Origin of the sequence: Curtobacterium sp. PhB191 (assembly GCF_004346515.1) — a bacterium.
Lineage (GTDB): Bacteria > Actinomycetota > Actinomycetes > Actinomycetales > Microbacteriaceae > Curtobacterium.
Genome location: NZ_SMBV01000004.1, coordinates 113651 through 168610 on the forward strand (window position 1 = coordinate 113651; position 54960 = coordinate 168610).

The following is a 54960-nucleotide window of genomic DNA, read 5'->3' on the forward strand; positions in this document are numbered from 1 at the left end:
ACGGCGACGTCGCTGTTCTTCTCCGGGTAGGCGACGTTCTCGACGACCTCGAGCGAACGGATCGACCTGATGGTGCTGGTCAGGCCGGTCAGGAGTTCGCGGATCCGGGCGATGGTCGCGGCGCGGTCGAGGTCTTCGCGCAGGGTCCAGGCGACGACGTGGGAGATCATGCGGGGGAACCGGCCTTCTCGAGGGCACGTGCGAGCCGGTCGGCGTCGACGTGCCAGTTGCTGTGGACGCGCCCGTCGACCAGCACGACGGGGATGTCCTCCGCGTACTCCTGGCGGAGGGCGTCGTCGTCGAGGATCGAGCGTTCCTGCAGGGTGACGCCGGGGTGTTCGGCGACGACGCGTTCGACCACGGGCCGTGCATCGTCGCAGAGGTGGCATCCGGGCTTCGTCAGGAACGTCACTGCGGGCATGGCTCCAGCGTAGCCCGCGGTCCGCGTCCCCTGGGGAATGCGAAAGCCCCGGCGAACCGGGGCTTGACGCTGCAGGCTCGGGGCCTACTTCTTGTTGCGACGCTGGTGGCGCGTCTTGCGAAGCAGCTTGCGGTGCTTCTTCTTCGCCATGCGCTTGCGACGCTTCTTGATGACAGAACCCATGTGGACCTCGCTCGGACTGTGCTGATGTATCGGACACCGGGCCGTCGAGACCGCGGAAAATCAACCCGGCCGAGTCTACCGGAGGGCTGACGCGATGTCGAACGCGCCCGGAACGGACGGGTGTGCGCTCAGCCGACGTCTGCGATGCCGCCGCGCAGCACGTCGGCGACGGCTGACTCGGGGACACGGAAGGACCGGCCGAAACGGATGGCGGGGAGCTCACCGGCGTGGACCATGCGGTACACGGTCATCTTCGAGACACGCATCATCTCGGCGACCTCAGCGACGGTGAGGAAGCGCACGTCGTCGAAACTGCCGGTCATGATCCGCCTTCGGTGGCTCGCACGCGATCCGCGCACGGGTTTGGTGTGACCTGTGTGGTCACTGGCAACTGTAGAGGCGCGTGCGACCCAGTGTCCAGGCTCAGTCTTCGTCGCCGCGGCGGGTGAAGCGCTTGCGACTGCGGTCGACGACACGCTCCCAGCCCTGCTGCGCACCGGAGATCGCCGCGGTGGCCCGGTAGGACGCCTCGGCCATGACACGCCCGAGCTCGGTCCCGACCTCGACGGTGGTCTTGCCGGCAGCACCGTTGCGGCGGACGGACACGGGCTGACCGTCGGGGGTCCAGGCCGTGGTCGCGGGCATGCCGTCGGCGTCGACCGCGCCGGTGAACGGCAGGACCCAGTCCTCCAGCGACACGAGCGGTTCCGGGTCGAGCCGGTAGAAGCGGTGCTGCCCTTCTTCACGGCTGGTGACGAGTCCGATGTCGCGCAGGACCCGGAGGTGCTTCGACACCGTCGGCTGGCTGACGCCCAGTCGTTCGACCAGTTGCCCGACGCTGAGTTCCCCGCCGGTGACGTCCGATCCGTACGCGGCGAGGAGGGTCCCGAGCAGCTCGCGCCTCGTGGGGTCCGCCACGACGGAGAAGATGTCGGCCATGCGGGCAAGGCTAGCCGGGGCACCACGGATGTACCATGACGAACCGTCCCGGCCCATGTCCTCGGAGGCATACGATGCTCGACCGTACCGAGCCGCACCTGCGGCACGCGGCCGTCACCCGACGGCGGGGCGGACGGATCGCGACGGTCCTGCGCTCGTCGCCGTCGCGTCTGGCGATCCTGGTCTTCGTCGCCCTCATCTTCGTGTTCACGACGCTGTTCATGACCCCGTGGGCGGCGGCCGACGGGACCGGCACGCACTTCTCCGACGCGCTGTTCACGGCGGCCTCGGTGGTCTGCGTCACGGGCCTCGCGACCGTCGACATGGCCACGCACTGGTCGGTGTTCGGCAAGGTCCTCGTGGTGATCGGGACGCAGATCGGTGCGGTGGGCGTCCTGACCTTCGCGTCGATCCTCGGGCTCTTCGTGACCCGCAAGCTCGGGCTCCGCGCGAAGCTGATGGCCGCTGGCGACTCGAACCCGCTCCGCACCCACCACGGGGCGGTCCCCGAGGGGCAGGCCGTCCGCCTCGGCGAGGTCGGCACCCTGCTCGCGACGGTCGCCGTGAGCACCCTGTCGATCGAGATCGTCCTCGGCCTGTTGCTGCTGCCGTCCGTGCTGATCGCCGGCATCCCGTTCTGGACCGCGGTCGGCGACTCCTTCTACTACGCCGCCATGGCGTTCACGAACACGGGCTTCTCGCCGAACGCGGACGGCCTCGACCCGTTCGCCCACGACTACTGGTTCCTGACGCTCCTGATGATCGGTGTGGTCGCGGGGTCGATCGGGTTCCCGGTCATCCGCACCCTGACGAAGCAGCTCCGCACGCCGCGCCGCTGGCCCATCCACGTCAAGCTCACGCTGGCAACGAGCGCCGTCCTGCTCATCGGCGGTGCGATCGTCTACACCGCGCTCGAGGCGTCGAACCCGACGACCTTCGGCGAGGAGGGTGCCGGCCGGACCGCGTTCCAGGCCCTCTTCCTGTCGACGATGACCCGGTCCGGTGGCTTCTCGCTCGTCGACTTCGACCAGCTGAACGGCTCGAGCCTGCTCGTCACCGACATGCTCATGTTCATCGGCGGCGGGTCGGCCTCGACCGCCGGCGGCATCAAGGTCACGACGCTCGCCGTGCTGTTCCTCGCCGCGGTCGCCGAGGCCCGGGGCCGGCAGAGCATGGAGGCGTTCGGCCGCCGCATCCCGAGCGACGTGCTGCGGGTCGCGGTCGCCATCGTGCTCTGGGGGGCGACGATCGTGGCCGTCGCGACCGTGGTGCTCCTGCAGATCACGGACGATTCGCTCGACCGTGTCCTGTTCGAGGTGATCTCGGCGTTCTCGACCAGTGGGCTGTCCTCGGGTGTGTCCGCGAACCTGCCCGAGTCCGGCAAGTACGTCCTGGCCGCCACCATGTTCCTCGGCCGGGTCGGTACAGTGACCATCGCCGCAGCCCTGGCCGCGAGTCAGATCCGGCAACTGTTCCGCCGTCCCGAGGAGAGGCCGATCGTTGGCTGACCGAACCCGTCCCCCGCACCCGATGGGTGCGATCAGTCACGACGCACCCGTGCTCGTCATCGGCCTCGGCCGGTTCGGCGCCGCCACCGCCGGTCAGCTCGAACGGCAGGACCGCGAGGTGCTGGTCGTCGACACCGACCCGGGCCTCGTGCAGAAGTGGTCCGACCGGGTCACGCACGCCGTGCAGGCCGACGCGACGGACATCGACGCCCTGCGCCAGATCGGTGCGCAGGACTTCGCGATCGCGGTCGTCGGCACGGGCAGCGACCTGGAGTCGAGCGTGCTGATCACCGCGAACTTGGTCGACCTCGGCATCCCGCAGATCTGGGCGAAGGCCATCAGCCGGTCGCACGGCACGATCCTGTCCCGCATCGGCGCGAACCACGTCGTCTACCCGGAGCGCGAGGCCGGCGAGCGCACGGCGCACCTGGTGTCCGGACGCATGCTCGACTTCATCGAGTTCGACGACGACTTCGCGGTGGTGAAGATGTTCCCGCCGCGGGCGGTGCGCGGCAAGGACCTCGCGACCACGGTGATCCGCACGCGGTTCGGCCTGACGGTGCTCGGCATCAAGCCGCCGGGCAGCCCGTTCGTGCCGGCGACCCCGGAGAGCATCATCGGCGAGAACGACGTGATCATCGTCTCGGGTTCCGAGACGGACCTGGAGCGCTTCGCCGCCTACGAGTAGTCCCGGACGCGTCTACGACGCCGCGATCTCCTCCGCACGCGCGATCGCCGCGCGCGACGCGCGCAGGAACGTGTCGGCGAGGTCGGCGTCCTGCAGCACCGCGACGGCCCGCTCGGTGGTGCCCTTCGGGCTCGTGACGGCACGCCGCAGGTCTGCGGGTCCGCGATCCGACCGCTCGAGCAGCTCGACGGCACCCCGGAGCGTGCCCTGCACCATCGCGGCCGCCTGCTCCGGGGTGAAGCCGAGCGCCTCGGCGGCACGCTGCCACTCCTCGACGAGCAGGAAGACGTAGGCCGGGCCCGAGCCGGACACCGCCGACAGGGCGTCGAGCTGCGCCTCGGGCACCTCGAGCACCCGTCCTGACGCCGTGAACACCGACGACGCGAGCGCGACGGCCTCGGCGTCCGCCGACGCCCCGGCGCTGATCCCGGTGACGCCGTGGCCGACGCCGATCGGCGTGTTCGGCAGCGCCCGGACGACGCGGACCCCGGCCGGCACCCGCGCCTCCATGCTCGCGGTGGTGGTGCCGACCGCCACGCTGACCAGCACCGCACCGGGCTCCAGGTCGGCGGCGACCTCGTCGAGCAGGTCCGCGATCACGTACGGCTTCACACCGACGACGACGAGTGCCGCACCACGGACGGCCGAGCGGTTCGCGTCGGCGTCGGTGTCGCTCGCGGTGGCGTCGAGCCCGCGCTCCCGGTGGGCGGCCGCCGACGCCTCGGACTTCGTCGTGAGGGTCACGGTCGCCGGGTCGAGTCCGGCGGCGAGCAGGCCGTCGAGGACCGAGCCGGACATGGAGCCGACGCCGAGCAGGGCGGTACGGGGCAGGTCGATCGTCATGCTCCCGACCCTACCGACCGGCCTCGCCTAGGATCGTCTTCCAGATCGGGAGAAGGGGACAGCTGTGAGCGCTTCAGGAGGCACGAAGGCGATCCTCGCCGCACTCGGTGCGAACGTCGGCATCGCGATCGTGAAGTTCGTCGCGGCGGCGATCAGCGGGTCCGCGTCGATGCTGGCCGAGGGCGTGCACTCCCTGGCCGACTCCGCGAACCAGCTCCTCCTGCTGCTCGGTGGTCGCCGGGCGCGCCGCGCCGCCGACGAGGAACACCCGTTCGGCTACGGCCGCGAGCGCTACGTCTACGCGTTCGTCGTCTCGATCATCCTGTTCTCCGTCGGCGGCGTCTTCTCGCTCTACGAGGGCATCGAGAAGCTCGCCCACCCGCACCCGCTCGAGAACTGGTGGCTGCCGCTCGTCGTGCTCGTCATCGCGATCGGGCTCGAGGGCTTCTCGCTCCGCACCGCACTGAAGGAGGCCCGGCCGCAGAAGGGCACGCTCAGCTGGGTCCAGTTCGTCCGCCGCGCCAAGGCCCCGGAGCTGCCCGTCGTCATGCTCGAGGACACCGCGGCACTGCTCGGCCTGGTGTTCGCGCTCTTCGGCGTCGGGCTGACCGCGATCACCGGCAACGGCGTCTTCGACGCGATCGGCACGATCTTCATCGCCGCACTGCTCATCGCCGTCGCCGTCGTCCTGGGCATCGAGACGAAGAGCCTCCTCGTCGGGGAAGGCGCGACCGCCGCCGACGTCGAGCGGATCAAGCACGCGGTGCTCGACGGCCCGGAGGTCGACTCGATCATCCACATCAAGACCCTGTACCTGGGTCCGGACGAGCTGATGGTCGGCGTGAAGGTCGCCGTCGACGGCGACCGCCGCCTGGGGGACGTCGCCGCGGGCATCGACACGGTCGAGCAGCGGGTGCGCTCCGCGGTGCCGATCGCCCGGGTCATCTACGTCGAGCCCGACGTGCTCCGCACCGGTCCGCGCCCGCCGACCGAGGCGATCGTCATCCTCGCCGCAGACTGAAGAACGCGTCGAGCAGCGCGGCGCACTCGCGTTCGAGCACGCCGCCGACGACCTCGGAACGGTGCGGCAGCCGGCGGTCCCTGGCGATGTCGTAGACGCTGCCGGTCGCGCCCGCCTTCGGGTCCCAGGCACCGAACACGACCCGCGGCACACGTGCGGCCAGGATCGCCCCGGCGCACATCGGGCACGGCTCGAGGGTCACGACGAGCGTGTGCTCGTCGAGGTGCCAGTCCCCCGTGACCGCAGCGGCCGCGCGGAGCGCCAGTACCTCGGCGTGGGCGGTCGGGTCCTGCAGCGCCTCGCGCTCGTTCCGGCCGACGGCGACGACGACGCCGTCGCGGTCGAGCACCACCGCCCCCACGGGCACGTCGCCGGTCGCCACGCAGGCCCGGGCCTCGTCGAGCGCGCGCTCCATCGCCGGGACGAACGGACGGGCAGCGGGCGCTTCCACGGGACCTCCAGGTGGTCGGCAGCACGGTAGGCTCGACCCTATGCGAGTCCACGTCGCCGACCACCCGCTCATCACCCACAAGCTCTCGGTGCTCCGCGACCGGACCACACCCTCCCCCACGTTCCGCGCCCTGACCGAAGAGCTCGTCACGCTCCTCGCGTACGAGGCCACGCGGAACGTCCGAGTCACCGCGACGCCGATCGACACCCCCGTGGCGCACACCATGGGCGTCTCGATCGCCAAGCCGCGTCCGCTCGTCGTCCCGATCCTGCGTGCCGGCCTCGGCATGCTCGAGGGGATGGTCAAGCTCGTGCCGACGGCCGAGGTCGGGTTCCTCGGCATGGCCCGCAACGAGGAGACGCTCGAGCCGCAGACCTACGCCGAGCGCCTGCCCGACGACCTGTCCGGCCGCCAGTGCTTCGTGCTCGACCCGATGCTGGCCACCGGTGGGACCCTCGCTGCTGCCATCGACTTCCTGTTCGCACGCGGTGCCGAGGAGATCACCTGCGTGTGCATCCTCGGTGCACCGGAGGGGCTCGCCATGGTCGAAGAGGCCGTCGGTGACCGCAACGTCTCGATCGTCCTCGGTGCCCTCGACGAGAAGCTCGACGAGAACGGGTACATCGTCCCCGGTCTCGGCGACGCCGGCGACCGCCTCTACGGTCTGGCCGAGTAGGCAGTCGACGTCACCGACGATCGACGGGAGGCCCGTGGCGACACCGCCACGGGCCTCCCGTCGTCCGTCAGCCCGGTCCACCGCCACCGGTGCGCGGAACGCACCGTCTGCTCGGACGGTTGACACCACCTTGGTATACCGCCGATACTCGTCCCATGACTGCAACCGTGTCCACCCGCGTCCTCTCCGAGGTCCAGGGGACTGCCGGCATGATGATGCCGGTCGCCGTCATGCGTTGTCGAATGTGTGCCTGATCGGCACCCGTTCCAGCCGGATCCCCCGCGACACCACCCCGGTCGCGAGCGTGTGATCCCCGGGTGACGGACACCGTCGGCGACGCGCACCACGTCACGAGGTCTGTCTCCCGTTCCCCCGGGTCCGCCCCGGTCCGCAGCAGGACCGCAGGGCACATCGGCATCCAGCCGTACCCGGGTCGACGCATTCGACACCGCCGCCAGCGCCACACGCGCACCGGCCACATCGCCCGGAGAACCACCATGTCGCTCACCATCGCCCAGCCCCGCACCGCGCTCCGCACCGCCGCTCCGGCGCCGACCGACCTCGGGACGGTCACCCCGATCCGTCCGCGTCCCGCGACACCGGCCACGACCGGACAGACGAGCGTGCCGACCAGCCCGGTCGTCGCACCGCAGCGCAACCGCTCCCTGCCCGAGGGCACCGAGGCCCGTGGCTTCGCGCTCTACGTCGGGATCGACGAGGCGAAGGCGGCAGCGGCCGGCACGACGCTCGCAGCCGTCGTCGAGCAGCTGAAGGCACTGACCGCGCAGCTGGTGCCGAACTCGGAGACCTACGCGGCCGTCGCCGTCGCCGCGGAGCAGTCCGGTGGCCGTGACGTCGACGTCGTCCGACTGGCCCTGCAGGACCGGTCCGCGGTCGCCGCCCGCAAGCAGGCCGAGAAGCCCGAGCCGGAGGAGACCGGGGTCGTCATCGACATCTCCCGCAAGCGCGTCACGCTCGACGGCGACGCAGCACCCCTGACCTACAAGGAGTTCGAACTCCTGCAGTTCCTGGTGCTGCGCGAGGGCCAGACGGTGGACCGCTCGGCCATCATCGACGGCCTGTGGTCGGACGGCGAGGACGAGACCCCGAACGAGCGCACCATCGACGTGCACGTGCGTCGTCTCCGCTCCAAGCTCGGCGCGTTCGAGGAGATCGTCCGCACCGTCCGCGGCGTGGGCTACCGGTTCGACCGGCACGCCGACGTGGCCGTGCGCTACGCCTCGACGCCGTCGCCCGACCTCTTCTGATCCTGATCGGTCGCTCTTGGTGAACTCGCAGCGAACGACGCACGGGGAGGCTAGCGCGCCGTTACCGCTTCGTTATACAGTCGGTGGTGCAGACGGTGTTTGCTGTGGCACCGCCTGCGGAATGTGATTGCAGGAAACTCTTGGTGCAAGGGAGAGGGCCGGTCGCTCGGAAGAGCGGCCGGCCCTCGTGCATGTCGGAGCGCATGCATGTCGAACCCGCGCCTGTCGGGGGCCGTCGGTAGTGTGGACGGACCGTCCGACCAGAGGGGAGCGCCATCGTGAGCGAGTCACGCCGCAGCGAGAAGGCGACCGCCGTCGCTGCCTGGGAATCACTGTTCCGCGCCCAGGTCACCGTGATGCGGAGCCTCAACGCGGACTTCCCCGGCGGCGAGATCTCCTTCAACGAGTACGACGTCTGCTTCAACCTGTCGACGCAGCCCGGTCGACGCTGCCGCATGCGTGACCTCACCGGCCACCTGCTCCTCACCCAGCCGAGCGTGAGCCGTCTGGTCGATCGCCTGCTCGCCCGCGGGATCGTCGAGAAGCAGCCGGATCCGTCCGATGCCCGCGGCGTCATCGTGGCCCTCACCCCGCACGGGTTCGACGTCTACCGCCAGGTGGCCGTGCAGCACGCGGCGAGCATCGCGCAGCAGGTCGGCGCCGGACTGTCCGACGCCGAACTCCGCACGCTCACCGAGCTCTGCACGAAGCTGCGCCTCGCGGTCGGCACCGCCCCGGGCCGACGGGCCGTCGCGCGGTCGGTCTCCGAGTCGGACCCGGCAGCGGTGTGACCGGCGCACTGGTCTGGCTCCGCGACGACCTGCGGCTGGCCGACAACCCCGCACTTCGTGCCGCGATCGACCACGGCGGCGACGTCACGGTGGTCTACGTCCTCGACGACGAATCCCCCGGCATCCGTCCCGCGGGCGCGGCGAGCCGTTGGTGGCTCCACCACTCGCTCACCGCGCTGGACGGCGAACTGCGTGACCGTGACTCGCGGCTGGTGCTGCGACGGGGTGCGGCCGCCGCGGTGATCGACACCCTCGTCGCCGACACCGGTGCCGACGCCGTGTTCTGGAACCGTCGGTACGGTCCAGCCGAGCGCGAGGTCGACGCCGGCATCAAGAGCGCCCTGCACGACCGCGGCATCGAGGCGCACAGCTTCGCGGCGAGCCTGCTCTGGGAACCGTGGACCGTCCGCACCGGACAGGGCGAGCCGTACAAGGTGTTCACCCCGTTCTGGCGCGCTGCCCAGGCGATGCCGGAACCACGGCACCCGCTCCCGAAGCCCCGCGACCTGCCCGCCCCTGCCCGCGTCGCGAGCGACGACCTGAGCCAGTGGGACCTCCTGCCGACCCGCCCCGACTGGGCCGGCGGACTCCGCGATGCCTGGGAGCCCGGCGAGCACGGCGCACACCAGCGGCTCGAGCACTTCGTCACCCATGCGCTCGAGGACTACGACCAGCGCGACGAACCCGCCATGGCCGCCACGAGCGACCTGTCCCCGCACCTGCGCTGGGGCGAGGTCAGCCCGTACCAGGTGTGGCACCGGCTGCACGGAGCGCTCGAGCCCGAGCAGCGCCAGAACGCCTCCGCCTTCCTGCGACAGCTGGCCTGGCGCGAGTTCAACTGGAACGAGTACTTCCACTGCGAGGACATCACGACGGTGAACGTGCGTCGTGAGTTCGACGCGTTCCCGTGGCGGGACGCCCCCGATGCCGAGGTCGACCGGTGGCGCACCGGGACGACCGGGTTCGACCTCGTCGACGCCGGTATGCGCGAGCTGTGGCACTCCGGCGCCATGCACAACCGTGTCCGGTTGGCGACCGCGAGCTTCCTCGTCAAGAACCTGCTCGTCGACTGGCGGGTGGGCGAGCAGTGGTTCTGGGACACCCTCGTCGACGCCGACTCCGCCAACAACGCCGCGAACTGGCAGTGGGTCGCCGGGTCGGGCTTCGACGCGGCGCCGTACTTCCGGGTGTTCAACCCCGACCGGCAGCTCGAGCGCTTCGACCCGCACCGCGAGTACGTGCACCGGTGGGTGCCGTCGGAGGAGCTCCGGCCCGAGCCGATGGTCGACCTCAAGGCGACCCGGCAGCGCGCGCTCGACGCGTACGCCGAGATGCGTCGGTCATGAGCCCGTGGGACACCGCCGTCGCGCAGGTCGACGCGCTCTTCTGTGACCGTGTCGACCGTGGCGTCGCGCCGAGCAGTGCGTGGGGTGTGTTCGACCGGACGGGTCTCGTCACTTCCGGGGGCCACGGCGACCGCGGCGACGGGCAGCGGCCGGACGCCGACACCGTCTACCGGATCGCATCGTGCACGAAGAGCGTCACCGCGGCGACGCTGCTGACGCTGGTGTCCGACGGCCGACTGGACCTCGACGCGCCGATCACCGCGTTCGTCCCGGCGTTCGGCGCGGTGCCCCTGCCCACACCGGACTCCCCCGTGCCGACCGTGCGGATGCTGCTGACCATGTCGGCCGGCTTCCCCACCGACGACCCCTGGGCGGACCGGCAGGAGTCGATCAGCGACGCCGAGCTCGACGACGTCCTGCGCGGCGGTCTGCTGTTCGACTCCGTGCCCGGCACCCGGTTCGCGTACTCGAACCTCGGCTACGCGCTGCTCGGTCGGGTCGTCGCCGTCGTCACCGGCCGTCCGTTCACCCAGGCAGCACATGACACCGTGCTCCGACCGCTCGGTCTCGACCACACGGTGTTCAGCGCGGCCGAGGCGCAGGGACCGGTCGTCACCGGGTTCCGCCCGCACGACGGCGACTGGGAGCCCCTGCCGATGACCGGCCCGGGTGCGTTCTCGTCGATCGGCGGACTGTTCTCCACCGTCCGCGACCTCGCACGGTGGGCCACGCACCTCGGATCGGCGTCCTCCGACACCCCGGAACCCGGCCCGGTCTCCCCCGCCGACCGCCGGCTCATGCAGCAGGCGATGCGGGTCGTGCCGTCGTCCGTCGTCCCCGGCTCGTCACGCGCCACGGCCTACGGCTTCGGGCTGTTCGTCGAACAGGACGCCCGGTTCGGCGAACTCGTCTCGCACTCCGGCGGCTACCCGGGGTTCTCGGCACACATGCGCTGGTCCGCGCAGACCGGCCTCGGTGTCGTCGCGTTCGAGAACGCCACGCAGGCGAAGGTCTCCGCCGCTGCCCAGCAGGCACACGACCTGCTCCTGGACGCAACGAGTCCGGCGGCGTCCGACGGGCGCGCCGACACGACGACCGGACCGGTGCGCCGCCCCGGCGCCCAGCCGACCGTCCGGGCGACGCGAGCGGCGCAGGCTGCCGTGACGGGCCTCCTGGCCGACTGGCAGGACGCCGTGGCGGACGCGGTCTGCACGCCGAACGTGGCGATGGACGACCCCTACGACCGACGCCGGCGGGCGATCGCGGCGGCGGTGGCCGAGGTGGGTGCCGACCTGACCGCCGCTCCCGTCGCCGAGCAGTCGTCGGCGCCGTCGCACCTGCGGTGGTGGCTGCCCGGCACCTGCGGGCGCCTGCGCGTCGAGATCCGGCTCGCCCCTGGCGCGGCAGGACGCGTCCAGACCCTCACCGTCGTGGCGGAGCCCGCCGAGCACTGACACACCGGACCGCACGCGACGGGCCGGCCAGGTCCGTGTCGGTACCGGTCTGACGACTGCCCGTCACACCGGTGGGCGACCCCCCACGAACCCGAGTGCTCGGGCCGCGACGCGCGTGCCCTCACGTGCAGCCGCTCCGACGCGCACGGAATCGGTCGCCCAGGCACGCACGAAGCCCGCGGCGAACGCGTCACCGGCGCCGACGGTGTCGACGACCGTGGCCGGCGTCGCGGGGACGCGGTGCACGCTCCGTCCGCGTCGCCCCACCAGCACGCCGTCGGCGCCCACCGTGACCACCACGAGCGGCACGTGCTCGGTCAGTCGCCGCACCGCGTCGTCGAGGTCGGTCGTCCCGGTCAGTTCGAGGGCCTCCTGCCGGCCGGGGAAGAGGACGTCGACGCCGACGAGGGCCTCGAGGAAGGCAGGAGCTCCGACCGACCGGACGATGGCCGCCGAGGACGGGTCGAGCGACACCCGAGCCGACCCGGTCCGGGCGCGTGCGACCAGCGATGCGATGCGGTCGGCGCCGCCACCGAGCATCGCGTGCCCGGTCAGGTGCACGATGTCCGCGCGTCGGGCCACGGCCTCGGGGACGTCGGCAGCCGTGAGCTTCCCGCTCGCGGCCGGGTCGGACATCGCCGCGCGGCCGCTGTCGTTGCGCACGGACACCACGACCCCGGTGGAGGTCATCGCGTCGTAGCGCAGGTGCGGGCGGACACCGGCGTCCTCCAACGAGCGCTCGTGCCGGTAGACGTCGTCGACACCGACCCGCGCGACGAGGTCCACCTCGGCACCGAGCCAGCCGAGCCAGGCGGCGGTGTTGCCGGCGGCACCCGTCGGTCGGTGGCGGATCACGGCGGCGGGGTCGTGCACCCCGATGGTGTGCGCGGTCGTCTGCACGAGCACACCGTCCAGGACGTCGCCGATGACCAGGAACCGTTTTCCGGCGCCACGACGGCGGCCCGCGACCACCCGTCCGGCACGGGTCCCCTCGGGCTGCGACACGGGCACGGAGGCCTCTTGCGGCATGGACATCTGCTCCAGTGTACGGGGAACCGAGTAAAGCTCCGTTTTCGGGACCGCACGGACCCTCGTCGTGGTAGCCAATCGCCTCACCCGACCGGTAACATACGCAATGCCACCACGTGGCGGGTCGTGTGCCCGCCGCCGACGATCCGACGGAGATGCCATGCCCCGGAAGCCCGACCCGACGCTCAAGCCGGCGATCCTCGAGAAGGTCACCCTGCACCTGCTGGACACCAAGCTCGAGGACGTCTCGGTCCGCAGCCTCGGGCGCATCCTGGGCACCAGCGCGTACCCGATCGTCTACCACTTCGGCTCCCGCGACGCCCTCATCGACTCCGTGGTCGTGCACCTGGCCGACACGGTCTGCCATGCTGCGCTCGATCCCGCGGCAGACCGCTCCGCCCTCGCTAGCTACTTGGTGACCAGCTTCGGTCGCCTCGACGACCCGCACCGAGCACTCGCGGCCCGACTCACCTTCGAGCTCGGGTCCGTCGAGGCGATGGACGGCCGGGTCCGGCAACGCGGTCTGCACCGGGACCACGTGGCAGCGGTCGCCGCGTGGTGCCGCGCACACGGCTACGACGCCGAGGCCGCCGAGCGCGTCGCACGCGACGCCGTGACGACTGCCCGCGGTGCCCAGTGGACCGCGATCGTCGACCGCGAGCGCGCCGACACCGACGCCGCGCTCCGGGCGATCGCCGACCGGCTCGCCGCCGGCGCGGCAGTCACCGCGGCGTGATGCACGAACGGGAGGCACGGTGCCAGCTGGCACCGTGCCTCCCGTTCGTCCGTCGGTCGCGTCACGCGACCCGCGGTCGGTGGATCAGAGCGTCACGAACGACTGCGACTTCGCGTTGGCGAAGCGAGCCGCGACGTTCTCCCAGTCGACGATGTTCCAGACGGCCTTCACGTAGTCCGCCTTGACGTTGAGGTAGTCGAGGTAGAAGGCGTGCTCCCACATGTCGAGCAGGAAGATCGGCACGAGGCCGAACGGCACGTTCGCCTGCTGGTCGAACAGCTGGAACGTGGTCAGCTTCTGGCCGACGGTGTCCCAGGCCAGGACGGCCCAGCCGGAGCCCTGGATGCCGTTCGCGACGGCGGCGAACTGCGCCTTGAAGGTGTCGAACGAGCCGAAGAACTCGTCGATCGCCGCGGCGAGCTCGCCCTCGGGGACCTTCGTGTCCGGGCCGAGGTTGGTCCAGAAGATCGAGTGGTTGACGTGGCCACCGAGGTGGAACGCCAGGTCCTTCTCGAGCTTGTTGATCGCACCGAAGTTGCCCGACTCGCGTGCTTCACCGAGCTGCTGCAGCGCAGTGTTCGCTCCGGTCACGTAGGCCTGGTGGTGCTTGTCGTGGTGCAGCTGCATGATCTTGCCGCTGATGTGCGGCTCGAGTGCGGCGTAGTCGTACGGCAGCTCCGGCAGGGTGTACTCAGCCATGTGAGGTCCTTTCGATCAGTGGGTTGCGGATGGGATTCCGCGGCTCACGAGAGCCGGGAACGATCGGTGAGGGAGTGGAATTCCCGGTTGTGGTAGACCAGCGGCTCGCCGTGCTCGAGGCCGACGACGATGTCGAGGACCTCGGCGACGACGACGGTCGAGCTGCCGATCGGGGTCGTGGAGAGCGGGCGGCACCGCAGCGCGCTCGCGGCACTGGGCAGGTAGCGGTCACCCGAGGGCAGGGTGCCCCAGATCGGGTCGTCAGCGGTCGGGCTGCCGGTCGAGGCGAACCGCCGGGCGAGCGCCACGCTGAGCGAGTCGACCAGGTGCACGACGAAGACCGGAGCGCCGAGCACGACCCCGGCGGACCCGGAGTTCGTGGACAGCGAGAAGACGAGGACCGGCGGGTCCACAGCCACGCTCGCGACGCTCGAGGCGGTGAGTCCGGTCGGACCGTCCGGCCCCTCGGCGGTGATGACGGCGACGCCGGCCGGGTGCCCGCGGAACGCGGACTTGTACGCTTCGGCGATGTTCGCCGGGGCTTCGTCGGGCATGGTGTTCGTCGTCGTTCCTTCGCGCGGGGGTGTGCCGTCACTGGGCGGGCATGTCCCAACGTATGACCTGAACCATGGTTGAGGTCAACGATTCACAGGTTCGACGGCTCCCGGGCGCGCCGTGGCGATGACTTCGTGAGCAGAAATGGTCGGGTCGCGTGGCGCAACCCGACCAATTCCGCTCACGAAGCAGCGCGCGTCAGCGGCTCACGAAGCGGCGCGCGTCAGCGGCGCTTGAGCATGACGACGGCGCCTGCGGCAGCGATCACCATGAGCACCGCGGCGACGCCGGCCGTGATCGTCACGCCGGAGTCGAACGCTGCCCGTGCCGACTCGAGGAGCGCCTGGCCGGCGCCGCCGCCGAGGGACGACGCGGCGGACACCGCACCACCGAGCGTCTCCTGGGCAGCGGTGTGCGCCGTCGAGCTCAGCCCGCCCGGCACCACGACGTGTGCCCGGTAGGTGGTCGCCAGGATCGTGCCGAGGACGGCCGTGCCGAGGACCGCACCGATCTCGTACGCCGTCTCGGACATCGCCGACGCGGCACCGGCCTTGTCCGCCGGAGCGGTCGAGATGATGAGGTCGTTCGTGACGGTCTCGGATGCGCCGATCCCGATGCCGAGCAGCACGAACGCGAAGGCCAGCGCCGCGATCGACGCGTGGTGTCCGAGGACCGCCACGAGGGCGTACGCCGCGGCCGAGAACAGCAGGGACACCGACACGACCCAGCGCGGTGCGACCCGTGCGACGACCGGCACCACCGCGAGGCCGGCGACGATCGTGAGCACCGATCCGGGGATCAGCACGACGCCGGAGGCGAACGGGTCGAGCCCCGCCACGAGCTGCAGGTGCTGCGCGATGAAGAACAGGAAGCCGGTCAGCGAGAACATCGCCATCAGGTTCATGAGCACGCTGCCGGTGAACGCCGTGCTGCGGAACAGGCGCAGGTCGAGCATCGGCGTACGGGACCGCAGCTGTCGGCGGACGAACGCGATACCGCACACGACGCCGACGGCGAGCATCGCGACGGCGAACCCGCGCTCCTCCGGGTGCACGAACGACTTGATCGCCCAGGCGATCGGCGCCAGCGCGCCGAGGGACAGGAACATGCTCGGCACGTCGACCGGCCCCGGCATCGGGTCGCGCGACTCCGGCACGCAGAACGGGACGCCGACGAGCATGAGCACGAGGATCGGCACCGCGACCAGGAAGACGCTGCCCCAGTGGAAGTGCGCGAGCAGCGTGCCACCGACGAGCGGACCGAGGGCGTTGCCGGCCGCGAACATGGTCGACCAGACGGCCAGCGCCATCCGCCGCTCCCCCGCGTCGACGAAGACGTTGCGGATGATCGAGAGTGTCGCGGGCATGAGCATCGCGCCGAACACCCCCATCGCGATCCGGGCGGCGACGAGCATCCAGGCGTCGATCGCGAAGGCCGCGGCGACGGAGAACAGCGCGAAGCCGGTGGCCCCGATCACCAGGATCCGACGGCGGCCGATGCGGTCACCGATGCTGCCCATCACGACGAGCAGCCCGGCCAGGACGAGCGGGTACGCGTCGACGATCCAGAGCTGCGTGGTGGCGTCCGGGTTGAGCGCACGGCTGATCGACGGCAGCGCGAAGCTCAGCACGGTGTTGTCCACCGAGATGAGCAGCACCGGCAGCATCAGCACGGCGAGCGTGAGGAACCGTCGGGCGCGGCTGCCGGTGACGCGGGTGGCGATGGGACTGGTGAGCAGTGCGGACACGGCGGACTCCTGGGACTTCGAGCCGGACCTGGTCGACGGCGGGCGGTGCGTGGGGCAGACGAGACGGGACGCGGGATGGACACGCGCCCCGTCAGGACTCCGTCAGTGTACCGTCTGGACGGTTATGGTTGCAAATGCAACCAACAGGCGGACGGGAGGCCCGTGGCGGGCTCGCCACGGGCCTCCCGTCCGACGGCTGGTCCCGCCCAGGGCGGGAGGCTGAGGCGACGGCACGACCTGCGTCCGGTGCCGGGTTTTCGGTGCCGGGGTTCCAGTGCCGGGGTTCCACAACACGCCGCGTGGTCGCCGCCCGGGTTCCGATGTCGGGCGGCCTGAGCGCCGACCTGCCGAGATTTCGGAACCTCGGGGGCAGGGCTGGGCCGGCGAGACCGGGGCGGGCGGGGCGTGCGGGCCAGCCGTCGTCAGGCGGAGTCGCGGACCAGCAGGCTGTGGCGCACGGTGCGCTGCACTGCGGCGCCGTGCCGCGGCAGCTCACCGGCGAGCATGCCGAGCGCGAGCGCGAGGGCCTCGCGCGCGACGGCATCGAGGTCGACCGCCAGGGTCGTCAGCATCGGCGACACGAGAGCGCCGAGCGGCAGGCCGTCGACGCCGACGACCCGGACCTCACCGGGGACGTCGACGCCCGCGCGGCGGCAGGCCTGCAGCACGCCGAGCGCCATCACGTCGTTGAAGGCCAGGATCGCGTCGAGTCGGCGCTTCCGAGCCAGGATCCGCACCGTCTCGTCGGCACCGCACTCGGCGGTGCCGTGCGGCGCGTGCAGGAGCTCCGGCAGGTAGCCGCGGCGGCGCAGCGCGTCCAGCATGAGCAGGCCGCGCGCGCTCGTGTGGTCCGGTGACGAGTTGTCGAGCACGACGGGGTGCCGCACCCCGGTCGCCACCAGGTGGTCGGCAAGGGCCTCGATCGCGTCGGCGGGGTCGATCCACACCGCAGCCGTGGGCGGGTCGGAGGACGGGTCGAGCTCGACCATCGGCACGTTGCCGAGGAGCTCGCTCCACCGGTGCCGGCGCGAGCCGAGGTAACCGATGACCACGTCGGTCTGCGCACCGAGCGCCTGGACCATCCGGTCGGCGTCACTCGCCAGGTCGACGTCGGCGAGCATGACGTTCCACCCCTGCTCGGCGGCGAGCCGGAACACGGCGGACGCGAGCTGGGGCGTGTACGGGTTCCGCAGGTCGTTCACGACGAGCCCGAGCTGGTGGTCGCCGCCGGTGACCAGCCCGCGGCCGAACCGCGACGGCCGGTAGTCGAGCGACGCCGCGACGGCGAGCACCCGTTCCTTCGTGGTCGCGCTGATGCCGGACATGCCGTTCATCGCGCGGGTGACGGTCTGCCGGGACACCCCGGCGGCCGCGGCGACGTCGATGATCGTCGCGCGGCCGCCGGAGTGCGGGCCGTCCGGTGGCGACTGGGTCAGTCGCGGAGGTCCAGCCATGCCACCTGTTCCGGGGTGAGGTCGACGGAGAGGCCCGTCATGGACGATCGGGCTTCCGCGATCGTACGCGGTCCGAAGAGCGGGAACGTCGGGAACGGCTGGTTGAGCACGTACGCCAGGGCGATCGCCGTGGCGGGGACGCCGAACCGGTCGCCGAGCTCCCGCGCGCGACGGAGCCGCTCGAAGTTCTCGTCGCTGTAGTAGCAGCGGACGAGCTCGGCATCGCTGGTGTCCTCCGGCGTCGCACGGCCGGCGAAGAAGCCGCGGGCCTGCGACGACCACGGCAGCAGCGGGACCTGACGCTCCTCGAGCCACGCCTTCGACGCGGCGTCGGTCGCGTGCTCGCAGCCGTCCCACGGCACGTCGTAGGCCTCGGCCAGGCCGAAGTGGTTGCTGAGGACCTCGAACTCGTGCTTCCCGTTCGCCCGTGCGTAGGCGTTGGCCTCGTCGAAGCGTGCCGGCGTCCAGTTCGACCCGCCGTACACGCGGATGCGGCCAGCGCGGCGGTGCTCGTCGAGGACGTCGACGAACTCCCCCACCGGGATGTCCGGGTTGTCGCGGTGCATCATGTAGATGTCCGCGTAGTCGGTGCCCTGGCGCTCGAGGCTCTCGAGCAGCTGCTTCGTCAGGGACTCCGGGTCGCAGAACGGCGTGTGCGCACCCTTCGTGATGACGACAACGTCCTCGCGGATGCCGCGGTTCTGGATCCACTTGCCGAGCCGACCCTCGAGCACACCGCCGCCGTAGATGTAGCCGGTGTCGAAGACGTTGCCGCCCTGCTCGACGAACAGGTCGAAGATCGCGCTGGCGTGGGCGAGGTCGGGCTGGTTGTCGACGCCCATCACCAGGCGCGACAGCCGCTTGCCGACACCCGGGATCTCGCCGTACTGCATGGGGTTGCCGTCCTGCACCCGGAGCGGCCGACCGCTCACGGTGGGGATGTCGGCGGACTCGGCCTCGAACGGGTAGCGCAGGCCGATCGCGGCGCGCCACTTGTCGAGGGTGCGGGCGGTCGCGAGCGACTCGTCGATCGTCATCTGTGCTGCCTCGACCGCACCGGCACGCAGGGCGTCGGTGGTGGCGTCGGCCTCACGTGCGTAGGGGTGCTCGCCGGCGAAGGACAGCGTGCGCGGATCCTCGTCGACGGTGTGCACCTCGATCGTCGGGTCGGCGCCGAGGGTCCACGGGTCGGCGAGCAGGAGGCGACCGCGCGTGCCGTACGCCGCGACCGCGTTGTCGTCCTGCACGAAGACGCCGGTGCGGACGGACGCCGTGATGCCGCCGCGGTAGGTCAGCTGCGCGACGGTCCACTCGTCGACACCGGTCGGCCCGAGGGTGCCGGTGGCGGTGAGCTCCGTCGGCTCGGCGACGGCGACACCGGTCGCGGCCTGCACGATCGCGGCGGCCATCGTCACCGGGTACCCGCCGACGTCGAGGATCCCGCCGCCGGCCGTGTCGACGTCGAACAGTCGGCCGGTCCGCTCACCGGTCCGGAACGCGAACGAGGCGTCGATGTGCGTGACCTCGCCGATCACGCCGTCCCGCACGAGGTCGAGCAGTGCGGCGGTCTGCGGGTGGAAGCGGTACATGAACGCCTCGACCAGCGGCAGGCCGGCCTGGCGTGCGGCATCGGCGAGCGCCATGGCGGTGCCGTGGTTCGGGGCGAGGGGCTTCTCGCACAGGACGGCCTTGCCGGCCTCGAGCGCGGCGAGGACGAGCCGCGCGTGCCCGGTGTGCACGGTCGAGACGTACACGGCGTCGACGCGCGGGTCGGCGAGGACCTCGTCGTACGTCGCAGCGGAGACGTCGGCGAACCCGAGCTGCGCGGCTTCGTCGGCGAAGGTCTGCGCCCGCTCGGTGGACGAGCTGCCGGCGGCCACCAGGGCACCACCGCTCGCGGGCAGCTGGGAGAGGAAGCGGCGGGCGATGCCCCCGGGGCCGAGGACGGCCCAGCCGGGGCGGTCGGCGACCGTCGGAGTCGGGGTGCTGGCGGTGTTCGCGGTCTGCGCTGACATGCGGATCCTTGTCGTCTCGTGAACCTTCACGGTCACGACGACGCTAGTGCCACACGCCCGGCGGATCAATGCGGAAGTGCTTGACACGGCGTGTCTCACAGAGGATGCTCTGGACCACTTCGTGAGCGTTCACGGTCGAACGCTCCGGGGACCCGGTATCGCTGTTTCCAACCCGATCTCAACGACGAGAGCAGGTAGTTTCGTGACGTCATCTCCATCGATCAGTCTCAGCAGGCGGGGGTTCCTCGCCGGCGCAGGTGCCCTCGGAGCCCTCGCCACCACCGCCTTGTTGGCCGGGTGCTCCACGAGCACCGCCATCTCCAAGGACCCTGACGAACTCGTCCTCTGGTACTGGAACCGGTCGCTCGACCCGAAGTTCCTGCGGCAGGCCGCCGGGGGGATCGCCGGGCAGGGGTCCAAGCGGCTCCGCCCCGACCTGATCGGCGGCGCCTCGTACGACACCAAGTTCCGGACGGCACTCGCCGGGAACGCGTTCATCCCCGACGTCCTCATGGTCAACTCGAACTGCTGGCTGTACTTCCCCGACGAAGACCTGTTCACCGACTTCGATGACCACGGCGGCGCGGCGAAGCGGGACGAGTACTACGACTGGAAGAGCGCGCTCGGCCGGACGCCGAGCGGCCGGCAGTGCTTCTGGCCCGTCGACACCGGACCGACCGGCTTCTTCTACCGGCAGGACGTCCTGGCGAAGGCCGGGCTGCCGACCGACCCGGACGAGGTCTCTGACGCGATCGCGACGTGGGACGGGTTCCGCTCCTTCGGCGCGAAGATCCGGAAGGGTGCGGACGCCGCGACGGTCATCACCGCAAACCAGCTCTTCAACCAGTACATCTACGCCAGCCCCACGCGGTACTTCGACCGCGACGACCAGCCGGTCTTCGAGCAGGACGACAGCTCGGTGCGGCAGGCGTGGGAGAACGCCGTCGCCTGCGTCCGTTCCGGCCTCACCGGCAACCTGCAGTCCGGCACTGACCAGAACGCCGGGTGGGTGTCCGGCCGGGTCGCAGGACAGATCGAGGGAGCGTGGTGGACGCAGGTCATCCACGACACTGCTCCCGACGCCGCCGGTACGTGGCGGGTCGCCCGGCAACCGGATCGCCCGGGCAACAGCGGCGGGTCGTTCCTCGCCGTCCCGAAGACCTCGAAGGACCCGGCCGCGGCCGCCGCGTTCGCGCAGTGGATCACCTCGCCCGAGGTGCAGTCGCACACGTACAACGACATCCAGCTGTTCCCCTCCACCCCGGCGTCGTTCGACAACGGGATCATGCGGAAGCCCGGCGACTACTTCGGCGACCAGGACCCGCTGGCGTTCTTCAACGCCTCGGCGATGGACGTCCCGGTGACGTACATCTCGAACTCCGAACGGTTCATCGGTGCGTTCGCGACCGAGATCACGAACGTCGAGGCCGGGGGCAAGGACCCGGACCGCGCCTGGCAGGACGCCGTCGACCAGACCAACCGGGTCCTCGACAAGCGGGGGGTCCGCGCATGAGCACCAAGCAGGCACCACCGACCACGAGCATCCCCGCGGTGGTCGGGACCCCGACGTCCTCCATCACCACCGCAGCGACCGGCAAGCGGTACGGGCTCCGCCGGTTCTGGCCGCAGTACGTCGCGATCGCGCCGTTCTACGTGCTCTTCCTGGTGTTCGGGCTGTTCCCGATCGTGTTCTCGATCGTGCTGTCGTTCACCGACTGGGACGGGGTCGGCTCCCCCGCGTTCGTCGGTCTGGCCCAGTACCAGTACCTGCTCGGCGACCCGCGGTTCTGGAACGCCGTCGGCAACACGTTCCTCATCTGGGTGATGTCGACGATCCCGATGCTGTTCCTCGCGCTCGTGCTCGCGTTCCTGCTGCACGGCAACATCCGGGCGAAGGGCTTCTACCGCGTCGCGTTCTTCGTGCCGAACGTCACGAGCATGGTCGCGATGGCGATCGTGTTCGGCTCGGTGTTCTCCGACGGCTTCGGCCTGGTGAACGCGGCACTGCGCGCACTCGGCGCGGACCCGGTCGGCTGGCTGTCGTCGTACTGGGGCATCAAGGTCACCATCTCGGTGATGGTGATCTGGCGCTGGACGGGCTACAACGCGATCATTTACCTGGCCGGACTGCAGTCCATCTCGACCGAGTTGTACGACGCCGCCAAGGTGGACGGCGCGAACGCGTGGCAGATCTTCTCGCGCATCACCGTGCCGCTGCTGCGCCCGGTGATCCTGTTCACCCTCATCACGTCGACGATCGGTGGGCTCGGGCTCTTCACGGAGCCGCAGATCCTGTTCAACGGGCAGGCGGTGGGCGGCCCCGACGAGGCCGGCATGACGATCGTGCTCTACCAGTACGAGCAGGCGTTCAACCAGTTCGACTTCGGGTACGGCTCGGCGATCGCCTGGGTGCTGTTCCTGTTCTCCGTGGTGTTCGCGATCATCAACTGGCGTCTGCTCAGTGAACGCGACGGCCTGAAGGCCCCACGACGACTCCGCGTGGTCCGCACGGTCCGCACCAGCACGAAGGGGGTCGACGCATGACCGCGACACCGACCACGACGACGACCAACACCGCCGCGGCACTCGGGCGACCGGGCGCCGCGGGGAACGAACGTGGCCGCGGGTTCCGCCGCGGCTGGCTCGGGACCGCCGTCACGCACCTCTGCCTGATCATCGGGGTGCTGCTGTCGATCTTCCCGTTCTGGTGGCTCCTCGTGATGTCGACGTCGACGAACGCCGAGATCTTCGGCTACCCGCCGTCGCTCTGGTTCGGGGACAACGCCCTCGCGAACGTGGCGTCCGTCTTCAGCAACGTCGACATGCTGCGGGCACTCCTGAACACCGTGCTCGTGGCCGGCAGCACCGCCGTCCTGGTCATGCTGTTCGACTCGCTCGCAGCGTTCGCTTTCGCGAAGTACGAGTTCCCGTTCAAGCGCACACTGTTCACCGTCATGCTCGCCACGTTCCTGGTGCCCGGCAGCCTGTCGCTGGTGCCGAGCTTCGTGCTCATGGCGAACCTCGGGTGGATCGGTGGCCTGCAGGCGCTCATCATCCCGGGGGCGGCGAACGCGTTCGGCATCTTCCTGCTCCGGCAGTTCGCCACCTCGTCGATCCCGAACGAGGTCATCGACTCGGCCCGGGTGGACGGAGCGGGGTTCTTCCGCACCTGGTGGTCGGTGGCGGTCCCGATGCTCCGCGGCGGGCTCGCGTTCCTCGGCATCTTCACGTTCATCACCGCCTGGAACGACTACGTCTGGCCGCTCATCGTCCTCATCGACCCGAAGGGACAGACCCTGCAGGTGGCCCTGGCCGGACTGAGCTCGGTGAACGCGACCGACCTCGGGGCGGTGATGGCCGGCGCCGTGATCAGCGTGTTCCCGCTCATCGGCGTGTTCATCATCGGCTCGCGCCACTTCATCGCCAACATCGCCGCCGGAGCGTTGAAGGGCTGACGGGTCGAGCGCCCCGACCGGCAGGGTGCAGGCGTCGCGGGACGGCCCGCGACGCCTGCACCTGCTCGTGCACAACTCCTCCTAGACTCGTGCCCATGGCCAGTGCCCGCGACCGCGTCCTCGACAGCTTCGTCGCCATCGTGTGCGAAGACGGCGAACGTCCCGCGACGCTCGACGCCGTCGCCGCCCGCGCCGGTGTCTCCAAGGGCGGGCTGCTGTACCACTTCGGCTCGAAGGCGGCCCTGGTCGAGGGGCTGTGCGAGCGACTCTCCGACCTGTCCGCCATCGACGTCGAGCGCATGGCCGAGGCCGAGGACGGCGCCGCCCGCTACTTCGTGCGCAACTGCCTGTTCGTCGGCAGCGAGCTCGACCTCGCGCTCCTCGCCGCGAGCCGCCTGCAGCAGGCCGGCTACGAAGAAGCGGGCCGGACCCTCGACGACACCGAGAACGCGTGGCTCGTGACCCTCGTCGACGCCCTGCACGACGAGCCCACCGCCCAGGCGGTCAAGCTCCTCGGCGACGGCCTGTACCACCAGGCCTCCCTCGGTGCCGCGAGCGACGGTCGACCGAAGCGCAGCACCGTCGACATGGAGGCGCTCCTCGCCGTCGTGGACCGTCTGATCGCGACGAAGCCCGGCGCGTGAACGACCATCCCCGTTCCTGGGGATAGACTTGGCGACGTTCCACTCGTCGACACCCGGAGGTATCCCGTGGGCCGCGTCATCGCCGCTGTTTTCTCGATCCTGCTGCTGCTGGTGTCGATGTACCTGTTCGGGTTCGCGTTCCAGGTCGACTCAGGCCAGGCGTTCATCTTCATGGGTGGCCTCATCCTGATGACCCTCTCCTTCTTCCTGCCGATCCACGTGTTCGGCAAGCGGTAACCACTCCGCCGACGCAGAACGGCCCCGCACCTCTCGAGGTGCGGGGCCGTTCCGAGTGCGGGCGCCGTGTGAACCAGCCGCGCTAGGCGAGCACGCGCAGCGAGCGCAGCGTCACCGCGGTCGCGACCGCGGCGTGCACGGCCTCGGCGCCCTTGTCCTCCTTCGAGCCGGGCAGCCCGGCCCGGTCGATGCCCTGCTGCTCGTCGTCCAGGGTGAGCACGCCGAACCCGACGGGCTTGCCGGTGTCGATCGCCACGCGGGTGAGCCCGCTCGTGGCGGCGTCGGACACGTACTCGAAGTGCGGGGTGCCGCCCCGGATGATCACGCCGAGCGCGACCGCCGCGTCGAACCCGGCCTCGAGGGCGGTCTTCGCGACGACGGGCAGCTCGAAGCTCCCCGGGACCGGGAACACCGACGCGGTGGCGCCGAGCCGTTCGACCTCGCGCTGCGCCCCGGCGAGGAGGCCCGCCGCGATCGTGTCGTGCCACTGCCCGGCGACGATGGCCACCCGGATCCCGGTGCCGTCGACGTGGTCGCGGTCCGCCGCGCCTGCTCCGCTCATCGTGCTGTTCCTTCCGTGGACAGGGCAGCTGCTGCCGTTGTCCGGTCTGCCGCGTCCAGCCACTCGACGAGCGCGGCGATGGTGATGACGGGCACGCCCTCGCGCGCCCCGAGTGCGACGAGCGCCGGCAGCCGCATCATGCTGCCGTCCTCGTCGACGATCTCGCAGATCGCCGCGGCGGGCCGGAGCCCGGCTGCGGTGACGAGCTCGATCGCGGCTTCGGTGTGTCCCGCACGTTCGCGGACCCCGCCCGGTCGTGCCCGCAGGGGGACGACGTGGCCGGGGCGGTGCAGGTCGTCGCGCACGGAGGTCGGGTCGGCGAGGACCCGCAGAGTGCGTGCACGATCGTGGGCGCTGATGCCCGTGGTGACCCCGATGGCTGCGTCGACCGTGACGGTGTACGCGGTGCCGCGGACGTCCTCGTTGTGCTGGACCATCGGCGGCAGGTCGAGGGCGTCGGCGATCTCGGCGCTCACGGGCGCGCAGATGAACCCCGACGAGTGCGCCACGGTCCAGGCGATCCACTCCGGCGTCGCGAGCTCGGCGGACAGGATGACGTCGCCCTCGTTCTCGCGGTCCTCGTCGTCGACGACGATCACCGGGCGGCCGGCCGCGACCGACGCGATCGCGAGTTCGATGCTCGACGAGCCGAGCGTCTGCGGGACCGAGGCGACCATCACCGGGCCTCCGATCCGACGGGCTCGAACGAGCCGACGGGCTCGGACGAGCCCGCGGGCTCGAGCGAGCCCGCGGGCTCGAGCGAACCGACGGCGGCGTCGAGCCGCAGCATCCGGCGCACGTGCCGCGCGAGCACGTCGGTCTCCACGTTCACCCGGTCCCCCGGCACGCGCAGGCCGAGGGTCGTGGCCTCGAGCGTCTCCGGGATCAGGCTGACCTCGAACCAGGCGGCGTCCGGCGCGGTGTCCTCGGGCGAGACGGCGCTGACGGTGAGCGAGACGCCGTCGAGCGCGATCGACCCCTTGTCGACGACGAGCGGGCTGAGCGCCGGCGCGAGCGAGAACCGCACCCGGCGCCAGCCGTCGCCGTCCGCGGTCTCGAGCACGGTGGCGGTGCCGTCGATGTGGCCCTGCACGATGTGGCCGCCGAGCCGGTCGCCGACCGACGCCGCGCGCTCGAGGTTCAGGCGGTCGCCCACCCGCAACGCTCCGTGCGCGCTCATGTCGAGCGTCTGCTTCATGACGAACGCGGTGAAGGAGTCGGGGGTCTGCTCGACCACGGTGAGGCAGACGCCGCTGGTGGCGATGGAGTCGCCGTGGCTGGCGTCCGCGACCACGATCGGCCCGCGGACGGTGAGCGCGACGGAGTCGCCGTGCTGCTCGACGGCGGTGACGGTGCCGAGTTCCTCGATGATGCCGGTGAACACTGGTGTCCTCTCAACGGGACTCCGGGGGTGTTCGACGATCGTCGGCATCGACGGACGGGTCGTCCCACGCAGGATGGGTCGTCTCGTCCGCCAGCGCGCCTCCCATCCGGACTCTCACCGTCGGTCCCGGAGTTTCACCGAGTCAACCTCTGCCGGGTTCGCACCCGTCATCAGTTCGTGGACTGTCACCACCGGTTCGGAATTGCACCGACCCCGGAGCGCTTGCGTAGTCGGAACGATACCCCAGACCGGTGACCGACGCGTCGGGCCGGAGCGGGGCACGTAACGGGGCGACGCGGCGCACGACCGGGAGCCCGGGGCGGGCCCGCACCGCGCCTCCCGTCCGCCGCCCGGTCGCGTCCACCGCACCGGCCCGTCGACCGTGCCGCCTCAGCCGCGTCCGCGCGCGAGCGCGACCGCCTGCCGCAGGGACAGGTCCGGCAGGTACGCCCGGACGACCGCGAGGCCGATCGACGGCAGCGCGACCGGGTCGGGGTAGGCGAGGACGAGCGGGTGCAAGTCGGGGCCGAACTTCTGCTTGAACCGGAGCAGCGACCGGAAGCCGTAGACCGGTTCGAGGACTCCCCCGACGAGCTCGAGCAGGCTCTGCACGCCGTCGCTCGGTGCAGCGTTCTCGCCCGCCTGCGCGAGCGGTGCCGCCGACAGGCTGAGTCGTTCGACGCCGTCGTCGCGCATCCGTTCGGCGGCGCTCGCGACGAGGAACTCCATCACGCCGTTCGGCGCGGCCTCGGTCCGGCGCATGACGTCGAGGGTCCAGCCGACGACCCGCCCCTCGCGGTGGCTCGGCAACCAGCTCGTCACGGCGAGCACCCGCCCGGTGGCGTCCTGCGCGACGAGCGTCCGGACGGCGGGGTCGCGCATCTCGTCCACCCCGCCGAGCGTGAAGCCCATCTCGGGGAGCTCGCGCTCGGAGACCCACTCCTCCGAGATCGCCTCGATCTGCCGTGCCGTCGACGGCGGCAGGTCCTGCCAGGACGACCAGGTGGCGGTGATGCCCTCGCGGCGGGCCCGGTTCACGGCGGTGCGGACGTCCTGCTTGCGCTTGCCCGTCGTCGTCCACGTGCGGGGGTCGAGGTCGGCGTCCTCGGCGACCGGCAACGTCGACCACCCCTGCGTCGTGAGCAGCTCGGCCGTCCCGGCGTCGATGCCGTAGAAGACCGTCGTCCACCCGTTGTCGTCGCAGTACCGGGCGAAGTCCGTCATCGCGGCGGCGCGGGCATCCGGGTAGCCGAACGGGCCACCCACGGTGACGGCCACCCCACCGTTGCGCCGGAACGCCACCCCGGCGCGCCCGTCGGCCGCGAACCAGTAGGCGTTGCCGCGCCAGGTCGTCATCCACCCGAAGGTGTCGCCGCCGCCCGCGAGCACCAGCGCCCGGGCCCGTTCGCGGTCGGACCGGGAGCCGTCCGCGTCGGTGTCGGGTTCCACTGCGCCGGTGGGCCGGACCGCGGCGAGCGCGACGACGAACCAGAGCACGGGGCCGGCGAGTCCGATCACGATGCGCAGCGCCGTGCCGAGTGAGGGCAGTTGCTCCCAGAAGGTCAGCGGCGAGAGGGGGCCGAGGGCGGCGACGGCGAGCCGGAGCGGGTCCTCGACGTGCTCCGGGGCCGACGCCGCGAACACCGCGACGGTGCCGACCACGACGGCGACCGCCGCGACGACGGTCACCGCGAAGGCGACCACACGCCGCCGTGAGGGCAGCACGGTGAACGACCGGCGCCGGAGCACGAGGACGGCCGCGGTCGCGAGGGGCACCACGATCGACGCACCGACCGACAGCGCCGTGACGAACTCGTCGGCGGTGCCCTGCAGCCCACCGGCCCGCGCCGGCAGCACCCCGTAGGTCACCGCGGCCGCGACCGCCGTCACCACGTCGACCGCCACCACGAGCCAGACGGCGAACCGGCTGCCCCGGAAGAGCCCGAGGCCGCCCACCACGAGGACGAGCAGCGGCGCGATGGCGAGCAGCAGCGTCCACGGGTCCGTCGCCCGGTACGCGAGCAGCGCGCGGAGGCACTGCCCAGCGGCCCCGTCGGTGCCGCAGCCGCTCACGGGGGTGACCGGCCCGGTGCCGAGCACCGCGGCGATCGGCGCGAGCAATCCGATCCGTGCGCGGGAGACGAGCGCCACCACGGGGCCGATCGCCGACACCAGCACGACCGTCCCGAGCAGGACCCGGGTCTCGCGGTGCGAGCTGCGCACCCATCCGCCGCGCTCCGGGGTGCGGCGGAGCAGCTCACCGAGCACCCACCCCGCGGCGGCGGCGAGCACCGCGTACAGGTCGGAGGCGTGTCCGGCGTAGAGCAGGAGCGCGGCCACGACGGCGAGCGCGTTCACCCGGATGCGTCGTCGCCAGAGCGGTCCGGCGAACGCGCTCGCGGTGACGATCGTCCCGACGATCGCGGTCCAGGGGTCGAAGGCCGTCGCCCGCCCGAGCAGCAGGCCGGTGAGGTCGCGGCCGTCCGTGTCGACGAACGCGGTGAGCGCGCCGGCCGCGGTGCCGACGACCGTGGTGACGACGAACGCCAGGGCGGTCCGCCACGACCCCATCAGCCGCTCGGCGGCACCGACGAGGACGACGACGCCGGCGATCGTGGTGAGCAACGCGACCGCGCCGGTGGACGCCGCGAAGATCCGGAAGGGCCCGTACGAGGCCGGGTCGGCACCGTGCAGCACCCGGACGACGATGCCGAAGACCGCGGTCGCGACCACGAGGAACGTGATGGCGGCCGTCACCGGATGCCGGACGAGGGCGGAGCGCACCCCCTCATGGTGGTGCCGGCCGGCCGTTCGGACAACTCCGGGCACGGTGACGAGGGGCGCCGGCGGTGCGACGCCCCTCGGTCACCTGCTGTCAGCGCGTCCCGTCGGTGTCGACCGCCGAGTGCCGGCGACGGAGCACGAGCGTGCCCGCCCCGGCGAGCAGCAGCAGGAGCGCGAACCCGACGGGGACGACCGGCGAGGTCGCTCCCGTGTAGGCGAGCGCGGTCGCGCCGTCACCGGCGGCACTCACCGTGTCGGCCACCGTCCGAGTGACGGCCGAGATCCCGCTGGTCGCGGCGGCCGTGGTGGTCACCACACCCTCCGTGGAGGCCCGGGTCGGCCCGTCCGCGCCGGTGGCACCGGCCGGGGTGGTCACGGTTCCGGGCACGGTGCCGTCGCCGGCGTCCGTCCCGTCACCGGGGGTCGTGCCCGGGTCCGTACCGGGGTCGGTGCCCGGGTCCGTACCGGGGTCCGTGCCGTCGCCCGGGGTCGTGCCCGGGTCCGTACCCGGGTCTGCGCCGTCGCCGGGCGTCGTGCCGGTGCCCGGCGTGGTGGCGGTACCGTCGCCGACGACGCCGATGCCGTTCCCACCGATGGTGATCGGCAGGCTGATCACCGGGACCACCTGGGTGCCGGAGAGCAGGCCACCGTCACCGGAGGTCGCACCCCCGGCGGACGGGGTCGTGCTGCTCGGGGTGGTGCCCGCCGGGGTCGCCCCGCCGGTGCTGGTGCCGTCGCCGACCACGCCGATGCCGTTCCCGCCGATGGTGATCGGGACCGCGACCACCGGGGCCACCTGGGTGCCCGAGGCGGTGCCGTCCGCCCCGTCCGTCGTGCCACCGGCAGCCGGAGCCGGACCGGCAGCCGTGCCGGTGCCCGCGGCGGGCGTCGTGCCCGCCGAGGTGCCGTCACCGAGTAGCCCGATGCCGTTGCCGCCGATCGTGACCGGGACGTCGACCAGTCCGCCGACCTGCGTGCCGGAGAGCAGCCCGTCGTCGCCGGACGTGCTCGGCGTGGTCGTGGCCGGAGCGGCCGGTGCCGGCGTCGCCGCCGGGCCGGACCCCGCAGCGGTGCCGTCCCCGAGCACCCCGATGCCGTTGCCGGACACCGTCACCGGGACCGACACGACCGGGGCGACCTGGGTCCCCGAGGCTGTGCCGTCCTCACCCGAGGTGACCGGTGCCGGAGCAGCGGGCTCGGCCGGTGCTGCCGGGGTGGAGGCCGCCGGGGTGGGCGGCGTCGTGGTCGACGCCGCGTCACCGCCGACGGCGACCGCGTTGCCACCGACCGTGACGGGGACGGTCACGGCGCCGGCGATCTGGGTCCCCGAGCCGGTGCCGTCCGAACCGGACGTGGTCGGAGCAGCGGCGGCAGCCGGAGCAGGCGCAGCCGGAGCAGCAGCCGGGGCCGACACCGCGTCGCCACCGACGGCGACGGCGTTGCCACCGACGGAGACCGGGGCGGTCACCGCCGGCGCCACCTGGGTGCCGGAGGCCGTGCCGTCGGCGCCCGAGGTCGTCGGCGCGGGAGCTGGGGCCGGTGCAGGAGCGGCGGCTGGAGCTGCAGGAGCCGCGGGCGCCGCGGCGGGCGAGGTCACCGACGACACCGCGTCGCCGAGCACCCCGAGGGCGTTGCCGGTGAGGGACACCGGAGCGTCCACCGACGGAACCACCTGGGTTCCGGACACGGCGCCGTCCGCTCCGGAGGTCGTGGCAGCGTTCGCCGCTGCCGCCCCTCCGAGCGTGAGGCCGCCGACGAAGAGGGCGAACCAGAGCCCTCTCGAGACGTACTTGTTCATGGTCGTACTCCCTGATCGAGATCGTTGGCCGACCGCGGTCGCGGGTCGGTGTGTGTGCGTGCCTGCCGTGCCGGACAGGCGCACCGATCTCAGTCAGGGGCGACGTCGTGCTCGCCGACGACCGATGCGGGGACCGCGTCGTCGGAGAGCGTGCCGCGAGACCCCGCGGCGAGGGAGACGATGTCGTCGGTCGAGCCGACGATGCCGACGGCTGCGACGCCGCCGGGAGTCGAGGTGGCACTGCCCCCGAGGACGCCCGCGCCGCCCTGGCGGTCGGACGGCGCTCCGTGGCCGTCGCCCGGCTCGGGGACGAGCAGGGCGGTGCCGCCCAGCGTCGCGTCCTGCACGGCACCAGCGACGGGGCCGGCGAGCGGTCCGGTCACGAAGGTGGACGGCGTGGTCACGCCCGACCGGCGTCCGGCGTCAGGAACGGACGCTCCGTCCGCGCCCGTCGACGCGACCGTGGGCACGGACGGGGTCCTCGCCGGGGCGGCCGCCAGCGGCGGTCGCGCGGACGGGACAGCTGAGCCGGGCACGCCGGACGGGGTGGTGCCGACGACGACCGGAGGTGCGGGGACGTCGATGACGGGATCCGTGCCTCCTGGCAGGACGCCACCGACCGACGGGACCACGCCCGCGACGACGTCGGGGACCTGTCCGACGATCGTGCCGACACCGCCGAGGGTGTCGTCGACCAGGCCGGTGACCGGAGCGGTGACCGTGCCGAGGGTGTCGCCGCCGACGACGGGGCCGACCACCGGGACGCTGCCGACCACGTGGTCGACAGTGTCGACGACCGTGGTCACGGGTCGCGCGTCGGCGATCGTCTGCACGGTCCCGGTGACGGGGCGCAGTGCCGTCGCGACGGTGTCGGTGACGGGCCGGGAGGCGGTGCCCACGTGCTCGACGACGCCCTGCACCAGGTGCGTGGCCGGCTCGGCCGCAGGGGCGGTCGTGGCCGGCACCGCGGGCGCGGTCGCCGGAGCGGCGGGGGCCGGAGCTGCGGGAGCCGGAGCTGCTGGGGCGGGGGCGACGGGAGCCGGCGCGGGCGCGGGCGCTGCCGGGGGTGCCGGGGCCGGCTTCGGGGGTGCCGGTGCCGGTGCCGGTGCTGGTGCTGGTGCCTGCTTCGGAGCTGGCGCAACCGCTGCGCGGACGGGGTCCACGACGCCGCCGACGACCTGTCCGACACCGCCGGACACGTCGTGCACGGTCTCGCCGAGCCCGTCGACCACACCGCTGACGATCCCGCGCTGCTGCGTCTGGGCGGGCGGAGTGGACGCGGCCTCGGCAGCCGAGGCCGGACGGGCCCCGAACGCCAGGGACAGCAGCACGAGGGCAGCGAGGGTCCCGACGCCCAGCAGGGCGATCCGGAGCACCGCGAGCCAGGGGGCGCGCGACGTCGTGTCCATGCGCTCACCTCCTGAACTCGGCTGCGCACGTAGAGTGGTTGACCGGCAATGTACGCCGGTCCGCTCCGGAACGCACCCCGTTCTGGAAGAAATTCTCAGGAAAGGCCGTCCGTGGTCTCGATCTTCTCCGCCCCGACCCGCAACCTGGACATCGTCACGCTGCACGAGATCCTCCGCCTGCGACAGGACGTCTTCGTCGTCGAGCAGGGGGCCGCGTACGGCGACATCGACGGGCGTGACCTCGAGCCCGGCACCGTGCAGTTCTGGGCGGGCCAGGGCTCGGTGGACGCCACGCTCCGGCTCCTGCGCGAACCCGACGGCACCGAGCGCATCGGCCGGGTCGTCACGGCGGCGCACGCCCGCGGGCAGGGCCTGTCCGGGCGGCTGATCGAGGCCGCGATCGCCGAGTCCCGCTCCGCGAGCATCGCCCTCGGCGCCCAGTCGCACCTCGAGCAGTGGTACGCCCGCTTCGGGTTCGTGCGCTCCGGGGACGAGTACCTCGAGGACCGGATCCCGCACGTCCCGATGACCCGGCAGCGCTGACCGGACCGGCTCGTCAGGCGCGTCTGCGTGGGCGGGCTCGTCAGGCGCGCCAGCGGCGGAGCTCGTCGAACGAGCGGCCCTGCGTGGACCGGTCGGCGACGAGCCGCTCGAACACGATGTTCGTCTGGGTCGTCGCCACCGACGGGTCGCCGCTGAGCTCGTCGGCGACGAAGTCCCGCAGCTGCTCGGTCGACTCGCACGCGATGTGCACGAGGAAGTCCTTGTCGCCGGCCAGGAACGAGACGTCCTGCACGACGGGCACCCGGAGCAGTCGCTTCGCGAAGTCCCGGAGTTCGTGGCGGGCCGCGGCGTGGACCCGGACGGAGACCATCGCCTCGATCGAGAAGCCGAGGCGCGCGATGTCGACCTCGGCCCGGTAGCCGCGGATCACCCCGGCGTCCTCGAGGGCCCGGACCCGGGTGAGGCACGTCGACGGCGCGATGCCCACCGCGGCGGCGAGTCGGTTGTTCGGGATCCGGGCGTCGCCGGCCAGGGTCCAGAGGATGCGCTCGTCGACCTCGTCGAGGCGCGGGGCGGGGTCGGGACGGCGGGCTGGTCGGTCGGACACGGCTCGACGCTACCGCGACGGTGCGAGCAGGGCGCGGAGCGCGTCGTCGAGTGCCCCGGCCACGACGTCGTCGTCGGCCGACGCGAGCGGCTCCACCGCGGTGGACCGCCGGAGCATCGTCATCCCGAGCACCACCGACAGCGCGATCTCGGCTCGGACGAGCAGTTCCTCGGTGACCTCGCCGCCGACGGCCGTGGCGAGCCGTTCCGCGTACCGGCGGAGGGTCTCGCGGCGGATGGCGTCGGCACCGTCGTCGCCGGAGGACCGGAGCAGCAGCATGAGCTGGAGGGAGTCGTCGTCCGTCGGCGCGCGGACCACGTGTGACACCAGGCCGGCCAGCGCGCGCTCGAGGCCGCGCTCGACGGGCTGCTCGGCCCCGAGGTCCTCCACCACCCGGTCGAGGCAGGCACGGAACAGCCCCTCCTTCGAACCGAAGTAGCGGTTGATCAGCGCGACGTTGACCCCGGCGTCGGCGGCGATGTCGCGCACCGTCGTCGCCTTGTACCCGTCGAACGCGAACCGGTGCCGCGCCGCCCGCACGAGCAGCAGTCGGGTGGCGGCGGCGTCCTTGCTCATGGGTCGAAGCGTACCGGCCAGAACCGGGATGTAAGCAAGTGTTGACATCGCGTGAGAACTGCGTACCCTCGTCGAGTCAGCAATTGTTTACATCACCCGAGACACGGAGCACGATGACCGACACCATGCAGAGCCCCCGCACGGGCTCGCACCCCACCACCGCCGGACACCGGCCGAACAGCACGGCGATCATCGTCTACCTGTCCCTCGGCGGTCTGTCGTTCGCGGTCCTGCAGTCGCTCGTCGCCCCGGCGCTGTCGACCATCGGACAGGACCTCGGCGCCTCGACGAGCGCGACGAGCTGGGTGCTCACCGCCTACCTGCTCTCCGCGTCGGTGCTCACGCCGATCCTCGGTCGCCTCGGCGACATGATCGGCAAGCGCAAGGTCCTGATCGTCGTGCTGTCGATCCTGCTCGTCGGCGCCGTGCTGGCCGCGCTGGCACCGAACCTCGGCGTCCTCATCGTCGGCCGTGCGCTGCAGGGCGCCGCCGGCGCGGTGATGCCGCTGTCGATCGGCATCGTCCGCGACGAGCTGCCGAAGGAGAAGGTCAGCGTCACGATCGGTCTGCTCTCCGCGATCTTCGGCATCGGCGCTGGCGTCGGCATCGTCGCCGCCGGCCCGATCGTCGAGCATCTGTCGTGGCACTGGCTGTTCTGGCTGCCCGCCGTGCTCGTCGTCATCGCCCTGCTCGGCGCGATCTTCGGCATGCCGGAGTCGCCGGTCCGCAAGCCCGGCCGCCTCGACATGGTCGGCACGTTCGTCCTCGCCGTCTCGCTCGTGTCGATCCTGCTGGCCGTCAGCGAGGGCGAGACCTGGGGCTGGGGTGACGGCAAGACCATCGGCCTGCTGGTCCTCGGCGCCGTGGCACTGGTCGCGTTCGTCCTGGTCGAGCTCCGCGTCGCCGAACCGCTCATCGACGTCCGCCTGTTCGCCGTCCGCGGCGTCTGGACGGCCCACGTCGTCGCGCTCGTCTTCGGCTTCGCGATGTTCGGCACCTTCGTGCTCGTGCCGACCCTGCTGCAGCTGCCGAGCGCACTCGGCTACGGCTTCGGCAAGGACGTCACCCAGGCCGGTCTCTTCCTGCTGCCGACCGTCCTGATGATGATCGTCGCCGGGCCGATCGCCGGCATCCTCGTCCGCAAGGTCGGTCCGAAGCCGCCCATGCTGCTCGGCGGGATCGCCATCGTCGCGGCGTTCCTGCTGCCCGCGATCGCGCACGGTGAGCTCTGGCAGGTCGTCGTCTCCGGCGTCCTGACCGGCATCGGCATCGGCCTGGCCCTCGCCGCGTGCTCGAACGCCATCATCGAGAGCGTCCCCGCGAACCAGACCGGCGAGGCCATCAGCGCCAACACCGTCGTCCGTACGATCGGCTCGAGCGTCGGCACCGCGGTCATCGCGGCGCTCATCACCTCGCACAGCACCCCGCAGGGTCTGCCGACGGACGACGCCTTCACCATCGGGTTCTGGGCGTGCACCGGCGTGGCGGTCCTCGCCGTGCTCGCCGCGCTCGCGGCCCCGTCGATGCGCGCGCGCCGCGCAGCGGCGGCGGCCCGTGGCATCGACGACCTCGAGGAGATCGCCGAGTAGGGCTCTCGGCCCGACCACCCCGGGAGGCCCGTCCTGCGTCGTCGACGCGGGGCGGGCCTCCCGGCGGTCGCGCCCACCGCCACCGGCGGCTCCGCAAGCTGGGAAGCGACCGAGCACGCCGCCGCCGACGTGACGATCATCGGACCGGACGCGTCACAGCAGGTGGACGCGATCACCGCGCCCCGGACAGGAGACCCATGAGCACCACGGACCACGACGACACCACGACCAGCAGCAAGCCGTCCTTCCGCGACACGGTCACCGCCGGCCTGGTGCAGAAGGCGCTGGAACCCGTGCTGCGCGCCGTCCGTGACGAGGTGGCCTCGGCTCGGCGGGAGATCAGCGAACGGGCGAACGGCGCGAAGACCGGGCTGGTGCTCACCGGCGCCGCGGTGGCCTTCGCACTGACCACACTCGTGCTGCTTGCCGGCCTCGTGGTGGCGCTCCTGGCCCTGGCACTGCCGATCTGGGCCGCGACGGGGATCACGTTCATCGTGTTCGCCGTCGTAACCGCGATCCTGTTCGTCGTCGGACTCCGAGGCATCCGACGGGGCGTGCCGCCGGTGCCGAAGGACACCCTCCGCGCAGCGAAGGACCGTGTCACGCACACGGGCGACGCGTCGCCCACGACCGACTGAGCCCCGACAGCGCTCGAGCGCTACATCGCGAGGGTCATGCCGACGACGGCGACCGTCATCGCGAAGACCTCGCCGCTGCGCACGGCCCGGCGGTCCTCCTGCGCCCACTCGTACCGCAGGAGCCACCCGCTGAACGCGCAGTAGCCGATCACGCCGGCACCGAGCACCGCGGACAACGCGATGCCGTGTCCCGCGTGCCCGTCGGCGACGCCGGTCGCGTGGCCCATCAGGAGCATGCCGGCCATCACGACCGCCGACAGCGCGCGGTGCACGTCCATCGGCTCGGCGCGGCGGCCGTCGGCACGGCGTCGGCGCATCACCGGCAGCGGTGCGAGCAACAGCAGGAGCGTCGCCGCGAAGAGCGTCCACACCGCACCCGCGTGCACCACGGGCATGAGCATCGCGACGAGCATCACCGCAGCCGGCACGATCACGCCGGGGCGCGGTCGGTAGCGGTCACCGACGATGCAGCACACCGACGCGAACTGCGGCACGACGAGCATGGCGTCGGCGACGGTCTCGTGCACGGCGGGTCCTCAGCTGCGGCGGCGCGGTGCCGGGCGGGTCAGTCCTCGGCGCGGGCAGCGGCCTTGGCGGCGCGCTCCTGCTTCACACGGGCGTTCTCGACGTGCACGGCGGCCTGCGTCTCGCGCTCACGGACGAGCCACTCGGGCTTCTGCTCGAGCAGCGTCTTGATCTCCGCCGTGGTGAGCGCGTCGTCGATCCCCGCACGGGTCAGCCCCGAGATCGAGATGCCGAGCTTCTGCGCCACGACGGGTCGCGGGTGCGGGCCGTCGCGTCGGAGGTCCTCGAGCCACGTCGGGGGTTCGGTCCGGAGCTCGTCGAAGGCGGTCCGTGTGACGGGAGCGCCCTGGAAGGACTCCGGAGCGGCCGCCAGCAAGATGCCGAGCTTCTTCGCAGCCGTTTCGGGCTTCATGGTCTGTTCCTGCGCCATGCCCCCTAGAGTACGGCCCCTATGCTCGTCTGCATGACCGCGGCACTCACCATCGCATTCGTGCCCGGGGTCTCCCCGGCCAAGTGGGCCCGTGTCTGGCGGGATCGACACCCCTCGATCGAGCTGCGACTGCGGCCGATCGGGTCCGACGACGTCGACGACACGCTCGCCGGCGAGGTCGACATGGTCTTCGCACGCATGCCCGTCTCCGACCAGCACAACGCCATCCCGCTCTGGACTGAGACCGCCGTGGTCGCGATGCCGAAGGACTCCCCCCTCGCCGACCTGGCCGAGGTGGACCTCGCCGACGCCGAGGTGCACGTCGTCGACGCCGGTCCGGTGCCGGCCGACATCGCCGCCGCGCTCGACCTGGTCGAGGCGAACGTCGGCGTGGTCGTGCTCCCCCAGTCGCTCTTCCGCGCGGCGAGCCGCAAGGACCTCGTCGCGCGCCCGCTCTTCGGCGCCCCCGGCACGCAGATCGCGCTGGTCTGGCGTGACGAGGACGCCACCGAGACCACCGAGGAGTTCATCGGCGTGGTGCGCGGACGCACCGCCAACAGTTCGCGGAACCAGCCGACCGGCACCGATCGCGACGTCGAAGAGGCCCTGCGTGCGGCAGGCGGCGGTTCCAAGGCCGGTGGCGGCTCCGACGGGTCGGGCAAGGGCGCAGCAGGCAAGGGCGGGTCGGCCAAGGGCGGAGCGGGTGCCGGAGGCGCCGGCGGCAAGGCGAAGGCCAAGTCGCCCGGCAGCGGCAAGTCCGGCAGCGGCAAGAAGTCGAACACCGGCAAGGGCCCAACCCCCGGCCGCGGGAAGATGCGCGGCAAGCCGAGCCGGGGTTCGAAGGGCAACCGATGACGGACACGCGCCTGCAGGAGATGCCGGCCACGCGCCTCCCGGCCTGGCTCGACCGGACCATGGCCGAGTACGTGGCGTCACGGATGCAGGCGGGCGAGACCCGCGAACAGGCCGAGGCGAACAAGCAGAAGTCGCTCGACCAGTGGTTCCCGGGCGGGTCCCCGGCCGACGGGCACCTGGTGTGGGACGTCCTCGACCAGGACGACACCACGGTCGGGTACCTCTGGATCGGGCCGTTGGCTCCGGGCGGGACCGACTGGTGGGTGTTCGACGTCGAGATCGACGAACCGCACCGTCGTCGCGGATACGCCCGACGTGCGCTCGAGCTCGGCCACCAGGCCGCAGCGGAGCACGGCGCGACGAGCATCGGGCTCAACGTGTTCGGCTACAACACCGGCGCGCAGGACCTGTACGCCTCGCTCGGGTACGAGGTCACGGCGACGCAGATGCAGAAGCCGCTGGCCTGAGGGTTCTGCCGCTGGGTTCAGCCGCGTCGTCGCGGCAGGTGCTTCGTCAGGGCAGCTGCGTCGTCACGGCAGGACGGCAGCCGCTGCGCGGGTGACCCGGTCCCCGCGCGCTGCCTCGGCCGCAGCCCGTGCACGGGCGACCACGACGGCGTCGGCGCGCTCCGCGGAGCCCGCGTCGAACGGCGGCTGCGGGTCGTACTCGATCTGCAGCTGGATCGCCTCGGCCGCTGCCTGCCCCGCGAGCTCGGCCGCCAGCCACAGCGCCATGTCGATGCCCGCACTGACGCCGGCCGCCGTGACGACGGCACCGTCGTCGACGATCCGCTCGTCGACCGGTTGCGCACCGAACGCCTCGAGCATCGGCTTCGACGCCCAGTGGGTCGTCGCACGCTTGCCGGCGAGGAGTCCCGCGGCACCGAGGACGAACGCGCCCGTGCAGACCGAGGTCACCCAGGTGGCGCGCTCGGCCTCGCGCCGGACGAACCCGATGACCTCGGGGTCGAGCATCGCGTCGAAGGCACCGTCACCGCCGGGGACCACGAGGACGTCCGCCGGACCCGCGTCGGCGATGGTCGTCGTCGGGACCAGCGCGAACCCGCAGTCGGTCGGCACCGGGTTGAGCGTCGCCGCCACGTACTCGACGCGTGCGCCGGGCACCCGGGAGAGCACCTGCGCCGGGCCGGTGAAGTCGAGCTGCGTCAGGTCCGGGAAGAGCAGGAAGGCGATCCGAACCTCGGCGGGGTCGTGACCCGGCGCCGTCGCCGCGTCCCCGGCCGTGTCCGGCGCGGGGGCGGGCACGTCGACGGGCACGTCGACGACGTCGGCGTCGACCGGGTGGACAGGACGCACGCGCGGGTTCGGCTGGTCGGTGCTCATGCCGCGACCCTAGCCCGGTGCCCTCGCCGGCGGTGGGGTCGGCGTCCTGGTCAGTTCCAGACGCCCGAGGTCCCGCGCCGGTGGCTGCCGAGCAGGTGCGTGTCGACGATGCCGAGCGCCTCCATCAGGGCGTGCATCGTGGTCGGACCGACGAACGCGAAGCCGCGCTTCCGCAGTGCCTTCGACAGTGCGACGGACTCGTCGGAGGTCGTCGGGACCTGGGCGTACGACTCCGGTTCGGGCGTCGTCGCCGGACGGAACGACCAGACGAAGTCGGACAGCCCGCCGTCCTGCCGCAGGGCGACCGTCGCGTTCGCGTTCGTGATGGTCGCGAGGATCTTCGCCCGGTTCCGGACGATGCCGGCGTCGGCCATCAGCCGAGCGACGTCGTCCTCGCCGAAGCCCGCGACGGTGTCGGGGGCGAAGTCCGCGAACGCCGCACGGAACGCCGGACGCTTCGCCAGGATCGTGCGCCAGGACAGGCCGGACTGGAATGCCTCGAGTGACAGCCGCTCGAACACCCCGCGCTCGTCCCGGACGGGCATGCCCCATTCGGTGTCGTAGTAGTCGCGGAGCAGCTCGTCCGTCGATGCCCACACCGGCCGGGCGAGTCCGTCGTCGCCGATCACCAGGTCGGAGTGGGGCGCGGGCTCGGTGGCTGCGGGCTCGGTGCTCATCGCACCATCCTGGCGTGCGCCGCCGATACCCTCGTTGCCGACCGTGTGGTCACTCGGCCGGCGGGCCGTCCTGGGCGGCCTGCGGGTCCATCCACACGTACTCCCACCGGTGGCCGTCCGGGTCGGTGAAGCTCCGCTGGAACATGAAGCCGAGGTCCATCGGCGCGCGGTCCTCGCTCCCGCCGGCCGCGACGGCGGCGTCGACGATGCGGTGCACCTCGTCCTTCGACCCGGCGGTGAGCGAGTTGATGACCTCGACGGTGCCGGCGTCGGCGATCGTCTTGTCGGTGAAGTCGGCGAACTTCGCGTGGGTGAGCACCATGACGTAGATCGTGTCGCTGATGACGATGCACGCAGCGGTGTCGTCGCTGAACATCGGGTTGATCGAGTAGCCGAGGGCTTCGTAGAACGCCTTCGAACGGTCGAGGTCGGTGACGGGCAGGTTGATGAAGACCATCGTGTCCATAGGGAGGTTCCTTTCGTCACGCTCAACCTGGCCCGTGGCGCGGTGATGCGCAACCGTTCCGTCGCGGTACGGACTGATACGCGATATTCTGGACCGATGCGGGCGTACGTCGATGAATCGGAGCCGGGCGGCGGGCGCGATCACACGACGTACGTCATGGCTGCCGTGGTCATCACGGCGTCCGCCTGCGAAGCGGCACGTGTGGACGTGCGGGCGGCGGGGCACGAGATGACGGCGACCGGTCGATGTTCGATGCCCTTCGACGACGAGGAGTCGGCGTTCCGGTGCGACACGAGCACGTCCGCGGGGTCGATGAACCACTGGTCGCACTGGCTGATCTTGCTTGCGGTGCGCACGTGGCGGGCCTCGACGACGAGCTCGACAGCACCCTTGTCCGCGTGGGGTGAACGACCCTGGACAGCGCAAAACCCCGGTCCCGCGCTGGCTGCAGGATTCTCCGGGGCTCACTTTCGACCGAGCAGCACGCGGTCGACATATCAATTTTACGAGTCCAGCGCGGGCCACGTCAAGTGATCCAGGACACCGACTCGGAACGACGAAGCCGCTGTCGTGCGACAGCGGCTTCGTCGCCCCGGGTCGGCTCAGTGGCGCGCGACCGAGGTCAGGCGGACGCGCGGCCCTCGCCTGCGGCCTTCTGGTCGGCCTCGGCCTCGGCCTGGCCGATGATGTCCTCGGCCGGCACCGGGTTCAGGCGGTCCCAGAGGAAGAACAGCAGGCCGCCGACGAGCATCGACAGTCCGACCCACAGGTTGATGTGGATGCCGCCGGTCTTGTCGGGGTCGGTGTCCCAGTGGACGATGCCGACGATCGTCACGATGACGCCGTAGAGCACGAACAGGCCGCCGAGGATGCGGCGCAGGTCGAGACGACGGGTCGAGCGGACGAGGGCGGCCTTCTGCTCCTCGGTCAGCGCGCCGGGGGTGGTGGTGTCACTCATGGTCGGTGATCTCCTTCGCGGATCAGAGGAACGGCAGGTACAGGACGACGCACAGGATCAGTGCGACGGTGCCGAGCAGTGCGGGCGAGCGGTACCAGGCGGTGTCGGTCGCGACGGAGTCGCCGTGCAGGTCGATCTTGCCGATGCCGTAGACCAGACCGCCGAGCTCCTTCTCGTCCTTGGGCGTGGTGAACATCGAGACGATGAACCCGACGATCAGGACGGTCACGAACGAGATGATCGCGCCGTACAGGGTCTCGGCGGTCGCCGTGGCGAACAGGTCCGGGTTCACGAGGTACGCGATCCAGGTGATCGTCGGCGTGACGATGCCGAGCACGTAGCCCCAGAGCGCACCCTGCGTGGTCATCCGCTTCCAGAGCAGGCCGAGGATGAAGACGGCGAACAGCGGCGCGTTGAAGAACGAGAACAGCGTCTGCATGTACGTCATGATGTTCGACGCCTGGGCCGCGATGAACGCGGTCGCGATGCCCACCAGGACGCCGACGACGGTGACCCAGCGACCGGTCTTCAGGTAGTGGATGTCCGGCATGTTCGGCTTGATGTAGCGCTGCCAGATGTCGTACGTGAAGACGGTGTTGAACGACGAGACGTTGGCCGCCATGCCGGCCATGAACGACGCGAGCAGGCCGGTCACCGCGACGCCGAGGACACCGGTCGGCAGGTACATCTGGATGAGCTTCGGGATCGCGTCGTTGTAGGTGAGCGAGCCGTCGGCGAACTGGTTGCCGACGACCGCCGCGGCGATGAGACCGGGGATCACGACGATGGCCGGGATGAACAGCTTCGGGATCGCGGCGATGAGCGGGGTCCGGCGTGCCGCGGACATGTTCTTCGCCGAGAACGCGCGTTGCACCTCGGTGAAGTTGGTGGTCCAGTAGCCGAAGCCGAGGACGAAGCCCAGGCCGAGCACGATCGCGAGCCAGTTGGCGCCGATCGGGTTGGTCACATCACCGAAGCCGGTGCCGGCCCACGCCTGCAGGTGCTGCACGCCTTGGGTCTTCACGATGGCAGACGACAGTCCGTCCCAGCCGCCGACGCGGTGCAGACCGACGATCGTCAGCGGGATGAGCCCGGCGATGATCACGAAGAACTGCATGACCTCGTTGTAGATCGCGCTGGAGAGCCCGCCGAGGGTGATGTAGACGAGCACGAAGCCGGCGGACACGACGATGGCCAGCCACTCCGGCCAGCCGAGCATCGCCTCGATGACGATGGCCATGGCGTAGAGGTTGATGCCCGCGATGAGCACGTTCGACACCGCGAACGCGATCGAGTTCACCAGGTGCGGGGCCTTGCCGAAGCGGCGGAGCATGAACTCCGGCACCGACCGGACCTTCGAGCCGTAGTAGAAGGGCATCATCACGAGCCCGAGGAACACCATGGCCGGCACCGCGCCGACCAGGTAGTAGTGCAGGGTCGCCATGCCGATCTGGGCACCGTTGGCGGCCATGCCGAGGATCTCGGTCGCACCGAGGTTCGCGGACACGAAGGCCAGGCCCGTGATCCACGCCGGCATCGAGCGCCCGGACAGGAAGAAGTCCATGCTCGTCCGGACCTGTTTGCGGGCGGTGAACCCGATCCCGATGACGACCGCGAAGTACACGATGACCATCAGGTAGTCGACCCAGCCCAAGTCGAGCCGGATCCCTTCGTTCGCTGCAGCGAGAACCATTCAACATCTCCACGTCAGTGTGTTGCAGTCGACAACTCCGCCGACCCGGACGGAGACGTTACACCGAATTGTGACCGTTCACATAGCCGAGGCATGTGTCTGCCGGCGGTACCCCGTGGCCCGCGATCGCTAGGCTCGCCCCATGACCGACCAGGCGCGCATCCTCGTCCTCAACGGACCGAACCTCGACATCCTCGGGCGGCGCGACCCGGAGCAGTACGGCACCGTGACGCTCGCCGAGCTCGAGGCGATCGTGCACACCGAGTCAGCCGTGCACGGGCTGGACGCGGACTTCCGCCAGACGAACCGCGAGGGCGAACTGGTCGAGTGGCTGCACGAGGCCCTCGACGACTTCGCCGCGGTCGTGATCAACCCCGCGGCCTACGCACACACCTCGGTCGCGCTGCACGACGCGGTCGAGGCGCTGTCCGTCCCCGTCGTCGAGGTGCACCTGTCGAACACGTGGAAGCGCGAGCCCTTCCGGCACGTCGACCACGTCGCCACCGCCGCGACCGCGGTCATCGCCGGCGCGGGCGCCGACGGCTACCGCCTGGCCGTCGCGCACGTCGCGTCCCTCATCGCCTGACGCCCGTCACGCCGCACGGGCGTCTCTCGCCCCGCCGAGGTTCCGAGATCTCGGAACCTCGGCGCCGCTGCCGCCTCGGAGTGGAACCTCGGCGTCACGCGGACGGCAAGTCGTGGAACCTGGCGGTCGCACGTCGCGCCCGTCACGCCCGTCACGCGCGCACGTCGCGCCCGACACGCGCGCAAAAGGCGGACGGGAGGCCCGTGGCGGGGCCGCCGCGGGCCTCCCGTCCGCCTCGTTGGAACGTTCCCAACGCGGGCTGGACGCGCTAGGTTCATATGTATGGACAAAGTGCGCATCGGACTCGTCGGCTACGGCATCGGAGGGCGGGCATTCCACCGCCCGTTCCTGCTGGACGCGGCAGGCATCGACCTCGTCGGCGTCGTCGCCCGCTCGGCCGCGAAGCGCGAGCAGCTCGCGACCGACCTGCCCGGCGTCACCGTGCACGACTCCCTCGGTGACCTGATCGCCGCGGGCGTCGACGCCGTCGTCGTCACCACTCCCCCGTCCACCCGGCGCGAACTCGTCCTGCAGGCGATCGCCGCCGGGATCGCCGTCGTCGCGGACAAGCCGTTCGCCCCGGACCCGGCCACCGCCCGCGAGATCCGGCAGGCCGCTGCCGACGCCGGCGTCGTGATCACGCCCTTCCACAACCGCCGCTGGGACACCGACCTCGCCACCCTCCGGAGCGTGCTGGACGCCGGACGGGTCGGGGCGCCGCTGCGCTTCTGGTCCCGCTTCGACATGGTCGAGCGGCACGGCATCGCGACGGGGATCGGCGGCGGTGTGCTCTCCGACATCGGATCGCACCTGGTCGACCAGGCCGTGTCGTTGTTCGGACCGATCGCCCGGGTGTCCTGCGCGCTCGACGTCCGCGATGCCCGCTCGCTCGGCCGCGACCAGGACGGCCAGATCGACGCCGGCTTCACGCTCGCAGCGACGCACGTGTCCGGCGTCGAGTCCGTCCTGACGTCGAACAAGGCCGGGTGGCTGGGTGCACGGCAGCTCCGCCTCGACGGTGTCGACGGGACGTACGAGGCCACGAGCACCGACGTGCAGGCACAGGCAGCCGTGGCGGGTGCGTCACCTGCCGACGACCGGTCGACCTGGGGAGTCGAGCCCTCGCCCGGGACCCTCACGACGGAGTCCGGCACGATCGACGTCCCGTCGGCGCAGAGCTCCTACACGGACTACTACGAGCGGTTCGCGCGTGCCGTCCGCGGGCTCGGTCCGGTGCCGGTGCCCGTCGACGACGCGGTGCACGTGGTCGAGGTGCTCGACGCGGCGCGCCGGTCGGCGGCGTCGGGCGAGACGGTCACCGTCCCCGCTCCGTAGCGCGTTCTTTCCCACGACATCTGCGATGCGAGGTCGAATCGGGCGTACCTGGTGAGAACTCCAGACCAGGTACGCCCGAATCGACCAGGAACGCGCGGAAGGGCGGCGGCGCCGGGTCAGAAGTCCGCGGGGCGCCGCACGTCGGCCAGGCCGGCGGTGGCGAAGCCCCCGCGGATGATCGGGATCGCCCGGCGCACGGCCTGGTCGATGCGGAGTTCCAGGTCGACGTTGCCGATGTCGTAGCCACCTTCGCGCTTGGTGAAGTCGCGCTCGTTGCCGAACACCCCGATCGGCAGCGTCGTCGACTGGAAGAAGCCGAACAGCGGGCGCATCTGGTGCTCGACGAGCAGGGCGTGACGGTCGCTGCCGCCCGTCGCGGTCAGCAGGACCGGGGTGTCGACGAGGTCGTACTGCCCGATCCAGTCGAAGAACAGCTTGAACGCGCCGGAGTAGGCGGCGCGGAACGCCGGGCTGCCGACGACGAGCACGTCGGCGGCCTCGACGGTCTCGAGTGCCGCCCGGGTGCGCTCGGACATCGCCTCGCGCGACGACGCGGCACCGAGGTCGGCCAGGAGCGGGCCGATCTCGATGGTCTCGGTGCGGGCACCCTCGATCTCCTGCCCGAGGCGCGCCACCGTGGCCGCGACCAGGGTGGACGTCCTCGAGGGGTCCGAAGGGCTACCGCTGACGCCGACGACCAGTTCTCCACTCATGCGGTCGATGCTCACACGCCTGCCACCGAGGCGGTCCGCGTGTGACGACATGTGTCGGGTGCCAGGCCCCCCCCGGGTACCGTCCCTCGGCATGCAGACGTTCTTGCCGTACGCCGACTTCCGGGCCTCTGCCGAGGTCCTCGACGACCGACGTCTCGGCAAGCAGCGCGTGGAGACCCTGCAGGTGATGCGGGCGCTGACACTGCCGGGGTACGGCTGGCAGCACCACCCGGTCACCGCGATGTGGCGCGGCTACCGTCCGGCGCTGATGGCGTACCAGGAGGCGACGTGCCGCGTCTGGCTCGACCGCGGGCACGTGGACACCTGCCTGGAGAAGACGCTGCTGGACCTCGGGCGGGTCCCGGAGGACCTGGCGGCGTACGAGCGCGGCGACGTCCCGATCCCGCCGTGGAACGACGACGAGGCCCTGCACGCGTCACACCGCTCGAAGTTGGTGCAGAAGGCGCCGGAGCACTACCGCGCACTGTTCCCGGACGCGCCCGACGACCTCGACTACGTCTGGCCGGGCACGCCGGACGCACCGGGCACGCGGGACGCACCGGGCGCGCCGCACGCCCCGGGCAGCACGGCCGCAGCCGTCACGCCACCGGGATCCACCGCGCACCGTCGCGGCGCGTGACGACGGCGGAGCGGATCTCGACCACGTCGCGGAGGCCGTGCACGGCCCGGTCGCGCACGACCGCTGCCGTGGCGTCGTCGTCGGACTCGAACCGGACGACCGCGCACGGCACACCGCGCAGCAGGCGGACGTCCTGCGCCTCGACCACGGCGTGCTCGGCGACCAGCCGGGCCGCAGCGGGCAGGACGGCGTCGGGCGCGGTGCCGGCGGCGAGCGCGCCGATCGCCAGGGTCACACGGTACGAGGGCATGCCCCGACGGTAGCGGGAGCGGGAGACACCGGGAGCCCGCCGTGGGCTGCAGGGGAACTGACGTCGTTCAGGGGGTCGACGTCGGCCCACGGCGGGTCGCGGTGTGTGGCGGGACGCGACGACAGGGGGAACGTCGCGCCCCGCTCCGGATGTCGATCAGGGGTATCGGCATCCGGTCTGGGGCACCGGCCGGATCACGGGAGGAGCCGGGCGGTGTCGGACCTCAAGGGTGTTCGGTGTCCTCTCGGTACCGGTCCGTCTCGATCGGTGCGGGCATCGACCGTCGAGCGGCGGCGGGTCGGATCATGGGGAGCAGGGCGCTCCCGACGGTCGCGAGGGCTCCGACGGCGGCGATCAGCCCGAGGGGGGCGGTGCCGAGGTCGTGCTGCGCAGCCAGGGCGAGCGCGACGAGGGTCGCCGGTGCAGGCAGGAGCTGCACCGCTCGGAAGCGGTCGTCCCGTCGTGTCCGGGTCAACATCACGTTTGCCATGTGGACACTCTGGCGCAGATTCCGTGTCCGCATAAGGGGGGACACGACCCCACTCATGGAGTAGAACGTCTAGTACACCCTGGATGCGATGTCTCAGCCCAGAGCGCGGACGGTGGCCACGGCGTCCGCGACCGCTCCGACGACGACCGGTACGTCCTCCGCGGCGAGGGAACCGTCGAAGGTGAGTCGGAGCGCGGTCCGGGCGACCTCGTCCGGGATCCCGAGCGCGGTGAGCACGTGCGACGCCTCGGTGCTGCCGGCGGCGCAGGCGCTGCCCGACGAGGACACGACGTCGCGCTGTTCCAGCTCGAGCAGCACGGTCTCGCCGTTGACCCCGGGGAAGCAGAACGACGCGTGCCCGGGCAGTCGGTGCGCGCGCGACCCGGTCACGAACGCACCGGGGACGGCGGCGAGCACCCCGTCGAGCACGGCGTCACGGACGGTCGTCGCGGCGGCGGCGGAGGCAGCAACACCACCAGAGGCAGCAGCACCGGAGGCAGCAGCACCGCCGGCAGCCACCAGCCCGAGCGCCGTCGCGACCGCCACCGCGCCGGCGACGTCCTCGGTGCCGGAGCGTCGGCCCCGCTCCTGTCCCCCGCCATGCAGCAACGGTTCGACGGGCACCCCCGACCGGACCGCGAGCACACCGGTCCCCTTCGGCGCCCCGAGCTTGTGCCCGGAGAGCGACAGTGCGTCGACGCCCAGGACGTCGAGCCCGACCGGCAGCCACGGCGCGGACTGCACGGCGTCGGTGTGGAAGCGCGCGCCGACCGCGTGGGCCTCGGCGGCGAGCGCCGGGACGTCCTGCACGGTGCCGATCTCGTTGTCGGCGTGCGCGATCGACACGAGGGTCGTGTCCGGCCGGAGCGCCGCGCGCAGCACCGACGGGTCGACCAGGCCGTCCGACGCAACCGGCAGCACCGTGACGTCGAAGCCGTGGAAGCGTGCCAGGTACGCGCAGCTCTCGAGCACGGCCTCGTGCTCGATCGCGCTGGTGACGACGTGGCGTCCGCGTGGGGCGGCGAGCGCGATCCCCTTGACCGCGGTGTTCGCACCCTCGGTCCCACCCGTGGTGAAGACGACCTCGGCCGGTCGGCAGCCGAGCACGCCGGCGACCGTGGCCCGTGCGGCCGCGAGCCCGCGCGCGGCCTCGTCCCCGACACCGTGCGTCGACGACGGGTTGCCGAACACCCCGGTCAGGTACGGCCACATCGCCTCGAGGACCTCGCGGCGGACGGGGGTCGTGGCCGCCCGGTCCAGGTAGAACACGGTCAGGCCCCGGCCGCCACCGCGATGTCGAGCCCGAGGTCGAGCGCCCGGGCCGAGTGGGTGAGCGCCCCGACCGAGATGACGTCGACCCCGGTCGCGGCGATGGCCGCGACGGTGTCGAGTGAAACCCCGCCCGACGCCTCGACGAGCGCGCGACCCGCGACGATGCCGACACCCGTCTGGAGCTCGGCCGGCGTGAAGTTGTCGAGCATGATCGTGTCGACGCCCGCCGCGACGACGGGCTCGATCTGGTCGATGCGGTCCACCTCGACCTCGACGTGCACGGTGTGCCCGAGCCGCTGCCGCGCTGCGGTGATCGCTTCACCGATGCCGATGCCGCCGGCGAGCAGCACGGCCAGGTGGTTGTCCTTGGCCAGCACGGCGTCCGACAGCGACGTGCGGTGGTTGTGGCCGCCGCCGCAGCGCACGGCGTACCGCTCGAGCGCACGGAGGCCGGGCGTGGTCTTCCGGGTGTCGACGATGCGCGCCGAGGTGCCCGCTGCGGCCGCGACGTGGGCCGCGGTGGCGGTGGCGATCCCCGACATGCGCTGCACCAGGTTCAGCGCGACCCGCTCGGCGCGGAGCACCGAACGCGCCGACCCCGTGACGGTGGCGAGCGTGTCGCCGGCGGTGAACGCGGACCCCTCGTCGGCGTGCACGGTCGCCCGGATCGACGGGTCGACCGCGTGCATGACCGCCACGAAGACGGTCCCGCCGCTCAGCACCCCGGGCTCGCGGGCCGCGGGCGTCGCCGTCGCGGTCGCGTCGGCCGGGATGAGCGTCTCGCTGGTGACGTCGCCCCAGGGCGCGTCCTCTTCCAGCGCGGTCTCGATGACGCGGCGGAGGGCGTGCGGCGGGATGGTGCCGGGGTCGATGGTCATGCGGGAACCTCCTGCGGAACGGCGATGTGTCGAGTGACCGTCTCGGCGACCCAGGCGTACGAGGCCGGGGCTGCTGGATCGGTGTCGGGGTGGTCGGTGCGGGCGTGGGCACCGCGGGACTCGGTGCGGGTCTCGGCGGCGAGCGCCACCAGCCGTGCCAGGTCGAGCAGTGCGCGGTCCTCGTGCTCGCGCACGCCGCCGGTGGCGGGCGCGGTGAGCGCGTCGAGGTCGCGCCGGGCGCTCGCCAGTCCGGTCGCGTCACGCAGCAGCCCGACGCGGTCGGTCATGACGGCCTGGACCGCCTGCCGGACGTCACCGACGTCGTCGAGGTGGGTCGCGCCTCCAGGCAGGGCCTGACGGGAGGCGCGGATCACGTCCGCCGCTCGGGGAACGCTGGTCACGCGCAGGTCTGCGTTCCCCCGCAGGCGGAGCAGGCCGGGCCGGGGTCCGGCGACCGCGTCCGCTGCGCGGACCGCGAAGACGAGCCCCTCGAGCAGGGAGTTCGAGGCCAGACGGTTCGCGCCGTGGACCCCGGTGCACGCGGCCTCGCCGATGGCCAGCAGCCCCGGCAGGCTGGTGCGCCCCTCGGCGTCGGTGGCGATGCCGCCCATCGAGTAGTGGGCCGCCGGGGACACCGGCACACCCTGTCGGGTCCAGTCGAAACCGGCCGCACGGGTGGCCCGGGTGAGTCCGGGGAAGCGTCCGGTCAGGAAGTCCGCGCCGAGTCCGGTGGCGTCGAGGAGCACCGGCGCGCCGCCCTGGTCGCGGACGGCGGCGGCGATGCCACGGGCGACGACGTCGCGCGGAGCGAGCTCGGCGTCCGGGTGCACCGACGTCATGAAGCGGCGTCCGCGCGCGTCGCGGAGGACGGCTCCCTCGCCGCGGACGGCCTCGGAGACGAGCCCGCCGTCCGGCACCGCGAGGCGGGTCGGGTGGAACTGGACGAACTCCAGGTCGGCGACCACCGCTCCGGCACGCCACGCGGCGGCCACGCCGTCCCCCGTCGCCACGAGCGGGTTGGTGGTCTCGCGGTACAGGTGTCCCGCTCCCCCGGAGGCGAGCACGACGGCGTCGGCGTCGATCCGTCGTGGTTCGCCGAGCAGGTCGAGGACGTCGATGCCGACGACGGTGCCGTCGCGCACGACCAGGTCGGTGAGGCAGGTGCGCTCGAGGATCGTGACGTGCTGACGGTGCAGCGCGTCGATGAGCGTGCGCTCGATCGCCGCGCCGGTCGCGTCGCCGTCGGCGTGCACCACGCGCCAGCGTCCGTGCGCGGCTTCGCGCCCGCGGGCCAGGTCGTCGCCGTACCGGTCGAGTGCCGACGGGTCGGTCGAGCGGTCGAACGGCACACCGAGGGCGAGCAGGTCGCGGACCCGCGCCGGACCGTCGGTGCAGAGGACCTCGACGGCGCGCGCGTCCGCGCTGCCGGCTGCCGCGACGTGGGTGTCGGCCTGGTGCAGTGCCGGCGAGTCGTCGGCACCGAGCGCCACCGCGACCCCGCCCTGGGCGTACGCGGTGGCGCTGTCGGCGAGCGCGCCCTTCGTCACCAGCGTGACGTCGTGGACGGCGCTGGCACGGATCGCTGCGGTCAGTCCGGCGATGCCGGAGCCGACGATGACGACGTGCACGGTGGTCTCCCTCGGTCGTTCGGGTTCGGGTTCTGGCTCGCGCTTGGGTTCAGCCGCGGGGCTCGGGCTCAGCCGCGGGGCTTGGCCGCGAGCATGCGCTCGAGCGCGACCTTGGCGTCGGCCTGGACCTCGGCGGGCACGACGATCTCGTTGAGCACCTCGCCGCGCACGAGGGCCTCGAGCACCCAGGCGAGGTAGCCCGGGTGGATCCGGTACATCGTCGAGCACGGGCAGACGACCGGGTCGAGGCAGAAGATCGTGTGCTGCGGGTACTCCGCGGCGAGCCGGTTCACCATGTTGATCTCGGTGCCGATCGCGAACGTGGTCGGTTCGGTGGCCGCGGCGACGGTCTTCCGGATCAGGTCGGTGCTGCCGGCGTGGTCGGCGGCGTCGACGACGGCCATCGGGCACTCGGGGTGCACGATGACCTGGACGCCGGGGTGCTCGCGGCGGGCCTGGTCGATCTGGTCGACCGTGAAGCGGCGGTGCACCGAGCAGAAGCCGTGCCAGAGGATGACCTTCGCCGCTTCGAGGTCGCTCTGCTCGTTGCCGCCGAGGGGCTTCCGGGGGTTCCACATCGGCATCAGGTCGGTGCTGATCCCCATGGCCTTGGCGGTGTTGCGACCGAGGTGCTGGTCGGGGAAGAACAGCACGCGCTGCCCGCGCTCGAACGCCCACTCGAGCACCGTCGCGGCGTTCGAGCTGGTGCAGACGATGCCGCCGTTGCGCCCGCAGAACGCCTTGAGGTCGGCGGCGGAGTTCATGTAGGTGACGGGGATGACGGGCACCCGGCCGTCGGCGTCGGGCTCGGTGCCGTAGACGGCGGTCAGCTCGGCCCAGGCGGCCTCGACGCTGTCGATGTCGGCCATGTCCGCCATCGAGCAGCCGGCCGCGAGGTTCGGCAGGATGACGCGCTGGTCGTCGCGGGCCAGGATGTCGGCGGTCTCGGCCATGAAGTGCACACCGCAGAACACGATGGCCTCGGCGTCGGGCTTCGTCAGCGCCGCGTTGGCGAGCTGGAACGAGTCACCGAGGAAGTCCGCGTGCCGGACGACCTCGTCGCGCTGGTAGAAGTGCCCGAGGACGACGACCCGGTCGCCGAGCGTCGCCTTCGCCCGCTCGATGCGCGCGTGCAGCTCGTCGGTCGGCGCGGTCTTGTACTCGTCCGGCAGCACGCCCTGCCGCGGTGCGCTCGTCGGGATGACGTCGGTCATCGACGAGCCCGGGCCGTACCCGGGCCGGGAGTCGAAGTCCCACGTGGGCATGGCGAGGTCGGGCGTGCAGGTGCTGCCGCCGGCCTTGCCGTTCGAGATGAGGTCGATGGTCGTCGCGATGGACACGGTGGTTCCTATCGGTTCTGCGGTCGTGTGCCCTGCTGCAGCGGGCCGTTGTCCGCGTAGGCCAGGTCGGGGTTCGAGCGGTACAGCCGGGCCGGACGGTGCCTGCCCCCGCTCGTGGTCTCGTCGGTCGGCAGGATCGCGTCGGTCTTCTCGACCTGCCGACGGAAGTTCGCGGGGTCGAGCGCACGCCCGAGCACCGCCTCGTACACCCCGCGCAGCTCGGCGAGGGTGAACCGGTCCCCCAGGAAGGCCTGGGCGATGCGGGAGTACGACATCTTGGTGCGGAGCCGCCAGAGCGCGTACTCCACGATCCGGTCGTGGTCGAAGGCGAGCGGCGGGTGCTCGTCGGCGAGGAACCAGCGGACGTTCCAGTCGTCCGGCACGACGTTCGCCTCGTCCGGGTGCACGAGCGCCCAGTACACGATCGACACCACCCGGCTCGGTGAGCGGCCGACGTCGCCGAACGCGTAGAGCTGTTCGAGGTAGCGGGGCTGCACGTTCGTCGTCTCGCGCAGGCGCGCCGCGGCGGAGTCCTCGAGTCCCTCGTCGACGCCGACCCAACCGCCGGGCAGTGCCCACGACCCCTCGAACGGTTCGGCCACCCGGCGCACCAGCGGCATCCACAGCGCCGGCGCCCCGGTGTCGGGGTGCGGGCGCAGCGCGACGATCACGGTCGAGACCGCGACGCGGATGCCTGCTTCGTCCATGGTGGACCTTAATGTCATTCTGACTCGAAGTGTTCGGGTTGCGATGACCCTATCACCGCTTCGCGGTGTGTTGCGCCCGCAGGCGGCTCCGGGTCGTCACGAACCGGAAACAGATCGTCACGAGGCCGAAAACTCCGGGAGGCCCCGCGTGGATACGGTGAGGATCATGACGACGGTGACGAGGATGCATGCCGTGGTGTCGGGGACCGTCCAGGGGGTCGGGTTCCGGTACTGGACGGCACGGAAGGCCGACGGGCTCGACCTCGTCGGGTACGCCAGGAACCTCTGGGACGGCACCGTCGAGGTCGAGGCCGAGGGGCCGTCGGTCGCGGTCGAGACGCTGATGGAGTGCCTGCGGAGCGGGCCACCGTCCGCCACCGTGACGGACGTCGAGTTCCGGCCGGTCGTGCCGCACGGCGACGCCGACGGCTTCGCGATCCTGCACTGACCCGGTCGCACCGACCGTTCACGTGCGGATGTCGGTGCGGAGCGGAATAATCGAATCCACTCAGGCGGTTGCCCTGTCTGCGCGTTCTGCGCCACCTCGTTCCACCAGTCGTGATCCACCAGGAGCTCCCGCATGACCCAGGCCGTCGATTCCGCCCCCCGCACGGGAAGCGTCTCGCAACCGACCGCTGCCGAGACCCGTCTCGTGATCGGGCTGCTGCTCGTCTCCGCGTTCGTCGTCATCCTCAACGAGACGATCATGGGCGTGGCGCTGCCGCGGCTCATGGACGACCTCGACATCAGTGCGGCGACCGGGCAGTGGCTGACCACGGGCTTCCTGCTCACCATGGCGGTCGTCATCCCGATCACCGGGTTCCTGCTGCAGCGGTTCAACACCCGCCCCGTCTTCGTCTGGGCGATGGGCCTGTTCTCGGCCGGCACCCTGATCGCCCTGCTCGCACCCGGGTTCACGCTGCTGCTCGTCGGCCGCATCGTCCAGGCCAGCGGCACCGCGATCATGATGCCGCTCCTGATGACGACGGTGCTCACCCTCGTCGACCCGGCCCACCGCGGCCGCATCATGGGCAACATCTCGATCGTCATCTCGGTCGCGCCGGCCATCGGCCCGACGATCTCCGGGCTCATCCTCAACGCGTTCTCGTGGCGCTGGCTGTTCGGCTTCGTCCTGCCGATCGCGATCGCCGCGCTCATCCTCGGCATGGTGAAGGTCCGCAACGTCTCGACGCCCCGCCGGGCACCGCTCGACGTCGTCTCGGTGATCCTGTCCGCGTTCGCGTTCGGTGGGATCGTCTACGGCCTGTCCAGCATCGGCGAGGCCGGCACGACCGGCCTGTTCGTCCCGGTCACCGCGCTCGTCGTCGGTGCCGTCGCCCTGACGGTCTTCATCCTCCGTCAGACCCGACTGCAGCGCACCGACAGCGCCCTGCTCGACCTGCGCACCTTCCAGACCCGCGGCTTCACCGTCCCGATCGTCGCGATGGCGCTGAGCTTCATGGCGATGTTCGGCACGCTCATCCTGCTGCCGATCTACCTGGAGCGCGTCCTCGGGCTCGAGGTCCTGAACGTCGGACTGCTGCTGCTCCCCGGCGGGCTGCTCATGGGGCTCCTCTCCCCCATCGTCGGACGCATCTACGACCGTCGCGGACCGCGCGTGCTGCTCATCCCCGGCTCGATCATCGTCAGCGCGGTGCTCTGGGCGCTCTCCACGGTCGGCGTGGACACCAGCGTGTGGTTCGTCCTCGGGGCGCACGTCGTGCTGAGCATCGGCCTGGCACTCACGTTCACCCCGCTGTTCACGGCGGCGCTCGGTGGCCTGCCCCCGAAGCTCTACTCGCACGGCAGCGCGGTCCTCGGCACGGCGCAGCAGCTCGCCGGAGCCGCCGGCACCGCCCTGTTCGTCACCCTGCTCACGATCGGCGCCGCCACGGCAGCGACCGGCGCGGGTGCGGACGCCGTGGCCGCTGCGACCGCCTCCGGTGTGAAGACCGCGTTCATGGTCGGCGCGGTGATCTCGCTGTTCGGCATCCTGGCATCGGTCTTCGTCACCCGTCCGGCGGTGCCCGAGGGCGCGCCGACGCCCCCGCCCGCGCACTGACCGCGGTGCCGCCCACGGGTCCACGTGGCATCGTGGGCGGCATGCGGTCGACGGCGAGCGAACTGAACTGGTCCGGCACGGTCACGTACACGGCCGAGCAG

Annotated in this window: 60 protein-coding genes, 1 tRNA gene, 1 pseudogene and 1 riboswitch (2 of these 63 only partly in view); of the genes and pseudogenes, 25 read left to right on the forward strand and 37 right to left on the reverse strand. The window is 71.7% G+C overall.

The features are described from left to right. The 5 genes from EDF48_RS08275 to EDF48_RS08295 form a co-directional block, all read right to left on the reverse strand. On the reverse strand, positions 1 to 170 hold the 5' portion of the coding sequence (locus EDF48_RS08275; protein WP_131879316.1) for a Dabb family protein. It extends 124 nt beyond the left edge of the window; the window shows 170 of its 294 coding nt (coding positions 1-170); it begins with the start codon at positions 168 to 170; its stop codon lies off the left edge, out of view. After that, positions 167 to 421: a glutaredoxin family protein gene (locus EDF48_RS08280; protein ID WP_123338836.1), complete on the reverse strand. Its 255-nt coding sequence runs from the start codon at positions 419 to 421 to the stop codon at positions 167 to 169. The genes EDF48_RS08275 and EDF48_RS08280 overlap by 4 nt, the downstream gene beginning before the upstream one ends. A gap of 84 nt (positions 422 to 505) precedes the next feature. Next, complete coding sequence (locus EDF48_RS08285; RefSeq protein ID WP_003792170.1) at positions 506 to 604, reverse strand: AURKAIP1/COX24 domain-containing protein; 99 nt, start codon at positions 602 to 604, stop codon at positions 506 to 508. Between the two features lie 128 nt (positions 605 to 732). Beyond that, on the reverse strand, positions 733 to 927 hold the full coding sequence (locus EDF48_RS08290; RefSeq protein WP_022902482.1) for a helix-turn-helix domain-containing protein: 195 nt from the start codon (positions 925 to 927) through the stop codon (positions 733 to 735). A 100-nt stretch (positions 928 to 1027) separates the two neighbouring features. Next, a complete protein-coding gene (locus EDF48_RS08295; RefSeq protein ID WP_123292085.1) occupies positions 1028 to 1543 on the reverse strand; it encodes a metalloregulator ArsR/SmtB family transcription factor in 516 nt (171 codons plus the stop codon). A gap of 74 nt (positions 1544 to 1617) precedes the next feature. On the opposite strand from EDF48_RS08295, the gene EDF48_RS08300 reads away from it, so the two are divergent. After that, positions 1618 to 3051, forward strand: a complete 1434-nt coding sequence (locus EDF48_RS08300; protein WP_131879318.1) for a potassium transporter TrkG — start codon at positions 1618 to 1620, stop codon at positions 3049 to 3051. 22 nt (positions 3052 to 3073) lie between these two features. Continuing rightward, entirely contained in the window at positions 3074 to 3739 is a 666-nt protein-coding gene (locus EDF48_RS08305; RefSeq protein ID WP_111084290.1) for a TrkA family potassium uptake protein, read from the forward strand. A gap of 12 nt (positions 3740 to 3751) precedes the next feature. Here the strand turns inward: EDF48_RS08305 and proC are convergent, their stop codons facing one another. After that, entirely contained in the window at positions 3752 to 4582 is an 831-nt protein-coding gene (proC, locus tag EDF48_RS08310) for a pyrroline-5-carboxylate reductase (RefSeq protein WP_131879320.1), read from the reverse strand. 64 nt (positions 4583 to 4646) lie between these two features. Here proC and EDF48_RS08315 point away from each other — a divergent pair, with 64 nt between their 5' ends. Further along, a complete protein-coding gene (locus EDF48_RS08315; RefSeq protein ID WP_123292082.1) occupies positions 4647 to 5603 on the forward strand; it encodes a cation diffusion facilitator family transporter in 957 nt (318 codons plus the stop codon). Here the strand turns inward: EDF48_RS08315 and EDF48_RS08320 are convergent. Continuing rightward, positions 5584 to 6018: a nucleoside deaminase gene (locus tag EDF48_RS08320; RefSeq protein ID WP_131879565.1), complete on the reverse strand. Its 435-nt coding sequence runs from the start codon at positions 6016 to 6018 to the stop codon at positions 5584 to 5586. The genes EDF48_RS08315 and EDF48_RS08320 overlap by 20 nt on opposite strands. A 76-nt stretch (positions 6019 to 6094) precedes the next feature. Here EDF48_RS08320 and upp point away from each other — a divergent pair, with 76 nt between their 5' ends. From upp to EDF48_RS08345, 5 genes are all read left to right on the forward strand, one after another. Further along, positions 6095 to 6730: a uracil phosphoribosyltransferase gene (gene upp, locus EDF48_RS08325; protein WP_111084293.1), complete on the forward strand. Its 636-nt coding sequence runs from the start codon at positions 6095 to 6097 to the stop codon at positions 6728 to 6730. A gap of 497 nt (positions 6731 to 7227) precedes the next feature. Continuing rightward, positions 7228 to 7998: a winged helix-turn-helix domain-containing protein gene (locus EDF48_RS08330; protein WP_123292081.1), complete on the forward strand. Its 771-nt coding sequence runs from the start codon at positions 7228 to 7230 to the stop codon at positions 7996 to 7998. Positions 7999 to 8276: 278 nt separating this feature from the next. Continuing rightward, on the forward strand, positions 8277 to 8789 hold the full coding sequence (locus EDF48_RS08335) for a MarR family winged helix-turn-helix transcriptional regulator (protein WP_123338832.1): 513 nt from the start codon (positions 8277 to 8279) through the stop codon (positions 8787 to 8789). Continuing rightward, positions 8786 to 10135, forward strand: coding sequence for a deoxyribodipyrimidine photo-lyase (locus EDF48_RS08340; protein ID WP_131879322.1), 1350 nt, complete (start codon positions 8786 to 8788; stop codon positions 10133 to 10135). The genes EDF48_RS08335 and EDF48_RS08340 overlap by 4 nt, the downstream gene beginning before the upstream one ends. Further along, complete coding sequence (locus tag EDF48_RS08345) at positions 10132 to 11589, forward strand: serine hydrolase domain-containing protein (protein WP_131879323.1); 1458 nt, start codon at positions 10132 to 10134, stop codon at positions 11587 to 11589. Before EDF48_RS08340 ends, EDF48_RS08345 begins: the two co-directional genes overlap by 4 nt. A 63-nt stretch (positions 11590 to 11652) precedes the next feature. Here EDF48_RS08345 and EDF48_RS08350 read toward each other — a convergent pair whose 3' ends face one another. After that, positions 11653 to 12624, reverse strand: coding sequence for a PfkB family carbohydrate kinase (locus EDF48_RS08350; RefSeq protein ID WP_165932356.1), 972 nt, complete (start codon positions 12622 to 12624; stop codon positions 11653 to 11655). A gap of 154 nt (positions 12625 to 12778) precedes the next feature. Between EDF48_RS08350 and EDF48_RS08355 the strand changes: the two genes are divergently transcribed. Beyond that, a complete protein-coding gene (locus EDF48_RS08355) occupies positions 12779 to 13354 on the forward strand; it encodes a hypothetical protein (protein ID WP_131879327.1) in 576 nt (191 codons plus the stop codon). Positions 13355 to 13438: 84 nt separating this feature from the next. On the opposite strand, the gene EDF48_RS08360 is transcribed toward EDF48_RS08355, so the two are convergent. The 5 genes from EDF48_RS08360 to EDF48_RS08380 form a co-directional block, all read right to left on the reverse strand. After that, a complete protein-coding gene (locus EDF48_RS08360) occupies positions 13439 to 14053 on the reverse strand; it encodes a superoxide dismutase (protein WP_111084300.1) in 615 nt (204 codons plus the stop codon). Positions 14054 to 14097: 44 nt separating this feature from the next. Further along, positions 14098 to 14607 (reverse strand): flavin reductase family protein, encoded by a 510-nt coding sequence (locus EDF48_RS08365; RefSeq protein WP_111084301.1) that lies wholly within the window; start codon positions 14605 to 14607, stop codon positions 14098 to 14100. A gap of 224 nt (positions 14608 to 14831) precedes the next feature. Next, positions 14832 to 16355, reverse strand: a complete 1524-nt coding sequence (locus EDF48_RS08370; RefSeq protein ID WP_131879329.1) for an MFS transporter — start codon at positions 16353 to 16355, stop codon at positions 14832 to 14834. A gap of 422 nt (positions 16356 to 16777) precedes the next feature. Next, complete coding sequence (locus tag EDF48_RS08375; RefSeq protein WP_131879331.1) at positions 16778 to 17809, reverse strand: LacI family DNA-binding transcriptional regulator; 1032 nt, start codon at positions 17807 to 17809, stop codon at positions 16778 to 16780. Then, on the reverse strand, positions 17788 to 19824 hold the full coding sequence (locus tag EDF48_RS08380; RefSeq protein WP_131879333.1) for an aldo/keto reductase: 2037 nt from the start codon (positions 19822 to 19824) through the stop codon (positions 17788 to 17790). The genes EDF48_RS08375 and EDF48_RS08380 overlap by 22 nt, the downstream gene beginning before the upstream one ends. A 202-nt stretch (positions 19825 to 20026) precedes the next feature. On the opposite strand from EDF48_RS08380, the gene EDF48_RS08385 reads away from it, so the two are divergent. The 5 genes from EDF48_RS08385 (at position 20027) to EDF48_RS19070 (ending at position 24160) form a co-directional block, all read left to right on the forward strand. Next, the gene (locus EDF48_RS08385) at positions 20027 to 21337 is read left to right on the forward strand and encodes an ABC transporter substrate-binding protein (protein WP_235036058.1); all 1311 of its coding nucleotides are present in this window, start codon (positions 20027 to 20029) and stop codon (positions 21335 to 21337) included. Next, positions 21334 to 22368 (forward strand): sugar ABC transporter permease, encoded by a 1035-nt coding sequence (locus EDF48_RS08390; RefSeq protein ID WP_131879335.1) that lies wholly within the window; start codon positions 21334 to 21336, stop codon positions 22366 to 22368. The genes EDF48_RS08385 and EDF48_RS08390 overlap by 4 nt, the downstream gene beginning before the upstream one ends. Then, on the forward strand, positions 22365 to 23279 hold the full coding sequence (locus EDF48_RS08395) for a carbohydrate ABC transporter permease (protein ID WP_123938594.1): 915 nt from the start codon (positions 22365 to 22367) through the stop codon (positions 23277 to 23279). The genes EDF48_RS08390 and EDF48_RS08395 overlap by 4 nt, the downstream gene beginning before the upstream one ends. Before the next feature lie 95 nt (positions 23280 to 23374). Beyond that, positions 23375 to 23923: a TetR/AcrR family transcriptional regulator gene (locus tag EDF48_RS08400; protein ID WP_123292071.1), complete on the forward strand. Its 549-nt coding sequence runs from the start codon at positions 23375 to 23377 to the stop codon at positions 23921 to 23923. 66 nt (positions 23924 to 23989) lie between these two features. Beyond that, a complete protein-coding gene (locus EDF48_RS19070; protein WP_159574085.1) occupies positions 23990 to 24160 on the forward strand; it encodes a hypothetical protein in 171 nt (56 codons plus the stop codon). Positions 24161 to 24242: 82 nt separating this feature from the next. On the opposite strand, the gene ribH is transcribed toward EDF48_RS19070, so the two are convergent. From ribH to EDF48_RS19395, 6 genes and pseudogenes are all read right to left on the reverse strand, one after another. Then, complete coding sequence (gene ribH / locus EDF48_RS08405; RefSeq protein ID WP_123292070.1) at positions 24243 to 24722, reverse strand: 6,7-dimethyl-8-ribityllumazine synthase; 480 nt, start codon at positions 24720 to 24722, stop codon at positions 24243 to 24245. 53 nt (positions 24723 to 24775) lie between these two features. Continuing rightward, positions 24776 to 25399 (reverse strand): annotated as a pseudogene (ribB, locus tag EDF48_RS08410) (3,4-dihydroxy-2-butanone-4-phosphate synthase); the annotation flags it as partial. Then, positions 25399 to 26106: a riboflavin synthase gene (locus EDF48_RS08415; protein ID WP_131879339.1), complete on the reverse strand. Its 708-nt coding sequence runs from the start codon at positions 26104 to 26106 to the stop codon at positions 25399 to 25401. The gene EDF48_RS08415 and the pseudogene ribB, both read right to left, overlap by 1 nt. Before the next feature lie 90 nt (positions 26107 to 26196). Beyond that, positions 26197 to 26331, reverse strand: a riboswitch (FMN riboswitch). A gap of 165 nt (positions 26332 to 26496) precedes the next feature. Further along, positions 26497 to 28890 (reverse strand): DUF2156 domain-containing protein, encoded by a 2394-nt coding sequence (locus EDF48_RS08420; RefSeq protein WP_123938591.1) that lies wholly within the window; start codon positions 28888 to 28890, stop codon positions 26497 to 26499. A gap of 91 nt (positions 28891 to 28981) precedes the next feature. Then, positions 28982 to 30688 carry a hypothetical protein gene (locus tag EDF48_RS08425; RefSeq protein ID WP_131879341.1) on the reverse strand — a complete coding sequence of 569 codons (1707 nt, stop codon included), beginning with the start codon at positions 30686 to 30688 and terminating at the stop codon, positions 28982 to 28984. Between the two features lie 89 nt (positions 30689 to 30777). After that, positions 30778 to 32097 carry a hypothetical protein gene (locus EDF48_RS19395; RefSeq protein WP_131879343.1) on the reverse strand — a complete coding sequence of 440 codons (1320 nt, stop codon included), beginning with the start codon at positions 32095 to 32097 and terminating at the stop codon, positions 30778 to 30780. Positions 32098 to 32208: 111 nt separating this feature from the next. Between EDF48_RS19395 and EDF48_RS08435 the strand changes: the two genes are divergently transcribed. Continuing rightward, positions 32209 to 32640 carry a GNAT family N-acetyltransferase gene (locus EDF48_RS08435; protein ID WP_123292065.1) on the forward strand — a complete coding sequence of 144 codons (432 nt, stop codon included), beginning with the start codon at positions 32209 to 32211 and terminating at the stop codon, positions 32638 to 32640. Between the two features lie 40 nt (positions 32641 to 32680). Here the strand turns inward: EDF48_RS08435 and EDF48_RS08440 are convergent, their stop codons facing one another. After that, complete coding sequence (locus EDF48_RS08440) at positions 32681 to 33208, reverse strand: Lrp/AsnC family transcriptional regulator (RefSeq protein WP_123292064.1); 528 nt, start codon at positions 33206 to 33208, stop codon at positions 32681 to 32683. Positions 33209 to 33217: 9 nt separating this feature from the next. Beyond that, complete coding sequence (locus tag EDF48_RS19545; protein ID WP_131879345.1) at positions 33218 to 33784, reverse strand: TetR/AcrR family transcriptional regulator; 567 nt, start codon at positions 33782 to 33784, stop codon at positions 33218 to 33220. 113 nt (positions 33785 to 33897) lie between these two features. Here EDF48_RS19545 and EDF48_RS08450 point away from each other — a divergent pair, with 113 nt between their 5' ends. Continuing rightward, positions 33898 to 35373: an MFS transporter gene (locus EDF48_RS08450; RefSeq protein WP_123292062.1), complete on the forward strand. Its 1476-nt coding sequence runs from the start codon at positions 33898 to 33900 to the stop codon at positions 35371 to 35373. A gap of 197 nt (positions 35374 to 35570) precedes the next feature. Next, on the forward strand, positions 35571 to 36011 hold the full coding sequence (locus tag EDF48_RS08455) for a phage holin family protein (RefSeq protein ID WP_131845725.1): 441 nt from the start codon (positions 35571 to 35573) through the stop codon (positions 36009 to 36011). Between the two features lie 20 nt (positions 36012 to 36031). On the opposite strand, the gene EDF48_RS08460 is transcribed toward EDF48_RS08455, so the two are convergent. After that, complete coding sequence (locus tag EDF48_RS08460) at positions 36032 to 36538, reverse strand: hypothetical protein (protein WP_123292060.1); 507 nt, start codon at positions 36536 to 36538, stop codon at positions 36032 to 36034. 38 nt (positions 36539 to 36576) lie between these two features. Further along, positions 36577 to 36966, reverse strand: coding sequence for a DUF5997 family protein (locus EDF48_RS08465; protein ID WP_123292059.1), 390 nt, complete (start codon positions 36964 to 36966; stop codon positions 36577 to 36579). A 33-nt stretch (positions 36967 to 36999) separates the two neighbouring features. Between EDF48_RS08465 and EDF48_RS08470 the strand changes: the two genes are divergently transcribed. Together EDF48_RS08470 and EDF48_RS08475 are read left to right on the forward strand one after the other, a co-directional pair. After that, a complete protein-coding gene (locus EDF48_RS08470) occupies positions 37000 to 37821 on the forward strand; it encodes a LysR family transcriptional regulator substrate-binding protein (protein WP_159573285.1) in 822 nt (273 codons plus the stop codon). Next, a complete protein-coding gene (locus EDF48_RS08475) occupies positions 37818 to 38288 on the forward strand; it encodes a GNAT family N-acetyltransferase (RefSeq protein WP_131879349.1) in 471 nt (156 codons plus the stop codon). Before EDF48_RS08470 ends, EDF48_RS08475 begins: the two co-directional genes overlap by 4 nt. A gap of 63 nt (positions 38289 to 38351) precedes the next feature. Here the strand turns inward: EDF48_RS08475 and EDF48_RS08480 are convergent, their stop codons facing one another. The 6 genes from EDF48_RS08480 to EDF48_RS08505 all read right to left on the reverse strand — a co-directional run bounded on the left by EDF48_RS08480 (position 38352) and on the right by EDF48_RS08505 (position 42958). Then, positions 38352 to 39164 (reverse strand): DJ-1/PfpI family protein, encoded by an 813-nt coding sequence (locus EDF48_RS08480; protein ID WP_207906677.1) that lies wholly within the window; start codon positions 39162 to 39164, stop codon positions 38352 to 38354. Positions 39165 to 39214: 50 nt separating this feature from the next. Further along, entirely contained in the window at positions 39215 to 39841 is a 627-nt protein-coding gene (locus EDF48_RS08485) for a DNA-3-methyladenine glycosylase I (RefSeq protein ID WP_131879351.1), read from the reverse strand. A 49-nt stretch (positions 39842 to 39890) separates the two neighbouring features. After that, complete coding sequence (locus EDF48_RS08490) at positions 39891 to 40307, reverse strand: VOC family protein (protein ID WP_131845730.1); 417 nt, start codon at positions 40305 to 40307, stop codon at positions 39891 to 39893. Between the two features lie 140 nt (positions 40308 to 40447). Further along, the gene (locus tag EDF48_RS08495; protein WP_131879353.1) at positions 40448 to 40663 is read right to left on the reverse strand and encodes a hypothetical protein; all 216 of its coding nucleotides are present in this window, start codon (positions 40661 to 40663) and stop codon (positions 40448 to 40450) included. Between the two features lie 266 nt (positions 40664 to 40929). Further along, positions 40930 to 41265 (reverse strand): hypothetical protein, encoded by a 336-nt coding sequence (locus EDF48_RS08500; RefSeq protein WP_131879355.1) that lies wholly within the window; start codon positions 41263 to 41265, stop codon positions 40930 to 40932. A gap of 22 nt (positions 41266 to 41287) precedes the next feature. Further along, positions 41288 to 42958 (reverse strand): sodium:solute symporter family protein, encoded by a 1671-nt coding sequence (locus EDF48_RS08505; RefSeq protein ID WP_123292052.1) that lies wholly within the window; start codon positions 42956 to 42958, stop codon positions 41288 to 41290. Positions 42959 to 43100: 142 nt separating this feature from the next. On the opposite strand from EDF48_RS08505, the gene aroQ reads away from it, so the two are divergent. Next, the gene (aroQ, locus tag EDF48_RS08510; protein WP_111084329.1) at positions 43101 to 43544 is read left to right on the forward strand and encodes a type II 3-dehydroquinate dehydratase; all 444 of its coding nucleotides are present in this window, start codon (positions 43101 to 43103) and stop codon (positions 43542 to 43544) included. A gap of 282 nt (positions 43545 to 43826) precedes the next feature. After that, positions 43827 to 44879, forward strand: a complete 1053-nt coding sequence (locus tag EDF48_RS08515; protein WP_131879357.1) for a Gfo/Idh/MocA family oxidoreductase — start codon at positions 43827 to 43829, stop codon at positions 44877 to 44879. Positions 44880 to 44995: 116 nt separating this feature from the next. Here the strand turns inward: EDF48_RS08515 and EDF48_RS08520 are convergent, their stop codons facing one another. Continuing rightward, positions 44996 to 45592, reverse strand: coding sequence for an NAD(P)H-dependent oxidoreductase (locus EDF48_RS08520; protein ID WP_165901113.1), 597 nt, complete (start codon positions 45590 to 45592; stop codon positions 44996 to 44998). Positions 45593 to 45683: 91 nt separating this feature from the next. On the opposite strand from EDF48_RS08520, the gene EDF48_RS08525 reads away from it, so the two are divergent. Then, positions 45684 to 46232, forward strand: coding sequence for an MSMEG_6728 family protein (locus EDF48_RS08525; protein WP_243698066.1), 549 nt, complete (start codon positions 45684 to 45686; stop codon positions 46230 to 46232). A 69-nt stretch (positions 46233 to 46301) separates the two neighbouring features. Here EDF48_RS08525 and EDF48_RS19075 read toward each other — a convergent pair. From EDF48_RS19075 to EDF48_RS08560, 7 genes are all read right to left on the reverse strand, one after another. Continuing rightward, positions 46302 to 46383: transfer RNA gene (locus EDF48_RS19075), tRNA-Ser, on the reverse strand. A 322-nt stretch (positions 46384 to 46705) separates the two neighbouring features. Continuing rightward, on the reverse strand, positions 46706 to 46972 hold the full coding sequence (locus EDF48_RS08535; RefSeq protein WP_123938580.1) for a hypothetical protein: 267 nt from the start codon (positions 46970 to 46972) through the stop codon (positions 46706 to 46708). A gap of 93 nt (positions 46973 to 47065) precedes the next feature. Continuing rightward, complete coding sequence (locus EDF48_RS08540; protein WP_131879359.1) at positions 47066 to 48241, reverse strand: cysteine desulfurase family protein; 1176 nt, start codon at positions 48239 to 48241, stop codon at positions 47066 to 47068. Positions 48242 to 48243: 2 nt separating this feature from the next. Then, a complete protein-coding gene (gene nadC / locus EDF48_RS08545; RefSeq protein WP_131879361.1) occupies positions 48244 to 49122 on the reverse strand; it encodes a carboxylating nicotinate-nucleotide diphosphorylase in 879 nt (292 codons plus the stop codon). Beyond that, entirely contained in the window at positions 49119 to 50750 is a 1632-nt protein-coding gene (nadB, locus tag EDF48_RS08550; protein WP_131879363.1) for an L-aspartate oxidase, read from the reverse strand. Before nadB ends, nadC begins: the two co-directional genes overlap by 4 nt. A gap of 68 nt (positions 50751 to 50818) precedes the next feature. Then, positions 50819 to 52090, reverse strand: a complete 1272-nt coding sequence (nadA, locus tag EDF48_RS08555) for a quinolinate synthase NadA (RefSeq protein WP_131879365.1) — start codon at positions 52088 to 52090, stop codon at positions 50819 to 50821. Positions 52091 to 52098: 8 nt separating this feature from the next. Then, positions 52099 to 52797 carry an NUDIX domain-containing protein gene (locus EDF48_RS08560; protein WP_111084339.1) on the reverse strand — a complete coding sequence of 233 codons (699 nt, stop codon included), beginning with the start codon at positions 52795 to 52797 and terminating at the stop codon, positions 52099 to 52101. 166 nt (positions 52798 to 52963) lie between these two features. Between EDF48_RS08560 and EDF48_RS08565 the strand changes: the two genes are divergently transcribed. From EDF48_RS08565 to EDF48_RS08575, 3 genes are all read left to right on the forward strand, one after another. Continuing rightward, positions 52964 to 53245 (forward strand): acylphosphatase, encoded by a 282-nt coding sequence (locus tag EDF48_RS08565; protein WP_228504877.1) that lies wholly within the window; start codon positions 52964 to 52966, stop codon positions 53243 to 53245. Between the two features lie 132 nt (positions 53246 to 53377). Beyond that, positions 53378 to 54859, forward strand: coding sequence for an MDR family MFS transporter (locus tag EDF48_RS08570; RefSeq protein ID WP_131879367.1), 1482 nt, complete (start codon positions 53378 to 53380; stop codon positions 54857 to 54859). A gap of 41 nt (positions 54860 to 54900) precedes the next feature. Beyond that, positions 54901 to 54960: the 5' end (the start) of an FAD-binding protein gene (locus EDF48_RS08575; RefSeq protein ID WP_131879369.1), read on the forward strand. Its footprint extends 1188 nt past the window's final position; only the first 60 of its 1248 coding nucleotides appear in the window; its start codon is at positions 54901 to 54903; the stop codon falls past the right edge of the window.

Excerpts from the sequence above, each read along its gene's own strand:
- EDF48_RS08280 (WP_123338836.1), bottom strand. The coding sequence starts at position 421 with ATGCCCGCAGTGACGTTCCTGACGAAGCCCGGATGCCACCTCTGCGAC.
- EDF48_RS08285 (WP_003792170.1), bottom strand. The coding sequence starts at position 604 with ATGGGTTCTGTCATCAAGAAGCGTCGCAAGCGCATGGCGAAGAAGAAG.
- EDF48_RS08290 (WP_022902482.1), bottom strand. The coding sequence starts at position 927 with ATGACCGGCAGTTTCGACGACGTGCGCTTCCTCACCGTCGCTGAGGTC.
- EDF48_RS08295 (WP_123292085.1), bottom strand. The coding sequence starts at position 1,543 with ATGGCCGACATCTTCTCCGTCGTGGCGGACCCCACGAGGCGCGAGCTG.
- EDF48_RS08300 (WP_131879318.1), top strand. The coding sequence starts at position 1,618 with ATGCTCGACCGTACCGAGCCGCACCTGCGGCACGCGGCCGTCACCCGA.
- EDF48_RS08305 (WP_111084290.1), top strand. The coding sequence starts at position 3,074 with ATGGGTGCGATCAGTCACGACGCACCCGTGCTCGTCATCGGCCTCGGC.
- proC (WP_131879320.1), bottom strand. The coding sequence starts at position 4,582 with ATGACGATCGACCTGCCCCGTACCGCCCTGCTCGGCGTCGGCTCCATG.
- EDF48_RS08320 (WP_131879565.1), bottom strand. The coding sequence starts at position 6,018 with ATGGAGCGCGCGCTCGACGAGGCCCGGGCCTGCGTGGCGACCGGCGAC.
- upp (WP_111084293.1), top strand. The coding sequence starts at position 6,095 with ATGCGAGTCCACGTCGCCGACCACCCGCTCATCACCCACAAGCTCTCG.
- EDF48_RS08330 (WP_123292081.1), top strand. The coding sequence starts at position 7,228 with ATGTCGCTCACCATCGCCCAGCCCCGCACCGCGCTCCGCACCGCCGCT.
- EDF48_RS08345 (WP_131879323.1), top strand. The coding sequence starts at position 10,132 with ATGAGCCCGTGGGACACCGCCGTCGCGCAGGTCGACGCGCTCTTCTGT.
- EDF48_RS08350 (WP_165932356.1), bottom strand. The coding sequence starts at position 12,624 with ATGTCCATGCCGCAAGAGGCCTCCGTGCCCGTGTCGCAGCCCGAGGGG.
- EDF48_RS08355 (WP_131879327.1), top strand. The coding sequence starts at position 12,779 with ATGCCCCGGAAGCCCGACCCGACGCTCAAGCCGGCGATCCTCGAGAAG.
- EDF48_RS08360 (WP_111084300.1), bottom strand. The coding sequence starts at position 14,053 with ATGGCTGAGTACACCCTGCCGGAGCTGCCGTACGACTACGCCGCACTC.
- EDF48_RS08365 (WP_111084301.1), bottom strand. The coding sequence starts at position 14,607 with ATGCCCGACGAAGCCCCGGCGAACATCGCCGAAGCGTACAAGTCCGCG.
- EDF48_RS08375 (WP_131879331.1), bottom strand. The coding sequence starts at position 17,809 with ATGGCTGGACCTCCGCGACTGACCCAGTCGCCACCGGACGGCCCGCAC.
- EDF48_RS08380 (WP_131879333.1), bottom strand. The coding sequence starts at position 19,824 with ATGTCAGCGCAGACCGCGAACACCGCCAGCACCCCGACTCCGACGGTC.
- EDF48_RS08390 (WP_131879335.1), top strand. The coding sequence starts at position 21,334 with ATGAGCACCAAGCAGGCACCACCGACCACGAGCATCCCCGCGGTGGTC.
- EDF48_RS08395 (WP_123938594.1), top strand. The coding sequence starts at position 22,365 with ATGACCGCGACACCGACCACGACGACGACCAACACCGCCGCGGCACTC.
- EDF48_RS08400 (WP_123292071.1), top strand. The coding sequence starts at position 23,375 with ATGGCCAGTGCCCGCGACCGCGTCCTCGACAGCTTCGTCGCCATCGTG.
- ribH (WP_123292070.1), bottom strand. The coding sequence starts at position 24,722 with ATGAGCGGAGCAGGCGCGGCGGACCGCGACCACGTCGACGGCACCGGG.
- EDF48_RS08425 (WP_131879341.1), bottom strand. The coding sequence starts at position 30,688 with ATGAACAAGTACGTCTCGAGAGGGCTCTGGTTCGCCCTCTTCGTCGGC.
- EDF48_RS19395 (WP_131879343.1), bottom strand. The coding sequence starts at position 32,097 with ATGGACACGACGTCGCGCGCCCCCTGGCTCGCGGTGCTCCGGATCGCC.
- EDF48_RS19545 (WP_131879345.1), bottom strand. The coding sequence starts at position 33,784 with ATGAGCAAGGACGCCGCCGCCACCCGACTGCTGCTCGTGCGGGCGGCG.
- EDF48_RS08450 (WP_123292062.1), top strand. The coding sequence starts at position 33,898 with ATGACCGACACCATGCAGAGCCCCCGCACGGGCTCGCACCCCACCACC.
- EDF48_RS08455 (WP_131845725.1), top strand. The coding sequence starts at position 35,571 with ATGAGCACCACGGACCACGACGACACCACGACCAGCAGCAAGCCGTCC.
- EDF48_RS08465 (WP_123292059.1), bottom strand. The coding sequence starts at position 36,966 with ATGGCGCAGGAACAGACCATGAAGCCCGAAACGGCTGCGAAGAAGCTC.
- EDF48_RS08470 (WP_159573285.1), top strand. The coding sequence starts at position 37,000 with ATGACCGCGGCACTCACCATCGCATTCGTGCCCGGGGTCTCCCCGGCC.
- EDF48_RS08475 (WP_131879349.1), top strand. The coding sequence starts at position 37,818 with ATGACGGACACGCGCCTGCAGGAGATGCCGGCCACGCGCCTCCCGGCC.
- EDF48_RS08480 (WP_207906677.1), bottom strand. The coding sequence starts at position 39,164 with ATGAGCACCGACCAGCCGAACCCGCGCGTGCGTCCTGTCCACCCGGTC.
- EDF48_RS08485 (WP_131879351.1), bottom strand. The coding sequence starts at position 39,841 with ATGAGCACCGAGCCCGCAGCCACCGAGCCCGCGCCCCACTCCGACCTG.
- EDF48_RS08490 (WP_131845730.1), bottom strand. The coding sequence starts at position 40,307 with ATGGACACGATGGTCTTCATCAACCTGCCCGTCACCGACCTCGACCGT.
- EDF48_RS08500 (WP_131879355.1), bottom strand. The coding sequence starts at position 41,265 with ATGAGTGACACCACCACCCCCGGCGCGCTGACCGAGGAGCAGAAGGCC.
- EDF48_RS08505 (WP_123292052.1), bottom strand. The coding sequence starts at position 42,958 with ATGGTTCTCGCTGCAGCGAACGAAGGGATCCGGCTCGACTTGGGCTGG.
- aroQ (WP_111084329.1), top strand. The coding sequence starts at position 43,101 with ATGACCGACCAGGCGCGCATCCTCGTCCTCAACGGACCGAACCTCGAC.
- EDF48_RS08515 (WP_131879357.1), top strand. The coding sequence starts at position 43,827 with ATGGACAAAGTGCGCATCGGACTCGTCGGCTACGGCATCGGAGGGCGG.
- EDF48_RS08520 (WP_165901113.1), bottom strand. The coding sequence starts at position 45,592 with ATGAGTGGAGAACTGGTCGTCGGCGTCAGCGGTAGCCCTTCGGACCCC.
- EDF48_RS08525 (WP_243698066.1), top strand. The coding sequence starts at position 45,684 with ATGCAGACGTTCTTGCCGTACGCCGACTTCCGGGCCTCTGCCGAGGTC.
- EDF48_RS08535 (WP_123938580.1), bottom strand. The coding sequence starts at position 46,972 with ATGGCAAACGTGATGTTGACCCGGACACGACGGGACGACCGCTTCCGA.
- nadC (WP_131879361.1), bottom strand. The coding sequence starts at position 49,122 with ATGACCATCGACCCCGGCACCATCCCGCCGCACGCCCTCCGCCGCGTC.
- EDF48_RS08560 (WP_111084339.1), bottom strand. The coding sequence starts at position 52,797 with ATGGACGAAGCAGGCATCCGCGTCGCGGTCTCGACCGTGATCGTCGCG.
- EDF48_RS08565 (WP_228504877.1), top strand. The coding sequence starts at position 52,964 with ATGACGACGGTGACGAGGATGCATGCCGTGGTGTCGGGGACCGTCCAG.
- EDF48_RS08570 (WP_131879367.1), top strand. The coding sequence starts at position 53,378 with ATGACCCAGGCCGTCGATTCCGCCCCCCGCACGGGAAGCGTCTCGCAA.